The 56,239-nt window shown below is 58.9% G+C and carries 54 protein-coding genes, 5 tRNA genes and 3 pseudogenes (2 of these 62 only partly in view); 22 read left to right on the forward strand and 40 right to left on the reverse strand.

Annotated elements, in window-relative coordinates; genetic code table 11:
* The 6 genes from AC27VU_RS12595 to leuC form a co-directional block, all read right to left on the reverse strand.
* Positions 1-584, reverse strand: partial view of an aspartate-semialdehyde dehydrogenase gene (locus tag AC27VU_RS12595; protein WP_400497102.1) — the 5' portion only. The gene continues 427 nt to the left of window position 1, outside the view; the window shows 584 of its 1,011 coding nt (coding positions 1-584); it begins with the start codon at positions 582-584; the stop codon falls past the left edge of the window.
* 247 nt (positions 585-831) lie between these two features.
* Complete coding sequence (gene asd, locus AC27VU_RS12600) at positions 832-1,944, reverse strand: aspartate-semialdehyde dehydrogenase (protein WP_003226428.1); 1,113 nt, start codon at positions 1,942-1,944, stop codon at positions 832-834.
* Between the two features lie 66 nt (positions 1,945-2,010).
* Complete coding sequence (leuB, locus tag AC27VU_RS12605) at positions 2,011-3,093, reverse strand: 3-isopropylmalate dehydrogenase (RefSeq protein ID WP_041066045.1); 1,083 nt, start codon at positions 3,091-3,093, stop codon at positions 2,011-2,013.
* A gap of 52 nt (positions 3,094-3,145) precedes the next feature.
* Positions 3,146-3,913, reverse strand: a complete 768-nt coding sequence (locus AC27VU_RS12610; RefSeq protein ID WP_488724181.1) for a class I SAM-dependent methyltransferase — start codon at positions 3,911-3,913, stop codon at positions 3,146-3,148.
* A gap of 136 nt (positions 3,914-4,049) precedes the next feature.
* On the reverse strand, positions 4,050-4,694 hold the full coding sequence (leuD, locus tag AC27VU_RS12615) for a 3-isopropylmalate dehydratase small subunit (RefSeq protein WP_488724182.1): 645 nt from the start codon (positions 4,692-4,694) through the stop codon (positions 4,050-4,052).
* A 12-nt stretch (positions 4,695-4,706) separates the two neighbouring features.
* Positions 4,707-6,125, reverse strand: coding sequence for a 3-isopropylmalate dehydratase large subunit (leuC, locus tag AC27VU_RS12620; RefSeq protein WP_095136733.1), 1,419 nt, complete (start codon positions 6,123-6,125; stop codon positions 4,707-4,709).
* 141 nt (positions 6,126-6,266) lie between these two features.
* Here leuC and AC27VU_RS12625 point away from each other — a divergent pair, with 141 nt between their 5' ends.
* Together AC27VU_RS12625 and AC27VU_RS12630 are read left to right on the forward strand one after the other, a co-directional pair.
* On the forward strand, positions 6,267-7,157 hold the full coding sequence (locus AC27VU_RS12625) for a LysR family transcriptional regulator (RefSeq protein WP_007969232.1): 891 nt from the start codon (positions 6,267-6,269) through the stop codon (positions 7,155-7,157).
* 68 nt (positions 7,158-7,225) lie between these two features.
* A complete protein-coding gene (locus AC27VU_RS12630) occupies positions 7,226-10,504 on the forward strand; it encodes a PAS domain S-box protein (RefSeq protein ID WP_003226438.1) in 3,279 nt (1,092 codons plus the stop codon).
* 47 nt (positions 10,505-10,551) lie between these two features.
* On the opposite strand, the gene AC27VU_RS12635 is transcribed toward AC27VU_RS12630, so the two are convergent.
* The 10 genes from AC27VU_RS12635 to gltX all read right to left on the reverse strand — a co-directional run bounded on the left by AC27VU_RS12635 (position 10,552) and on the right by gltX (position 16,527).
* Positions 10,552-10,995: an Hsp20 family protein gene (locus AC27VU_RS12635; protein ID WP_003226440.1), complete on the reverse strand. Its 444-nt coding sequence runs from the start codon at positions 10,993-10,995 to the stop codon at positions 10,552-10,554.
* Between the two features lie 121 nt (positions 10,996-11,116).
* A complete protein-coding gene (locus AC27VU_RS12640) occupies positions 11,117-12,076 on the reverse strand; it encodes a tRNA dihydrouridine synthase (protein ID WP_003226441.1) in 960 nt (319 codons plus the stop codon).
* Between the two features lie 169 nt (positions 12,077-12,245).
* Entirely contained in the window at positions 12,246-12,695 is a 450-nt protein-coding gene (locus AC27VU_RS12645; protein ID WP_103520446.1) for an acyl-CoA thioesterase, read from the reverse strand.
* Between the two features lie 46 nt (positions 12,696-12,741).
* On the reverse strand, positions 12,742-13,575 hold the full coding sequence (locus AC27VU_RS12650) for an alpha/beta fold hydrolase (RefSeq protein WP_003226446.1): 834 nt from the start codon (positions 13,573-13,575) through the stop codon (positions 12,742-12,744).
* Between the two features lie 30 nt (positions 13,576-13,605).
* Positions 13,606-14,145, reverse strand: coding sequence for a TetR/AcrR family transcriptional regulator (locus AC27VU_RS12655; RefSeq protein WP_045122549.1), 540 nt, complete (start codon positions 14,143-14,145; stop codon positions 13,606-13,608).
* A 181-nt stretch (positions 14,146-14,326) separates the two neighbouring features.
* Positions 14,327-14,402 (reverse strand) — tRNA-Glu (locus AC27VU_RS12660).
* Between the two features lie 80 nt (positions 14,403-14,482).
* A tRNA-Ala gene (locus AC27VU_RS12665) sits at positions 14,483-14,558 on the reverse strand.
* 53 nt (positions 14,559-14,611) lie between these two features.
* Positions 14,612-14,687 (reverse strand) — tRNA-Glu (locus tag AC27VU_RS12670).
* 79 nt (positions 14,688-14,766) lie between these two features.
* Positions 14,767-14,842 (reverse strand) — tRNA-Ala (locus AC27VU_RS12675).
* Positions 14,843-15,045: 203 nt separating this feature from the next.
* Positions 15,046-16,527 (reverse strand): glutamate--tRNA ligase, encoded by a 1,482-nt coding sequence (gene gltX, locus AC27VU_RS12680; RefSeq protein WP_338802516.1) that lies wholly within the window; start codon positions 16,525-16,527, stop codon positions 15,046-15,048.
* A 231-nt stretch (positions 16,528-16,758) separates the two neighbouring features.
* Here gltX and AC27VU_RS12685 point away from each other — a divergent pair, with 231 nt between their 5' ends.
* Positions 16,759-17,808: an HlyD family secretion protein gene (locus tag AC27VU_RS12685; RefSeq protein WP_488724183.1), complete on the forward strand. Its 1,050-nt coding sequence runs from the start codon at positions 16,759-16,761 to the stop codon at positions 17,806-17,808.
* Complete coding sequence (locus AC27VU_RS12690; RefSeq protein WP_260525034.1) at positions 17,798-19,348, forward strand: MDR family MFS transporter; 1,551 nt, start codon at positions 17,798-17,800, stop codon at positions 19,346-19,348. Before AC27VU_RS12685 ends, AC27VU_RS12690 begins: the two co-directional genes overlap by 11 nt.
* Before the next feature lie 227 nt (positions 19,349-19,575).
* Here the strand turns inward: AC27VU_RS12690 and uvrB are convergent, their stop codons facing one another.
* Positions 19,576-21,591: an excinuclease ABC subunit UvrB gene (uvrB, locus tag AC27VU_RS12695; RefSeq protein WP_003226454.1), complete on the reverse strand. Its 2,016-nt coding sequence runs from the start codon at positions 21,589-21,591 to the stop codon at positions 19,576-19,578.
* A 337-nt stretch (positions 21,592-21,928) separates the two neighbouring features.
* Here uvrB and AC27VU_RS12700 point away from each other — a divergent pair, with 337 nt between their 5' ends.
* Both AC27VU_RS12700 and AC27VU_RS12705 read left to right on the forward strand, forming a co-directional pair.
* The gene (locus AC27VU_RS12700; RefSeq protein ID WP_488724184.1) at positions 21,929-23,125 is read left to right on the forward strand and encodes an amino acid aminotransferase; all 1,197 of its coding nucleotides are present in this window, start codon (positions 21,929-21,931) and stop codon (positions 23,123-23,125) included.
* 225 nt (positions 23,126-23,350) lie between these two features.
* A complete protein-coding gene (locus AC27VU_RS12705) occupies positions 23,351-23,551 on the forward strand; it encodes a hypothetical protein (RefSeq protein ID WP_488724185.1) in 201 nt (66 codons plus the stop codon).
* Here the strand turns inward: AC27VU_RS12705 and AC27VU_RS12710 are convergent.
* A complete protein-coding gene (locus AC27VU_RS12710; RefSeq protein WP_003226459.1) occupies positions 23,548-23,778 on the reverse strand; it encodes a hypothetical protein in 231 nt (76 codons plus the stop codon). The genes AC27VU_RS12705 and AC27VU_RS12710 overlap by 4 nt on opposite strands.
* Before the next feature lie 227 nt (positions 23,779-24,005).
* Here AC27VU_RS12710 and AC27VU_RS12715 point away from each other — a divergent pair.
* Positions 24,006-24,081: transfer RNA gene (locus tag AC27VU_RS12715), tRNA-Asn, on the forward strand.
* A gap of 122 nt (positions 24,082-24,203) precedes the next feature.
* Here the strand turns inward: AC27VU_RS12715 and AC27VU_RS12720 are convergent.
* Entirely contained in the window at positions 24,204-25,730 is a 1,527-nt protein-coding gene (locus tag AC27VU_RS12720) for a nucleobase:cation symporter-2 family protein (RefSeq protein WP_003226461.1), read from the reverse strand.
* A 253-nt stretch (positions 25,731-25,983) separates the two neighbouring features.
* Between AC27VU_RS12720 and AC27VU_RS12725 the strand changes: the two genes are divergently transcribed.
* Both AC27VU_RS12725 and AC27VU_RS12730 read left to right on the forward strand, forming a co-directional pair.
* Positions 25,984-26,268, forward strand: coding sequence for a BrnT family toxin (locus AC27VU_RS12725; protein ID WP_488724186.1), 285 nt, complete (start codon positions 25,984-25,986; stop codon positions 26,266-26,268).
* A gap of 3 nt (positions 26,269-26,271) precedes the next feature.
* Positions 26,272-26,604: a BrnA antitoxin family protein gene (locus tag AC27VU_RS12730; protein WP_488724187.1), complete on the forward strand. Its 333-nt coding sequence runs from the start codon at positions 26,272-26,274 to the stop codon at positions 26,602-26,604.
* A gap of 2 nt (positions 26,605-26,606) precedes the next feature.
* Here AC27VU_RS12730 and AC27VU_RS12735 read toward each other — a convergent pair whose 3' ends face one another.
* A complete protein-coding gene (locus AC27VU_RS12735; protein WP_488724188.1) occupies positions 26,607-27,434 on the reverse strand; it encodes an arylamine N-acetyltransferase family protein in 828 nt (275 codons plus the stop codon).
* A gap of 100 nt (positions 27,435-27,534) precedes the next feature.
* Positions 27,535-28,329: an exodeoxyribonuclease III gene (gene xth, locus AC27VU_RS12740; RefSeq protein WP_400508010.1), complete on the reverse strand. Its 795-nt coding sequence runs from the start codon at positions 28,327-28,329 to the stop codon at positions 27,535-27,537.
* Between the two features lie 127 nt (positions 28,330-28,456).
* Here xth and AC27VU_RS12745 point away from each other — a divergent pair, with 127 nt between their 5' ends.
* Both AC27VU_RS12745 and AC27VU_RS12750 read left to right on the forward strand, forming a co-directional pair.
* Positions 28,457-29,041: a GNAT family N-acetyltransferase gene (locus AC27VU_RS12745; protein ID WP_488724189.1), complete on the forward strand. Its 585-nt coding sequence runs from the start codon at positions 28,457-28,459 to the stop codon at positions 29,039-29,041.
* 89 nt (positions 29,042-29,130) lie between these two features.
* Positions 29,131-29,436 carry a hypothetical protein gene (locus AC27VU_RS12750; RefSeq protein ID WP_003226473.1) on the forward strand — a complete coding sequence of 102 codons (306 nt, stop codon included), beginning with the start codon at positions 29,131-29,133 and terminating at the stop codon, positions 29,434-29,436.
* A 77-nt stretch (positions 29,437-29,513) separates the two neighbouring features.
* Here the strand turns inward: AC27VU_RS12750 and AC27VU_RS12755 are convergent, their stop codons facing one another.
* The 5 genes and pseudogenes from AC27VU_RS12755 to AC27VU_RS12775 form a co-directional block, all read right to left on the reverse strand.
* Positions 29,514-31,082, reverse strand: a complete 1,569-nt coding sequence (locus AC27VU_RS12755; protein WP_488724190.1) for a sensor domain-containing diguanylate cyclase — start codon at positions 31,080-31,082, stop codon at positions 29,514-29,516.
* A 236-nt stretch (positions 31,083-31,318) separates the two neighbouring features.
* Complete coding sequence (locus tag AC27VU_RS12760) at positions 31,319-31,840, reverse strand: hypothetical protein (protein WP_488724191.1); 522 nt, start codon at positions 31,838-31,840, stop codon at positions 31,319-31,321.
* The gene (locus AC27VU_RS12765) at positions 31,840-32,568 is read right to left on the reverse strand and encodes an alpha/beta hydrolase (protein ID WP_488724192.1); all 729 of its coding nucleotides are present in this window, start codon (positions 32,566-32,568) and stop codon (positions 31,840-31,842) included. The genes AC27VU_RS12760 and AC27VU_RS12765 overlap by 1 nt, the downstream gene beginning before the upstream one ends.
* Positions 32,569-32,701: 133 nt before the next feature.
* Positions 32,702-32,812, reverse strand: a pseudogene (locus tag AC27VU_RS12770) (PAAR domain-containing protein); the annotation flags it as partial.
* A 135-nt stretch (positions 32,813-32,947) separates the two neighbouring features.
* Positions 32,948-33,613: a ribonuclease T2 gene (locus AC27VU_RS12775; RefSeq protein WP_103520379.1), complete on the reverse strand. Its 666-nt coding sequence runs from the start codon at positions 33,611-33,613 to the stop codon at positions 32,948-32,950.
* Positions 33,614-33,778: 165 nt separating this feature from the next.
* On the opposite strand from AC27VU_RS12775, the gene AC27VU_RS12780 reads away from it, so the two are divergent.
* Together AC27VU_RS12780 and AC27VU_RS12785 are read left to right on the forward strand one after the other, a co-directional pair.
* A complete protein-coding gene (locus AC27VU_RS12780; protein ID WP_473017726.1) occupies positions 33,779-34,249 on the forward strand; it encodes a hypothetical protein in 471 nt (156 codons plus the stop codon).
* A gap of 76 nt (positions 34,250-34,325) precedes the next feature.
* Complete coding sequence (locus AC27VU_RS12785; RefSeq protein WP_473017727.1) at positions 34,326-35,111, forward strand: transporter substrate-binding domain-containing protein; 786 nt, start codon at positions 34,326-34,328, stop codon at positions 35,109-35,111.
* A 132-nt stretch (positions 35,112-35,243) separates the two neighbouring features.
* Here the strand turns inward: AC27VU_RS12785 and AC27VU_RS12790 are convergent, their stop codons facing one another.
* From AC27VU_RS12790 to AC27VU_RS12815, 6 genes and pseudogenes are all read right to left on the reverse strand, one after another.
* Entirely contained in the window at positions 35,244-35,459 is a 216-nt protein-coding gene (locus AC27VU_RS12790) for a hypothetical protein (RefSeq protein ID WP_081794889.1), read from the reverse strand.
* A gap of 102 nt (positions 35,460-35,561) precedes the next feature.
* Positions 35,562-36,341, reverse strand: coding sequence for a S6 modification regulatory phosphodiesterase RimA (rimA, locus tag AC27VU_RS12795; protein WP_201137111.1), 780 nt, complete (start codon positions 36,339-36,341; stop codon positions 35,562-35,564).
* Between the two features lie 134 nt (positions 36,342-36,475).
* Entirely contained in the window at positions 36,476-36,625 is a 150-nt protein-coding gene (locus AC27VU_RS12800; RefSeq protein WP_488724193.1) for a hypothetical protein, read from the reverse strand.
* A gap of 125 nt (positions 36,626-36,750) precedes the next feature.
* Positions 36,751-37,347 (reverse strand): annotated as a pseudogene (locus AC27VU_RS12805) (methyl-accepting chemotaxis protein); the annotation flags it as partial.
* Between the two features lie 33 nt (positions 37,348-37,380).
* Positions 37,381-38,409, reverse strand: a pseudogene (locus AC27VU_RS12810) (methyl-accepting chemotaxis protein); the annotation flags it as partial.
* Positions 38,410-38,856: 447 nt separating this feature from the next.
* Positions 38,857-39,219, reverse strand: a complete 363-nt coding sequence (locus tag AC27VU_RS12815) for a DUF6124 family protein (RefSeq protein WP_488724194.1) — start codon at positions 39,217-39,219, stop codon at positions 38,857-38,859.
* A 441-nt stretch (positions 39,220-39,660) separates the two neighbouring features.
* Between AC27VU_RS12815 and AC27VU_RS12820 the strand changes: the two genes are divergently transcribed.
* From AC27VU_RS12820 to AC27VU_RS12830, 3 genes are read left to right on the forward strand one after another with little or no spacing between them, the layout of a single operon-like run.
* The gene (locus tag AC27VU_RS12820) at positions 39,661-40,206 is read left to right on the forward strand and encodes a PAAR domain-containing protein (protein WP_488724195.1); all 546 of its coding nucleotides are present in this window, start codon (positions 39,661-39,663) and stop codon (positions 40,204-40,206) included.
* 10 nt (positions 40,207-40,216) lie between these two features.
* Positions 40,217-40,999, forward strand: a complete 783-nt coding sequence (locus tag AC27VU_RS12825) for a hypothetical protein (RefSeq protein ID WP_488724196.1) — start codon at positions 40,217-40,219, stop codon at positions 40,997-40,999.
* Positions 40,984-41,340: a DUF7079 family protein gene (locus AC27VU_RS12830; protein ID WP_049827825.1), complete on the forward strand. Its 357-nt coding sequence runs from the start codon at positions 40,984-40,986 to the stop codon at positions 41,338-41,340. Before AC27VU_RS12825 ends, AC27VU_RS12830 begins: the two co-directional genes overlap by 16 nt.
* A 150-nt stretch (positions 41,341-41,490) precedes the next feature.
* Here the strand turns inward: AC27VU_RS12830 and AC27VU_RS12835 are convergent, their stop codons facing one another.
* Positions 41,491-41,949, reverse strand: a complete 459-nt coding sequence (locus AC27VU_RS12835) for a hypothetical protein (protein WP_488724197.1) — start codon at positions 41,947-41,949, stop codon at positions 41,491-41,493.
* A gap of 187 nt (positions 41,950-42,136) precedes the next feature.
* Here AC27VU_RS12835 and dusA point away from each other — a divergent pair, with 187 nt between their 5' ends.
* Both dusA and AC27VU_RS12845 read left to right on the forward strand, forming a co-directional pair.
* On the forward strand, positions 42,137-43,132 hold the full coding sequence (gene dusA / locus AC27VU_RS12840) for a tRNA dihydrouridine(20/20a) synthase DusA (RefSeq protein WP_488724198.1): 996 nt from the start codon (positions 42,137-42,139) through the stop codon (positions 43,130-43,132).
* Between the two features lie 27 nt (positions 43,133-43,159).
* On the forward strand, positions 43,160-43,582 hold the full coding sequence (locus tag AC27VU_RS12845; RefSeq protein WP_400497071.1) for a DUF2388 domain-containing protein: 423 nt from the start codon (positions 43,160-43,162) through the stop codon (positions 43,580-43,582).
* Here the strand turns inward: AC27VU_RS12845 and AC27VU_RS12850 are convergent, their stop codons facing one another.
* Positions 43,583-44,413 carry an undecaprenyl-diphosphate phosphatase gene (locus AC27VU_RS12850; protein ID WP_103520638.1) on the reverse strand — a complete coding sequence of 277 codons (831 nt, stop codon included), beginning with the start codon at positions 44,411-44,413 and terminating at the stop codon, positions 43,583-43,585.
* Between the two features lie 507 nt (positions 44,414-44,920).
* Between AC27VU_RS12850 and AC27VU_RS12855 the strand changes: the two genes are divergently transcribed.
* From AC27VU_RS12855 to AC27VU_RS12865, 3 genes are all read left to right on the forward strand, one after another.
* A complete protein-coding gene (locus AC27VU_RS12855) occupies positions 44,921-45,664 on the forward strand; it encodes a winged helix-turn-helix domain-containing protein (RefSeq protein ID WP_488724199.1) in 744 nt (247 codons plus the stop codon).
* Between the two features lie 279 nt (positions 45,665-45,943).
* On the forward strand, positions 45,944-46,603 hold the full coding sequence (locus AC27VU_RS12860; protein ID WP_003226518.1) for a winged helix-turn-helix domain-containing protein: 660 nt from the start codon (positions 45,944-45,946) through the stop codon (positions 46,601-46,603).
* A 389-nt stretch (positions 46,604-46,992) separates the two neighbouring features.
* Positions 46,993-48,387: an undecaprenyl-phosphate glucose phosphotransferase gene (locus tag AC27VU_RS12865; RefSeq protein WP_201137009.1), complete on the forward strand. Its 1,395-nt coding sequence runs from the start codon at positions 46,993-46,995 to the stop codon at positions 48,385-48,387.
* Positions 48,388-49,346: 959 nt separating this feature from the next.
* On the opposite strand, the gene AC27VU_RS12870 is transcribed toward AC27VU_RS12865, so the two are convergent.
* The 6 genes from AC27VU_RS12870 to galE all read right to left on the reverse strand — a co-directional run bounded on the left by AC27VU_RS12870 (position 49,347) and on the right by galE (position 55,544).
* Positions 49,347-51,425 carry a YjbH domain-containing protein gene (locus tag AC27VU_RS12870; protein WP_262142965.1) on the reverse strand — a complete coding sequence of 693 codons (2,079 nt, stop codon included), beginning with the start codon at positions 51,423-51,425 and terminating at the stop codon, positions 49,347-49,349.
* The gene (locus AC27VU_RS12875; RefSeq protein WP_488724200.1) at positions 51,422-52,183 is read right to left on the reverse strand and encodes a capsule biosynthesis GfcC family protein; all 762 of its coding nucleotides are present in this window, start codon (positions 52,181-52,183) and stop codon (positions 51,422-51,424) included. Before AC27VU_RS12875 ends, AC27VU_RS12870 begins: the two co-directional genes overlap by 4 nt.
* Positions 52,180-52,845, reverse strand: a complete 666-nt coding sequence (locus AC27VU_RS12880; protein ID WP_488724201.1) for a YjbF family lipoprotein — start codon at positions 52,843-52,845, stop codon at positions 52,180-52,182. The genes AC27VU_RS12875 and AC27VU_RS12880 overlap by 4 nt, the downstream gene beginning before the upstream one ends.
* Positions 52,846-52,853: 8 nt before the next feature.
* Positions 52,854-53,969, reverse strand: a complete 1,116-nt coding sequence (locus AC27VU_RS12885) for a polysaccharide biosynthesis/export family protein (protein WP_488724202.1) — start codon at positions 53,967-53,969, stop codon at positions 52,854-52,856.
* A gap of 90 nt (positions 53,970-54,059) precedes the next feature.
* Entirely contained in the window at positions 54,060-54,296 is a 237-nt protein-coding gene (locus AC27VU_RS12890) for a hypothetical protein (protein WP_003226528.1), read from the reverse strand.
* A 231-nt stretch (positions 54,297-54,527) separates the two neighbouring features.
* Positions 54,528-55,544, reverse strand: a complete 1,017-nt coding sequence (gene galE / locus AC27VU_RS12895; RefSeq protein WP_201137007.1) for a UDP-glucose 4-epimerase GalE — start codon at positions 55,542-55,544, stop codon at positions 54,528-54,530.
* Between the two features lie 389 nt (positions 55,545-55,933).
* Between galE and galU the strand changes: the two genes are divergently transcribed.
* Positions 55,934-56,239, forward strand: partial view of a UTP--glucose-1-phosphate uridylyltransferase GalU gene (gene galU, locus AC27VU_RS12900; protein ID WP_488724203.1) — the 5' end (the start) only. The gene runs 528 nt beyond the window's last position; 306 of the gene's 834 nt are visible here — the first part of the coding sequence; the start codon lies at positions 55,934-55,936; its stop codon lies off the right edge, out of view.

The following is a 56,239-nucleotide window of genomic DNA, read 5'->3' on the forward strand; positions in this document are numbered from 1 at the left end:
AAGGCCATCTGACGGTCGAAGAACGTTGGCTCCAGCGGACGCATGTTCAGCAGCTCGGCAGTCTGCCGGGCCAGCTCGGTCACGGCCTCGCGACCCTGGGCGGACACGGCCAGATTGGCGGTGACATTGACGTATTGCAGCTCGATCAAATCGAGCAGCGGCGCCAGCACCACGGCCAGCGCAGTGGCCGAAGGGCTTGGGCTGCTGACCTGGAACGGCGCTTTCAGACCGGCGATCACCTCAGCGTTGGCTTCCGGCACCACTTGCGGCGCCTGCTCGGCCGGCAACGCACCGGACAGGTCAATCAGCGAGCAACCTGCCGCGTGGGCACGCGCTGCGTAACTCAGGGAAACGGCAGCGCCAGCGGCGAAGAACACCAGTTTGACCTTGCTGAAATCGAACTCGTCGACTTCGCGCACGCGCACGTTCTTGTTGCGAAACAGCACCGAACTGCCGGCGGATTCGCTGCTGGCCAACAAGTGCAGGTTGCCGACCGGAAAGTCGCGCTCTTCGAGAATCTGTACGAGGGTTTCGCCGACAGTACCGGTGGCGCCGACGACGGCAATATCAAGGGTCTGGGTCATGGTTCTGCCTCTGGCGAAACGGGGGGAGCGGCACTTTACCGGGTGACTGGCATGCAGGCAATTTCTGTCGGAATCTGCAGTGTCTGCACCGGCCCCTTCGCGAGCAAGCTCGCTCCCACAGGGGAACGCAGTTCTAATGTGGGAGCGGGCTTGCTCGCGAAGGCGCCAGACCTGACACCGGGAACCCTCAGACATAAAAAAACCCGCACCTCTCACAAGGCGCGGGTTCTTTCACGACTTCAAGCGATCAACGCTCAAGCAGGATCCGCAGCATGCGGCGCAGCGGTTCGGCCGCGCCCCACAGCAGTTGGTCGCCGACGGTGAAGGCTCCGACGAATTGCGACCCCATGTTCAGCTTGCGCAGACGACCCACCGGTACATTCAGGGTGCCGGTGACCTTGGTCGGGCTCAGCTCCTGCATGCTGATGTCGCGGTTGTTCGGCACCAGTTTGACCCAAGGGTTGTGCTGGCTGATCAGCCCTTCGATGTCGGCGATCGGCACGTCTTTGTTCAGCTTGATGGTCAGCGCCTGGCTGTGGCAACGCATGGCGCCGATGCGCACGCAGATGCCGTCGACCGGGATCGGGCTCTTGAAGCGGCCGAGGATCTTGTTGGTCTCGGCCTGGGCCTTCCACTCTTCGCGGCTCTGGCCGTTCGGCAGTTCCTTGTCGATCCACGGAATCAGGCTGCCGGCCAGCGGTACGCCGAAGTTTTCGGTCGGGTACGCGTCGCTGCGCATGGCTTCGGCCACGCGACGGTCGATGTCGAGGATCGCGCTGGCCGGGTCGGCCAGTTGATCGGCGACAGCGGCGTGAGTCGCACCCATCTGCTTGATCAGTTCACGCATGTTCTGCGCGCCGGCACCGGAGGCCGCCTGATAAGTCATGGCGCTCATCCACTCGACCAGACCGGCCTCGAACAGACCGCCCAGGCCCATCAGCATCAGGCTGACGGTGCAGTTGCCACCGATGTAGTTCTTGGTGCCCGCGTCCAGTTGCTGGTCGATGACCTTGCGGTTGACCGGGTCGAGAATGATCACCGCATCATCGTTCATGCGCAGGCTGGAAGCCGCGTCGATCCAGTAACCCTGCCAGCCGGCTTCGCGCAGCTTGGGGAATACTTCGCTGGTGTAGTCGCCGCCCTGGCAGGTCAGGATCACGTCGAGGGTTTTCAGCTCTTCAATGCTGTAAGCGTCCTTGAGCGGAGCAATGTCCTTGCCCACGGACGGGCCTTGGCCACCGACATTGGAAGTGGTGAAAAACACCGGCTCGATAAGATCGAAATCCTGCTCTTCCAGCATCCGCTGCATGAGCACGGAACCGACCATGCCGCGCCAACCGATCAGACCTACACGTTTCATCGCAACTACACCTTCTTGAAAAGTGGGCCGCTGCTTTGTATTGAATTTCGCAGCGGGCCCGAGAGATTACAGATTCCGCAGCGCGGCGACTACTGCGTCACCCATTTCCTGCGTTCCGACTTTGGTACAACCGGCCGAATAGATGTCGCCGGTGCGCAAGCCTTGATCCAGCACCACGCTGACGGCTTTCTCGATGGCATCGGCCGCGTCGTGCAGATTGAAGCTGTAACGCAGCATCATCGACACCGACAAAATCGTTGCCAACGGGTTGGCAATGCCTTTGCCGGCGATGTCCGGCGCCGAACCGTGGCAAGGCTCGTACATGCCCTTGTTGTTCGAATCCAGCGAGGCCGAGGGCAGCATGCCGATCGAACCGGTAAGCATCGAGGCTTCGTCGGAGAGAATGTCGCCGAACATGTTGTCGGTGACGATCACGTCGAACTGCTTCGGTGCGCGCACCAGTTGCATGGCGGCGTTGTCGACGTACATGTGGCTCAGTTCGACTTCAGGGTAATCCTTGGCGACCTGCTCGACCACTTCACGCCACAGTTGGCTGGACGCCAGCACGTTGGCCTTGTCCACCGAGCACAGTTTCTTGCCGCGAACCATGGCCATGTCGAAACCGACGCGGGCGATGCGGCGGATTTCGCTTTCGCTGTACGGCAGGGTGTCGTAAGACTGACGCTCGCCGTTTTCCAGGGTACGGGTGCCGCGTGGCGCGCCAAAGTAGATGCCGCCGGTCAGCTCACGGACGATCAGGATGTCCAGACCGGCAACGATTTCCGGCTTCAGGCTCGAAGCGTCGGCCAGTTGCGGGTAGAGGATCGCCGGACGCAGGTTGCCGAACAGGCCCAGTTGCGCACGGATTTTCAGCAGACCCCGCTCAGGGCGGATGTCACGCTCGATGGCATCCCATTTCGGGCCGCCCACTGCGCCCAGCAGGACGGCGTCGGCAGCACGGGCACGGTCGAGGGTTTCGTCGGCCAGTGGCACGCCGTGCTTGTCGATGGCCGCGCCACCGATCACGTCATGGCTCAGCTCGAAGCCCAGGCTGTACTTGTCGTTGGCCAGCTCCAGCACCTTGACCGCTTCGGCCATGATTTCCGGACCAATACCGTCACCTGGGAGAATCAGAATCTGCTTGCTCATGCTTTCCTCATGTCATCAGTCGGAGCGCCCGCAGGCGCGCCCGGAAAAATTCTTAGCGCTCGGCCCACAGTACCAATACATCTGTACTGAACGAGCCATCGGCATCAATCTCAAAATATTCGCGCACTTCGTTGCCCATCGATTGCTGCAACTGGCGGATCGCCGCGCGCATCACTTCGGGTGTGCGCATGCGCTCGACCCAACTGCTGTATTCCAGACGCAGGCGCTGACGACTGGTGCTGCGGGTATGCAGCCCGGCCTCGCTGACCTGCCGCAGCCACTCGCCGGCGGAATAATCGCGCACGTGGCTGGTGTCGCGCAGCACTTCGACGCTTTGCAGGTAAGTGTCGAACAACGGACTGCCCGGTGACAACACGTCGATAAACGCTGCCACGCCACCCGGCTTCAGCACCCGCCGCACTTCACGCAGGGCCACCCCGAGGTCGCTCCAATGGTGCGCCGAATAACGGCTGAACACGTAATCGAATTCGCCATCGGCAAACGGCAGGCGCTCGGCGGCGCCGTTGACCGTGGAGATATTGGCAAAACCGCGATCAACGGCTGCGGCGGCGACCACATCGAGCATTTGCTGCGACAGGTCATAGGCCACCACTTCTTTCACCAGCGGCGCCACATGAAAACTCACATGACCGGCACCGCACCCCAGATCCAGCACCCGAGCCGCGTCCTGTCCCGCCAGTTCAGCCTGTAGCAGCGCGAATTCAGTGCCTTGAGCGTGAACGGCGCTGCTCAGGTAGGCGGCGGCCTGTTCACCGAATTGCTTTTGTACAACCTGGGTGTGCTGGGCGGTGCTGGTCATAGTCACATCCTGCATTTGTATTGTTTGAGCGGCCGCCTTCGCGAGCAAGCCCGCTCCCACATTTGAAATACATTCCCCTGTGGGAGCGGGCTTGCTCGCGAAGAGGTCAGCCCTGACTACATCAATCTCGAATCAATCATACGTCGCGAAACAACCACGGCTGGCTCACACGATGCTTGGCTTCAAACGCCGCAATCGCATCACCGTCCTGCAAGGTCAAACCGATATCGTCCAGACCATTGAGCAGACAATGCTTGCGGAACGCGTCGATCTCGAAGCTCAACACCTTGCCATCCGGACGGGTCACGGTCTGCGCCTGCAGATCGATCTGCAATTGGTAGCCCGGATTAGCCTCGACCTGCTTGAACAGTTCATCGACTTCAGCGTCGCTCAAGATGATCGGCAACAAGCCGTTCTTGAAGCTGTTGTTGAAGAAGATATCGGCGTAGCTCGGCGCGATGATGCTGCGGAAACCGTATTCTTCCAGCGCCCACGGGGCGTGTTCACGGCTGGAGCCGCACCCGAAGTTCTCACGGGCGAGCAACACGCTGGCGCCTTGATAACGCTCGGCGTTGAGCACGAAGTCCTTGTTCAGCGGGCGCTTGGAGTTGTCCTGATACGGCTGGCCGACATCCAGGTAGCGCCACTCGTCGAACAGATTCGGGCCGAAACCGGTGCGCTTGATCGACTTCAAGAACTGCTTGGGAATGATCTGGTCGGTGTCGACGTTGGCACGATCCAGAGGCGCGACAAGACCAGTGTGCTGGGTAAAAGCTTTCATGCTGCGCTCCTTTTAGATCAATTCACGAACGTCGATGAAACGACCGTTCACCGCCGCCGCAGCGGCCATGGCCGGGCTCACGAGGTGGGTACGGCCACCGGCACCCTGACGGCCTTCGAAGTTACGGTTGGAAGTCGAGGCGCAATGCTCGCCGGACTCCAAACGGTCCGGGTTCATCGCCAGGCACATCGAGCAACCCGGCTCACGCCATTCGAAACCGGCCTCGAGGAAAATCTTGTCCAGACCTTCGGCTTCCGCCTGCGCCTTCACCAGACCCGAGCCCGGTACGACGATTGCCTGCTTGATCGTCGAAGCGACTTTGCGACCCTTGGCGATCACGGCCGCAGCGCGCAGGTCTTCGATACGCGAGTTGGTGCAGGAACCGATGAACACGCGATCCAGCTGAATGTCGGTGATCGCCTGATTGGCAGTCAAACCCATGTATTTCAAGGCACGGACAATCGAATCGCGCTTGACCAGGTCCATCTCTTTAGCCGGGTCCGGCACGTTCTGATCAACGGCCAGGACCATTTCCGGGGAGGTGCCCCAGCTGACTTGCGGCTTGATCTGCGCAGCGTCGAGCTCAACCACGGTGTCGAACTTGGCGTCGGCGTCGGAGACCAGGTCTTTCCAGGCTTCAACCGCCTGATCCCACTGCGCGCCTTTCGGTGCGAACGGACGGCCCTTGACGTACTCGACAGTCTTTTCGTCCGCAGCCACCAGACCCACACGGGCGCCGGCTTCGATGGACATATTGCAAATGGTCATGCGGCCTTCGACGGACAGATCGCGAATCGCGCTGCCGGCGAACTCGATGGCATGGCCGTTACCGCCGGCGGTGCCGATCTTGCCGATCACCGCGAGGACGATGTCCTTGGCGGTCACGCCGAACGGCAATTGGCCTTCGACGCGCACCAGCATGTTCTTCATTTTCTTCGCGACCAGGCACTGGGTGGCGAGCACGTGCTCGACCTCGGAAGTGCCGATCCCGTGCGCCAAGGCACCGAAAGCGCCGTGGGTCGAGGTGTGCGAGTCGCCGCAGACCACGGTCATGCCCGGCAAGGTTGCGCCCTGCTCCGGGCTGATCACGTGGACGATGCCCTGACGGATGTCGTTCATCTTGAACTCGACAATGCCGTACTCATCACAGTTGTCATCGAGGGTCTGAACCTGCAAACGCGAGACCTGGTCGGCAATCGCTTCGATGCCGCCCTTGCGCTCGGGCGTGGTCGGTACGTTGTGGTCCGGGGTCGCGATGTTGGCATCGATGCGCCAAGGCTTGCGCCCGGCCAGACGCAGGCCTTCGAAGGCTTGCGGCGAGGTCACTTCGTGGATGATGTGACGATCGATGTAGATCAGCGCCGAGCCATCGTCGCGCTGTTTGACCAAATGCGAATCCCAGAGCTTGTCGTAGAGCGTTTTGCCGGCCATCAGACGGTTCCTCATCAGCTTGTTTCTATGCCTTGGGCTTATCAATAACCCTTTGGCTTGTGAGGCCGATCCTATGGCGTTACATTAAATAACTCAAATTCATATTTTTTATGCTTTGGATAACCAACTGGAATACGAACCATGGATCTGGCCAACCTCAATGCTTTTATCGCTATCGCCGAGACCGGCAGCTTCTCCGGCGCCGGGGAACGCCTGCATCTGACGCAGCCGGCGATCAGCAAACGCATCGCCGGACTGGAGCAACAACTGAAGGTGCGGTTGTTCGATCGACTCGGTCGTGAAGTCGGCCTGACCGAGGCTGGGCGCGCCCTGCTGCCCAGGGCATACCAGATTCTCAACGTGCTGGACGACACCCGCCGCGCCCTGACCAACCTGACCGGCGAAGTCAGCGGCCGGCTGACCCTGGCCACCAGTCACCACATCGGCCTGCACCGCCTGCCGCCACTCTTGAGGGAATTCACCCGTCGCTACCCACAAGTGGCGCTGGATATTCAGTTCCTCGATTCGGAAGTGGCCTACGAGGAAATTCTCCATGGCCGCGCTGAACTGGCAGTCATCACTCTTGCGCCAGAGCCACACACGCTGGTCAAAGCCACGCCGGTGTGGGACGACCCGCTGGATTTTGTGGTGGCGCCGGAGCATTCGCTGATCAGCAACGGCGCGGTGAGTCTGGCGGATATTGCCGGTCATCCGGCGGTTTTTCCCGGAGGCAACACCTTTACTCATCATATTGTCCAACGTTTGTTCGAAGCCCAAGGGCTGACGCCGAACATCGCCATGAGCACCAACTACCTGGAAACCATCAAGATGATGGTCTCCATCGGTCTGGCCTGGAGTGTTCTGCCACGCACCATGCTTGATGAACAGGTCGCGCGCATACCTTTGCCGGGCATACAGCTCAGTCGCCAGCTAGGCTATATCGTGCACACCGAACGGACGCTGTCGAATGCAGCAAGGGCCTTCATGGCTTTGCTGGATGCGCAAATCGATCTGCCAGGGACTCCGGGCTAACTTGTGCTACTCCTACAGAGCCGCTGTCCCTGTGCCTAACGCCACCATCAGCTCAAGGCCCGTTAACAATGCCCAAATCTGTTGACCGAATTCCGCCGATGCCGCGTATTCAGGCCATTGATCCGCGACGTTCCGAGCAGAGCTGGGAGAGTGCGCCGCAATTGCTCGCCGCGCTCAACGGCGCCCGGCTCGGTGCCTGGTATTGGGATATCGAGCGCGGGCAGATCAGTTGGTCACGGGGCACCCAGGCGCTGTTCGGCTTCGATCCACGGCAACCGCTGCCGCAGGATCTGGAATACCTCGACCTGTTGCCGCCCGAGGACCGCGCGAAAACCGTCAGGGCATTCCACGCGGTGATTGCCGGAGCACCGCTGGAACAGGCGATGCACCACCGCATCCGCTGGCCCGATGGCAGTCTGCACTGGCTGGAAATCAGCGGCAGTCTGCTACCGGACAAACAGGGGCGTCCTCGAATGATCGGGGTGATTCGTGAAATCACCCACCAGCGCCAACGCGAGCAGGCCCTGAGCAGCTCGGAGAAACGTTTCGCCACACTCTTTCACCTGTGCCCGAACATGGTGCTGCTGACGCGCCAGGAAGACGGTCTGATCACCGAGGCCAACCAATATTTCGAAAGCCTGTTCGGTTGGCCGGTACAGAGCGCCATTGGCCGCACCACCCTGGAGCTGGGCCTGTGGGTGCACCCGGAGCAACGCGCAGAACTGGTGAAAAGGACCAAGGCCAAGGGCGAACTGATCAGCATGGAAGTGCAGTTCCGCGCAAGCAACGGCCAGATTCATGACGGCATCCTCAGCGCGCAGAAGGTCGAACTTGAAGGCCAGCCGTATCTGCTCAGCACCTTTCTCGACACCACCGAACGCAAAGCCGCCGAACACGCCTTGAAAGACAGCCAGGAACGCCTCGATCTGGCGCTGGACTCGGCGCAACTCGGCACCTGGGACTGGCACATCCCCAGCGGCATGCTCTATGGCTCGGCACGGGCCGCGCAACTGCACGGGCTGGAGCCGATCCCGTTTCACGAGTCGTTCGAAGAGTTCTTTGAAGGCGTGCCCGGCGAAGAACGCGACAGCATGCGCGACGCCTACCGCAGCCTGCGCGAAGGCCCGGCGGGCAATTATCAACTGACCTACCGCGTGCAATTGCCGGATGGCAGCTCACGCTATCTGGAAAGCCGCGCCCGCCTCTATCGCGACGAGAACGGCGCGCCGCTGCGCATGGCCGGGACCTTGCTGGACATCACCGATCAGGTCGAGCGCGAGCAACGTCTGGTGGCCTCGGAAGAGAAATTCGCCACGCTGTTCCAGGTCAGCCCCGATCCGATCTGCGTCACGCGGCAGGACAGCGGCGAGTTCATCGAAATCAATAACAGCTTCACCCAGACCTTCGGCTGGAGCGCCGCCGACGTGATCGGGCGCACCGCCGAAGACATCGGCCTGTGGGACGCCTCGGCGAAAAGCCTGCAACGCATCGAGCGGGTGATCCGCGAACAGGGCCTGAGCAATGTCGCGATCATCGTCCAGCACAAGGACGGCCAGTCACTGACCTGCGTGATTTCCAGCCGACAGATCAGCGTTGGCAATCAGCCGTGCATCGTCACCACTTTGCGCGACATCACCCAGCAGCAGCGCTCCGAAGCCGCACTCAAGGCCAGCGAAGAGAAATTCGCCAAGGCGTTTCACTCCAGCCCCGATGCGATCACCATCACTGAGCGCGATACCGGGCGCTATCTGGAGGTCAACGACGGTTTCTGCCGCCTCACCGGCTATCGCGCGGAAGAAGTGGTGGGCAAAACCGTGTACCAGATCGGCATCTGGGCCGAAGAGAAACAACGCTCGGCGCTGTTTGCCGAACTGCAGATCAAAGGCCGCGTGCATCATCAGGAAATGCTCGGGCGCAACAAGCGCGGCGAACTGCTGACCGTGGAAGTGTCGATCGAACCGATCACCCTCAACGAAACCGCATGCCTGCTGCTGACCGCCCGGGACGTCAGCCTGCTGAAAAATGCTGAAGCGCAGATCCGTCACCTGGCCTATCACGACCCGCTGACCAATCTGCCCAACCGCGCCCTGCTGATGGATCGCCTGAGCCAGCAGATCGCCCTGCTCAAGCGCCACAATCTGCGCGGCGCGCTGCTGTTCCTCGATCTTGACCACTTCAAGCACATCAACGACTCGCTCGGCCACCCGGTCGGCGACACGGTGCTGAAAATCGTCACTGCGCGGCTTGAAGCCAGCGTGCGCATGGAAGACACGGTGGCACGTCTCGGCGGCGATGAATTCGTGGTGCTGCTCAGCGGTCTGGAAGGCACGCGCAACGAGGTCAGTGCACAAGTGCGGGAACTGGCCGACACCATTCGCGAACTGCTGTCGGAGCCGATGTTCCTCGACGGCCAGCGCCTGCAAGTGACGCCGAGTATCGGCGTGGCACTGATTCCCGATCACGGCTCGACCCCGACCGATCTGCTCAAGCGCGCAGACATTGCCCTGTACCGGGCCAAGGACTCCGGGCGCAACACCACGCAGATGTACCACAACACCATGCAGAAGGCGGCCAGCGAACGGCTGCGCATGGAGACCGATCTGCGTCTGGCGCTGTCCCGTGGCGAATTCAACGTGCACTACCAGCCGCAGGTCGATGCGCGGGACAACCGCATCATTGGCGCCGAAGCCCTGGTGCGCTGGAATCACCCGGAACTCGGCGCGCAATCGCCCACCGAGTTCATCAAGGTGCTGGAAGACAGCGGTCTGATTCTGGAAGTCGGCACCTGGATCCTCGACGAGGCCTGCGAGGCGTTCAAACAGCTGATTGCCTTGAAACTGGTTGACCCGTTCAACTTCAGCCTGTGCGTGAACATCAGCCCACGCCAGTTCCGCCAGAACGACTTCGTCGAACGCATCGAACACAGCATGAGCAGCCACGGCCTGCCCTGCTCGCTACTTAAACTGGAGATCACCGAAGGCATCGTCATCCAGAACCTGGAAGACACCATCAGCAAAATGCGCCGCCTGAAAAAACTCGGCGTGAGCTTCGCCATGGACGATTTCGGCACCGGCTATTCATCGCTGACCTACCTCAAACGCCTGCCGGTGGACACCCTGAAAATCGACCAGTCATTCATCCGCGACGCGACCACCGACCCCAACGACGCCGAGATCATCCGCGCCATCGTCGCCATGGCCCGCAGCCTGGAACTGGAGGTGATTGCCGAAGGTGTCGAGACGCCGGAGCAACTGGCGTTCCTGCAAGGGCTGGGTTGCCATTTGTATCAGGGCTATCTGCACAGTCGGCCGGTGGCGTTGGAGGCGTTGAAAAAGATGCTCGAATGACGAGCACAAAAAAGGGCGCCAGTGGCGCCCTTTTTTCCTGCTCGGCCTTACTGCAGAGCCGGCTTTTGCGCTCCGCTGATCGGGATGCGCTTGGCTTTCGCTTCCTCCGGGATCACCCGCAACAGGTCGATGCTCAGCAGACCGTTGCTCAGATCGGCGGCCTTGATCTCGATGTGATCGGCCAGGCGGAAGGACAGCTTGAAAGCACGCTGGGCAATGCCTTGATGCAGGAAGGTCACGCCTTCGTTGGCATCACGCTTGCCGCCACTGATGGTCAGCACACCCTTCTCGACTTGCAGCTCCAGGTCTTCTTCCTGGAAACCGGCTGCCGCTACGACGATGCGGTATTGATCGTCACCGTGTTTTTCCACGTTGTAGGGTGGGTAGGTGCTGCCTGGCTCGTTGCGCAGCGCGGTTTCGAACAGATCGTTGAAACGGTCGAAACCAACCGAGGAACGGAACAGTGGTGCCAGGGAAAATGCAGTACTCATGGTTCAAATCTCCTGAAAACAATCAGCAAGGTTTTTTGACTCCGCGACCCGAATTCGGCATCGCGTAACCCTTAGATAGGGACCGCCAAAATGATTTCAAGAGATTATTTGAAGATTTTTTTCAGGCCGCTTCGGCGACGGGCAAACCGAGCAAACGCGAGACTTGATCCGGTTCTGTCTCACGACGCAGCACGGTAAACAGCTCGGTCGCTTCGGGATAATTGCGCGTCAGCATCGCCAGCCATTGCTTCAAGCGACCCGGCGATTGGCGTGCAGTCATCTGCGCCTTGGCTTGCAGCCAGAAGTCCTGAATCAGCGGCAGCAGCTCGGCCCAGCTCATCTCGACCACTTCTTCACCGGCGCGCGCGGCAGCGATCTGCCGGGCCAGATCCGGGCGTGACACCAGACCGCGACCGAGCATGATGTCTTCGACGCCACTGATCTCGCGGCAGCGGCGCCAGTCCTCGACGCTCCAGATATCACCGTTGGCGAACACCGGCACCTTGACCACGTCCTGCACCCGCGGAATCCACTCCCAATGCGCCGGCGGCTTGTAGCCATCGACCTTGGTCCGGGCGTGAACCACGATGTGCTCGGCGCCGCCCTCGGCCAGCGCAGTGGCGCAGACCAGCGAGCCGTCCGGGCTATCGAAGCCCAGGCGCATCTTCGCGGTGACCGGGATATGTGCCGGCACGGCGCGACGCACGTGTTCGACGATGCTGTTGAGCAGTTCCGGCTCCTTGAGCAGCACTGCCCCGCCCCGGGATTTGTTGACGGTCTTGGCCGGGCAGCCGAAGTTCAGGTCGATCACTTCCGAACCGAGCTCGCAGGCCAGCGCCGCGTTTTCCGCCAGGCACACCGGATCGGAACCCAACAATTGCACACGCAGCGGCACGCCGGAACGGGTGCGGGCGCCGTTGAGCAGCTCCGGGCCGAACTTGTGGAAGTAGGCCGGGGTAAGCAACTGATCGTTGATCCGAATGAATTCGGTCACGCACCAGTCGATGCCGCCAACGCGGGTCAGCACGTCGCGCAGGATGTCGTCGACCAGCCCCTCCATGGGCGCCAGGGCAATTTGCATGGGGAAAACACTACTCAGGAAGAAAAAACGTGCCGCAGTTTACTGGATATCGCGCAAATCCGCAGAACAACACTCTTTCCTGTGGGAGCGAGCTTGCTCGCGAAAGCGGTGTATCAGTTGATGCAACCGTCACTGGCCCACCGCTTTCGCGAGCAAGCTCGCTCCCACATTAGAGCTGCACTGTTTCTGGATTTTGGATCGCCGGGCCATAACCCTCGATGAACTCCGCCGGCATGCGCTTGGGCTTGCCGGTAGACAGTTCGATGCAGACGAACGTGGTTTGGGCGCGCAGTAAAGTGGCGTTGTCGCTGGGGCGGATCAGCTGGAAGTGGCGGGTCATTTTCAGGCGCTGATCCCAATCGACGATCCAGGTCGCCAGTTGCAGCTCGTCGCCTTCGTAGGCCGCCGCCAGGTAATCGATTTCGTGGCGCACCACGGCCATCGCCCGGTCCAGGCGCCGGTACTCGACCAGATCCAGCCCCAGCCGCTGCGAGTGGCGCCAGGCGCAGCGTTCGAGCCAGGTCACGTACACCGCGTTGTTCGCGTGGCCCAGCCCGTCGATGTCCTCGGCGCCTACTTGCAGATCAATGGTGAACGGCGTTGCCCGATCCCAGCCCATGCCCCACTCCCGGTCAGATTATTCAACCGGGGCAGTGTAACGGATGTCAGGCCGATTGCCGCGCCTGAAGGCTGCGCCCCGCCAACAGTGATAACACCCCATCAACCACCCGAGGGTCGGCCAGCACTCGCTGGTGGCCGCCGCTTTCCAGGCGCAGCAGGCGGCTGTCGAACCAGGACTCGTGGATCAATTGCGATTCCTTGACCGAGACGAAGGTGTCGTCCTCGGCATGCACGATCAGGCCCGGCATATCCAGTTGATAGTGCGCGACATCGAGGGTCGCGGCACGCATGCCGACGTCCTGCTCGACCTGTCGGATGAACGCCGAGCGCGCCCGCGGTGGCATGCCGACATAGCGGGCAAAACCGCGCAGCACGCCGAGAATCCGCGCGGGAGCTGCGATGCTGACGAGGGTTTCGGTGCGCAGGCCCAGTTGCACGGCAAGCATGGCGCTGGCGCCGCCCATTGAGTGGCCGATGACGGCTTGAAGAGGTGGCAGTTCCGCAGCGGCTTCGAGCATGGCGCGGGCGAACAGCACGACATTGGCCTCGCGCCCCGGTGAGCGGCCGTGGGCCGGGCCGTCCAGCGCGACAACGGTGTAACCGGCCTCGACCAGCGCGGTGATCAACGCCGCAAACTGCGTGGGTCGCCCTTCCCAGCCGTGCATCAACAGCACCGCCGGTCCCTGGCCCCAGCGCAGCGCCGACAGGCCGAAACGCAGCGTGATGCGTTCGGCGCTCGCCAGCAGCGGCAGCTCCCAATCGCGCAGCGGCAGCGAACGTGGCGTCATGAACGCCTGACGCATTTTGCTTGCTACCCGTTGCGGTGCAATCCAGCCCAAGGTGCCATTAACGCCACGAACCCACTTCAACGTGTTCATCGCTTTCTCCTCAGGCATGTTGCCTTCAGGTCAACGCACCGCCGACTTGGCAGCGCGCAGCAATCGATCGGATAAATCGCCCGGGCCCAGCGCGCGTGCCAACGCCAGACCACCCACCATCAACGCCACATCGGCCAGCGCTTTGTCGGTGTCCTCGGGGCTGGACGCCAACTGCGCAATCATCAGTTCCAGGTGTTCGTTCAGCGCGATGCGAAACGACTCCGGCAAACGTCCCAGCTCGCCGATCGAGGCCGGAATCGGACACGCGGCGTCGCTGGAATCCCGATGCTTGCGCGACAGGTAGAACGCAGCGACCAGGGCGCGACGCTCTTCGCCGGTCAGCTCGGAGTCCATGTCGGCAATCAAGTCGCGTCGACGTCCCAGCAATTGCTTGAACGCCTCGAGCATCATGGCGTCCTTGCTTTCGAAGTGCGCATAGAAACCTCCGACGGTCAGGCCTGCAGCGCCCATCACTTCGCCCACGCTGGGATCTGCTGGGCCACGCTGGATCAGTGCGGCGCTGGCAGCCTTGAGGATGCGTTCGCGGGTTTGAGCTTTTTTATCGTTCATCGTTGCCTCCGAATATTACGACTAGAATATTATTCGCATAATAATATTCTGCAAGTCGAGGATATGACCGCTGGTCTGAAGCACAGTGTAAGGAAAAAGGAGATTTGGCCAAATGCCAGACAAACAAAAGGGCCATTCAATAATTGAATGACCCTTATAAATCCCGCAGAGCGGGTAATCGTGGCGTCCCCTAGGGGACTCGAACCCCTGTTACCGCCGTGAAAGGGCGGTGTCCTAGGCCACTAGACGAAGGGGACACAAACCCTTCTATACAGCTGATCAGTGCTGAGATCTGATCTGATTCAAGGCCGGTGTGGCCAGACCTTGAACTGTAAATTGGTGGAGCTAAGCGGGATCGAACCGCTGACCTCCTGCATGCCATGCAGGCGCTCTCCCAGCTGAGCTATAGCCCCGGATTTTTCGCCTCGCGGCGGAGTGACATCTTGCAACATCACTTCTGTAAAACTGGCGTCCCCTAGGGGACTCGAACCCCTGTTACCGCCGTGAAAGGGCGGTGTCCTAGGCCACTAGACGAAGGGGACGCAAACCCTTCTATACAACTGATCAACGCTGAGTGTTGATCGCTTCGGAGCCGGTGTGGCCAGGCTTCGAAGTGTAAATTGGTGGAGCTAGACGGGATCGAACCGTCGACCTCTTGCATGCCATGCAAGCGCTCTCCCAGCTGAGCTATAGCCCCTCATCGTTGATGTCATCGCTGAGGACGGGGCGAATCTTAAGGGCGTATCGAAAGCCTGTCAAACTTATTTTTGAAAAATTTCAAAGTTTTTTGTCGGCATAACAATCACTTACCGCCCTCCCCCCGAAAATCCGGGGGAAAAACGCCGAAGGCCGGAATCAAACGATCCCGGCCTTCGGTGGTTACTGCAGAGTCAGACGTGCTCAGGCAATCGCGCCCAGCAGCTTTTCCCACTCTTTGTTTTCTTTCTTCGACACACCGCCCAGCAGGTCGATCGCCTGGCGCAGACGGAAACGGGTCAGGTCCGGGCCGAGGATTTCCATTGCATCGAGCACCGACACCGAACTGGCCTGCCCGGTGATCGCGGCAAACATCAGCGGCATCGCGTCACGCAATTTCAGCTCGAGGGATTCGACCACTGCCTGAATCGTTGCAGTGATGTTGTCCTTCTCCCACTGCCGCAGGCTTTCCAGCTTCCACAGGATCAGTTGCATCAGCTGACGCACCTGATCGCCCGAGAGCTTTTTCGACTCGAACAGCTTGGCATCCGGATTCACGCCACCGGCAAAGAAGAAGCCGCCCAGCGGTGCAACCTGGCTGAAGGTTTCCACGCGACCCTGCACCAGCGGTGCGATCTTCATCATGTATTCGGAGTTGAACGCCCACTTCTGCACGCGTGCGGCGAACTCTTCCACCGGCAGGTCACGCAGCCACTGGCCGTTGAGCCACGACAGTTTCTCGATGTCGAAGATCGGCCCGCCGAGCGACACGCGCTTGAGGTCGAAGTTGTCGACCATTTCCTGCAGCGAGAACTTCTCGCGCTCGTCCGGCATCGACCAGCCCATGCGACCGAGGTAGTTGAGCATCGCTTCCGGCATGAAGCCCATGCGCTCGTAGAACGTCACCGAGGTCGGGTTCTTGCGCTTGGACAGCTTGCTCTTGTCCGGGTTACGCAGCAGCGGCATGTAGCACAGCTCCGGCTGCTCCCAGCCGAAGTATTCGTACAGCAGAATCAGTTTCGGCGCCGATGGCAGCCACTCTTCGCCGCGCAGCACGTGGGTGATGCCCATCAGGTGGTCGTCGACCACGTTGGCGAGGAAGTACGTCGGCAGGCCGTCGGTCTTCATCAGCACTTGCATGTCCATGCGATCCCACGGGATCTCGACATCGCCGCGCAACATGTCCGGCACCACGCAGACGCCTTCGGTCGGCACTTTCATGCGGATCACGTGCGGTTCGCCAGCCGCCAGACGGACCGCGACTTCTTCCTTCGACAGCAGCAGCGCGCGTCCGTCGTAACGCGGGGTTTCGCCGCGCGCCATCTGCTCGGCGCGCATCTGGTCCAGCTCTTCAGCGGTGCAGAAGCACGGGAACGCGTGGCCCATGTCGACCAGTTGCTGGCAATACTTCTGATAGATATCGCCACGCTCGCTCTGCCGATACGGACCGTGCGGGCCGCCAACGTCCGGGCCTTCGCTCCAGTCGATACCCAGCCAGCGCAGGGCGTCGAAGATCTGCTGCTCGGACTCGCGGGTCGAACGCAACTGGTCGGTGTCTTCGATGCGCAGGATGAACTCACCGCCATGCTGCTTGGCAAAGCAGTAGTTGAACAATGCGATGTAAGCGGTACCTACGTGGGGGTCCCCGGTAGGCGATGGCGCGATGCGAGTGCGGACGGTGGTCATGGCATGTCTCGAAAAGAATGAAAAGCAAAGAACAATCAAGCCGCGAATGGTAACAGGCGACACCCGCCCCGCTCCAGCGGACAGGGCATTTAAGCCAAGTTTGCGTCTGTAACGCCCATAGACCGTGGTGACGGGCCGAATATCAGCCGTTGGCATTTACCGTTTATCGGCTGTATGCCAGATTCAGCCGCAGAGAACTTTCCTTACAATTCCTCGACTACAGTTTGCCTCATGCCTGCCCAACTCAAGCGTCGCCTGTTTATTTTCCTGCTGCTGGTTCTGTTGATTGCCGGGGGCTTCTTCGCCCATTGGTTTTTCAAGGGCCGGTTTTATGAAAGCACCGATAACGCCTATGTCCAAGGCGAGATCACCCGCGTTTCCAGCCAATTGAGCGCACGCATCGACGAAGTGCTGGTGCAGGACAACCAGCATGTGGAAAAAGGCCAGTTGCTGGTGCGCCTTGAACCCGCTGATTTCCGCCTGGCCGTCGATCGCGCCAACGCCGCCCTCGCCACCCGCGAAGCCGAGCGTTTGCAGGCACAGAGCAAATTGACGCAGCAATCGAGCCTGATCGCCGCCAGCGACGCGCAGGTAGCGACCACCCAAGCCACCCTTGGTCGTTCGCAGATGGACTTGTCGCGAGCCGAAACCTTGCGCAAACCGGGTTACGTTTCCGAAGAGCGCGTGACCACCCTTTCCGCCGACGCCCATATCGCCCGCTCGCAAGTGGCCAAGGCCCAGGCCGATGCACAGAGCCAGCGCCAGCAGGTCAACGCACTCACCGCCGAGATCAAACGCCTCGACGCGCAGATCGCCAACGCCCGCGCCGATCTGGCGCAAGCCGAACTCAACCTGACCCGCAGCGAAATCCACGCGCCGATCAGCGGCATGGTCGGCCAGCGTGCTGCACGCAATGGCCAAGTAGTGCAGGCAGGCGCCTATCTGCTGTCGATCGTCCCGGACGAAGACATCTGGGTGCAGGCCAACTTCAAGGAAACCCAGATCGGCCGCATGCTCCCCGGACAAAAAGCCGAGCTGACCTTCGACGCTTACAGTGACACGCCGATCGAAGCACGGGTCGACAGCCTGTTCGCCGCCTCCGGTGCGCAGTTCAGCCTGCTGCCGCCGGACAACGCCACCGGCAACTTCACCAAAGTCGTGCAGCGGATTCCGGTGAAACTGACGTTCAAGGCCGACAACCCGCTGCACGGCAAGATCCGCCCGGGCATGTCGGTCACCGCCACCGTGAATATCAAAGACGCCCCAGACAATGGCCGGTGATTCGCTGATCCGCCCGGTCGGCGAACCGACCCGGCGGGACTGGATCGCGGTGATGAGCGTGATGCTCGGCGCCTTCATGGCAGTGCTCGACATTCAGATCACCAACTCTTCGCTCAAGGACATCCAGGGCGCGCTGTCGGCGACGCTGGAAGAAGGCTCGTGGATTTCCACCTCATACCTGGTCGCGGAAATCATCATGATCCCGCTGACCGCGTGGCTGGTGCAGTTGCTCTCGGCGCGTCGGCTGGCGGTGTGGGTGTCGCTGGGTTTTCTGATTTCATCCTTGCTATGTTCGATGGCCTGGAGCCTCGAAAGCATGATCGTCTTTCGTGCCATGCAAGGCTTCACCGGCGGCGCGCTGATTCCGCTGGCGTTCACCCTGACCCTGATCAAACTCCCCGAACACCACCGCGCCAAAGGCATGGCGATGTTCGCCATGACCGCGACCTTCGCCCCGTCCATCGGCCCTACGCTTGGCGGCTGGCTCACGGAAAACTGGGGCTGGGAATACATTTTCTACATCAACATCCCGCCGGGGCTGATCATGATCGCCGGGCTGATGTACGGGCTGGAAAAGAAGGAAGCGCACTGGGAACTGCTGAAAAGCACCGACTACACCGGGATTCTCACGCTGGGTGTCGGCCTCGGTTGTCTGCAGGTTTTTCTTGAAGAGGGCCATCGCAAGGACTGGCTCGAATCGAACCTGATCGTGACCTTGGGCAGCATTGCCCTGCTGAGCCTGATCACCTTCGTCATCGTGCAGATTTCCAAACCCAATCCGCTGATCAACCTCGGCATTCTGCGCAATCGCAACTTCGGCCTGTCGAGCATTTCCAGCCTCGGCATGGGCGTCGGCTTGTATGGCTCGATTTATCTGCTGCCGCTGTACCTGGCGCAGATCCAGAACTACAACGCCCTGCAGATCGGCGAAGTGATCATGTGGATGGGCGTGCCGCAGCTGTTCCTGATTCCGCTGGTGCCGAAGCTGATGAAGTTCGTGTCGCCGAAGTGGCTGTGCACCCTTGGCTTTGGCTTGTTCGGGCTGGCGAGTTTTTCTTCGGGGGTGCTCAACCCGGATTTCGCCGGGCCGCAGTTCAATCAGATCCAGATCATCCGCGCGCTGGGTCAGCCGCTGATCATGGTCACCATTTCGCTGATCGCCACGGCGTACATCCTGCCGCAGGACGCGGGGTCGGCATCGAGTCTGTTCAACATCCTGCGCAACCTGGGTGGTGCGATCGGCATTGCCCTGCTCGCCACGCTTTTGGATGCGCGGACCAAGACCTACTTCGATTATCTGCGTGAGTCGATTGTGCCGACCAACCCGCAAGTGGCCGAACGCATGGCCTCAATGACCGACCGGTTTGGCAGCGACACCGCGGCGCTGGGCAAGATGAGCGAGATCGTGCATCAGCAGGCGCTGATCATGGCCTATAACGATGCGTTTCACTTTGTCGGGATTGCGCTGGGGATCAGCATGCTGGCGATTTTGCTGACCAGGAAATTGCCGGCGGGGTTGAAGGCTGGGGAAGCCCACTGATTTCTGTGGTGTCTGGACCGGCCTCTTCGCGAGCAAGCCCGCTCCCACAAGTTTCTTTGGTGATCACACATTTTGTGTACACCATCAATCCTTGTGGGAGCTGGCTTGCCAGCGATGGGGCCAAGTCAGTTCTCACAGGCTTCTTTGGTGATCACACATTTTGTGTACACCATCAATCCCTGTGGGAGCGGGCTTGCTCGCGAAGAGGCCTGGTCAGACGATGAAGATCAAACCGCCAACAGCCGCTCGCGAAGTTTGGCAATCTCATCGCGCATCTGCGCCGCCGCTTCAAACTCCAGATCCCGCGCCAACTGATACATCTTCTCTTCCAGCGCGCGAATGCGCTTGGTGATTTCGCTCGGCGAGCGCAGTTCGGCTTCGTACTTGGCGCTTTCTTCGGCAGCCTTGGCCATGCCCTTGCGCTTCTTGCTGCGCGAGCCGGGCACGGTGGCGCCTTCCATGATGTCGGCGACGTCCTTGAACACACCCTTCGGGGTGATTCCGTTTTCAAGGTTGAAGGCGATCTGCTTGTCGCGACGGCGTTCGGTCTCGCCAATCGCCCGCTCCATCGAGCCAGTGATGCGATCGGCGTAGAGAATCGCCCGGCCATTGAGGTTCCGCGCGGCCCGGCCAATGGTCTGAATCAGCGAGCGCTCGGAACGCAGGAAGCCTTCCTTGTCCGCGTCGAGAATCGCCACCAGCGACACTTCCGGCATGTCCAGACCTTCACGCAGCAGGTTGATCCCCACCAGCACATCGAAGGTGCCCAGACGCAGATCGCGAATGATCTCAACCCGCTCGACCGTGTCGATGTCCGAGTGCAGATAACGCACGCGCACGCCGTGGTCGGCGAGGTAATCGGTGAGGTCTTCGGCCATGCGTTTGGTCAACGTGGTGACCAGCACCCGCTCCTCGACCGCCACGCGTTTGGTGATTTCCGAGAGCAGGTCATCAACCTGGGTCAGCGCCGGACGCACTTCAACCTGCGGGTCAACCAGACCGGTCGGACGCACCACTTGCTCGACCACGCGCCCGGCATGCTCGGCCTCGTAGTTACCCGGGGTCGCCGAGACGAAAATGGTCTGCGGGCTCACCCCTTCCCACTCGTCAAAACGCATCGGCCGGTTGTCCAGTGCCGAAGGCAAGCGGAAGCCGTATTCGACCAGGGTTTCCTTACGCGAACGGTCACCCTTATACATCGCACCGACTTGCGGCACGCTGACGTGGGATTCGTCGATCACCAGCAAGGCGTCGGCCGGCAGATAGTCATACAGCGTCGGCGGCGCGGCACCGGCCGGGCGCCCGGACAGGTAGCGCGAGTAGTTTTCGATGCCGTTGCAGTAACCCAGTTCGAGGATCATTTCCAGGTCGAAACGGGTGCGCTGTTCAAGGCGCTGGGCCTCGACCAGTTTGTTGTTGCTGCGCAGGTATTCGAGGCGCTCCTGCAACTCGACTTTGATGTGCTCGATGGCGTCGAGCAGGGTCTCGCGCGGCGTCACGTAGTGACTCTTCGGGTAGAAGGTGAAGCGCGGCATCTTGCGGATGACTTCGCCGGTCAGCGGGTCGAACGCGGAAATGCTCTCGACCTCGTCATCGAACAGCTCGATGCGGATCGCTTCCAGATCGGATTCCGCCGGATAGATGTCGATCACATCGCCGCGCACCCGGAACGTCGCCCGGGCAAAATCCATGTCGTTGCGGGTGTATTGCAGATCGGCCAGACGCCGCAGCAAGGCGCGCTGATCGAGTTTGTCGCCGCGATCGACGTGCAGCACCATCTTCAAATAGGTTTCCGGGCTACCCAGACCGTAAATGCACGACACCGTGGTGACGATGATCGCGTCTTTGCGCTCGAGCAACGCCTTGGTCGCGGACAGACGCATCTGCTCGATGTGGTCGTTGATCGACGCGTCCTTCTCGATGAAGGTGTCGGACGACGGCACATAGGCTTCTGGCTGGTAGTAGTCGTAGTAGGAAACGAAATACTCGACCGCGTTGTTCGGGAAGAACGCCTTGAACTCGCCATACAGCTGCGCGGCGAGGGTCTTGTTCGGCGCCAGCACCAGCGTCGGGCGCTGTACCTGCGAGATGACATTGGCGATGCTGAAGGTCTTGCCCGAGCCGGTCACACCGAGCAGCGTCTGGTGCGCCAGCCCAGCCTCGATGCCCTCCACCAATTGGCGGATGGCTTCAGGCTGATCGCCGGCGGGCTCGAAGCGGGTGACTAGCTGGAATTCGGACATACACACCTCTGGGATCGCGGCTCGCGCAGAAAACAGCCGAGCCACGGGGATGACCGCAAACGACCGTTGTCGCCCAAGGAAAAACGAAGATTGTGCTCAATGTGGAGCCGATTGCCTCGCCTTTCAAGGCAAACGGCCTACATCCGGTAAAGTCTCTGACAGAGTCAATCGACTAACGGTCAAGAAATAATCGGAAAAACTTGCCTGAAAAGCTGAATCGCCTGTCGCCATTGCTCAGTGATGGCCTCTATACTAGCTCCCCGTTTGTGCACCGCTCTAGTGCATTCGGCTGGAGCGCGACACGTCCCTCCACTCTCCATTCAGAGCCGCCGTAATAATGAGCCTGTTCTCCGCTGTCGAAATGGCACCCCGCGATCCAATCCTGGGCCTCAACGAAGCATTCAACGCCGATACCCGGACCACCAAGGTCAACCTGGGTGTAGGTGTTTACTGCAACGAAGAGGGGCGAATTCCCCTGCTGCGCGCGGTGATCGAAGCCGAAACCATTCGCGCTGCTCAGCACGCCTCCCGTGGCTACCTGCCGATCGACGGCATCGCGGCCTACGACCAGGCGGTGCAAAAGCTGCTGTTCGGTAACGACTCGCCGCTGATCGCTGCCGGTCGCATCGTCACCACTCAGGCTGTCGGCGGTACCGGCGCACTGAAAATCGGTGCCGACTTCCTCAAGCAACTGCTGCCGAACGCCGTCGTGGCGATCAGCGACCCGAGCTGGGAAAACCACCGCGCACTGTTCGAAACCGCTGGCTTCCCGGTGCAGAACTACCGTTACTACGACGCTGCCACCCACGACGTGAACCGTGCCGGCATGCTCGAAGACCTCAACGCCCTGCCGAACGGCTCGATCGTTGTGCTGCACGCCTGCTGCCACAACCCGACCGGCGTCGACCTGACCCCGGCCGACTGGAAGAACGTACTGGACGTGGTCAAGGCCAAAGGTCACGTGCCGTTCCTCGACATGGCTTACCAGGGTTTCGGCGACGGCATCGACGAAGACGCGGCGGCTGTGCGCCTGTTCGCTGAATCGGGCCTGACTTTCTTCGTCTCGAGTTCGTTCTCCAAGTCGTTCTCGCTGTACGGCGAGCGCGTTGGCGCCCTGTCGATCGTCAGCGAGTCGAAAGAAGAAAGCGCGCGCGTGCTGTCGCAGGTCAAGCGTGTGATCCGCACCAACTACTCCAACCCGCCGACCCACGGTGCAAGCATCGTCGCCGCTGTGTTGAACAGCCCGGAACTGCGCGCCCAGTGGGAAGCGGAACTGGCAGAAATGCGTCTGCGCATTCGCGGCATGCGCGAGCAGATGGTCGCCCTGCTGGCCGAGAAAGCCCCGCAGCGTGACTTCAGCTTCGTCGGCCGTCAGCGCGGCATGTTCTCCTACTCCGGCCTGACCACCGAACAGGTGCACCGCCTGCGCAGCGAGTTCGGCATCTACGCCCTGGACACCGGCCGCATCTGCGTCGCGGCACTGAATCAGAGCAACATCAAAGCGGTCACGGATGCGATCGTTCAGGTCATCTGATTTCGCCTGGCAATGAAAAACGGGAAGCCTTGGGGCTTCCCGTTTTTATTTGTCCGAAGGAATGCAACATTCCCTCTAAACTGCACACAAATCTGAAGTGTGGGAGCGGGCTTGCTCGCGAAAGCGGTGTATCAGCCAAAGATCATGGCGACTGACCCGACGCTTTCGCGAGCAAGCCCGCTCCCACAGATTTCGTATACATCCAGGAATTCTGTGAGAACCCAAATGAAAAATGACAACCTGCGCGCCGACCGAGACGATCTGGATGATTTCATCCCTCGCACCACGGCCAAGCGCGACAAGAGCCTGGTACTGCAAGTCGCAGCGGGCGTGTTCCTTGGTGGGCTGGCCTTATGGGTGGTGCAACTGGCCGCTACCGCGGCTTATGCCAAGCTGATGCTCGGCACCATCACTTTCGGCGGTTAAGCCAGTTCCGTCGCACGTTGACTGGCTGCGTCGTCATAGGCGACGTACAGCGATTCGGCGATCTGGCTTTTGATTGCCTTGGTGCTTTCCAGGCCGAGCACGAAACCTTCGGCCTTGCCGCCGGCGCGGTTCAACTCCTCAGCGGTGCTGGCCTGGGTAATCGCGTCGAAGAGTTTCTCGGCGTGCGGGCCGACGCCTTTAGGCAGGCTGATCTGCGTGACGCTCATACGAACACCTCGCGTGAAAGAGAAATCAGAACGGTTTGAATCATGGCGCGTACCTTTTGGCAAATGGCCGGCAGCGCGTGTGACCACTTCCGGGCAGCCATGGTAGACCTGTGAGGCGGTTCTGGTAATCGCTAATCGCTGACAAAGCACCGTCCGTCCTGCTCAAACCAGAAATCTTATATCCTGTGCTTGACTTCTCTTTTTGAATCAGTAACATACGCACCAATTCCGCAATAGCTCAGTTGGTAGAGCAAATGACTGTTAATCATTGGGTCCCTGGTTCGAGTCCAGGTTGTGGAGCCAAATAGCAAAGCCCCTGAATCGAAAGATTCAGGGGCTTTTTTGTGGGCGATGGAAAATCTGCTGCGAAACGAAAAGGGCCGATCTGTCTCACAACAGATCGGCCCTTTTCATGCATTCAGCGATCAGACGTGTTCGCTGCTCTTCACTTGGGGCTTCGGCGTACCGTGACCGTGGTCATGATCGGCATCGACCTCGATCACCGGCACTTCCTTGCCATCGCAATCGTGCAGCTTGCCGTCGCTGAAGTAATCGCCTTCCCGCAGCGCCGCCAGGTCGCGATAACGCAGGGTGCGCTCTTCCGCTGCGGCAAACACCGACTGCTGGTCCGAGTTGCCGGCAGTGAAGTGGTTGAAAGTCAGGTTCAGCACAATCGCCATGATCGCCGACGAGCTGATGCCCGAGTGGAAAATGGTGGCGAACCAGCTCGGGAAATGATCGTAGAAGTTCGGTGCGGCAATCGGGATCATGCCGAAGCCGATCGAGGTGGCGACGATGATCAGGTTGACGTTGTTGCGGTAATCGACCTTCGACAGCGTGCGAATCCCGCTCGCCGCGACCGTCCCGAACAGCACGATACCGGCGCCGCCCAGCACTGACGTCGGCACCGCAGCGATCACCCGCCCCATGAACGGCAGCAGGCCGAGGATCACCAGGAAAACACCGCCGGTGGCCACGACATAACGGCTCTTGATTCCGGTCACCGCCACCAGCCCGACGTTCTGCGCGAAGGCGCTCTGGGTGAACGAACCGAAGATCGGCGCAAACATGCTCGACAGCATGTCCGCACGCAGACCGTTGCCCAGGCGCTTGGAGTCGACTTTGGTGCCGATGATCTCACCGACCGCCAGAATGTCCGCCGAGGTTTCCACCAGGGTCACCATGACCACGATGCACATCGACAGGATCGCGGCGAAGTGGAAAGTCGGCATGCCGAAGTGAAACGGCGTCGGAAAGCCGAACATCGGCCCTTGGGCGACACCGGAGAAATCCGCCATGCCGAGGAACACCGCGAGAATCGTGCCGATCACCATGGCCAACAGGATCGACAGACGCGAGATGGTCGAGCTGCCGACCTTGCTCAACAGCAACACCAGCACCAGCGTCACCGCCGCCAGACCGATGTTCTGCATGCTGCCGAAGTCCGGCGCATGGCTGTTGCCACCCATGGCCCAACGCGCGGCCACCGGCATCAGCGTCAGGCCGATGGTGGTGATCACGATGCCGGTTACCAGCGGTGGGAAAAACTTGGTGATTCGCGAGAACACCGGGGTGATCAGCAAGCCGATCAACGACGCGGCAATCACCGCGCCCAGCACAGACTGGAAGCCGCCCTCCCCGCCACTGCTGACGATCGCGACCATGGTCGCCACACCGGAGAACGACACACCCTGCACCAGCGGCAACTGACAGCCAAAAAACGGTAGACCCAGGGTTTGCAGCAGTGTCGCCAGCCCCCCCGCAAACAATGAAGCAGCAATCAACAAACCAATGTCCGCCGGCGACAGCCCGGCCGCCTGGCCGATGATCAGCGGCACCGCAACGATACCGCCGTACATGGTCAGAACATGTTGCAGGCCGTAAGCCATATTCGCGCCGACCCCGAGATTTTCGTCCTCGGGCCGTTGGTGTGAAACATGGGGCGTTTTCATGTGGGGGGTTCCCTGGTTTTTGTTATGCGCACACTGTATTCAATACTCGTGACAAATGTCCATAGAGTTGTATACAACTTATCGGTCACATAATGGATAGGTAGCCACCCAAGCTTCTATCTCGCCCCCCCCATCTCCCACAAATCCGGCAACACATCCCCTCCTGCCCCCGGTTTTTATCGCACTAGGCTGAAGTGTTCATGGCGACCAGCGGTGTATCGGCGCTGTTTTTTATACATATAAAGTATGCATAATGAAGTCATTCGAAATTCAGTACGACAAAAGCAAGAACGCAGCCAACAAACTCAAGCATAGAGGCGTCAGCCTTGCCGAGACCGAGCCGGTCTTTCATGACGAACGCGCGCTGACGATCGAGGACAACGACCATGACGAACAGCGCTGGATCACCCTCGGTCTCGATGGCAAAGGACGTTTGCTGGTGGTTGCGTACAGTTATCGCGAAGCCAACGTCGTACGAATCATTTCTGCACGTGTCGCCGCACCGAGCGAGCGTTGCGCTTATTTTCTGGAGGCTTGAACGATGAAAGACGAATACGACTTCTCGCAGGGCAAACGCGGAGCCTTGGCGCCCACCAAGGGCAAGACCCGCATAACCATCATGCTCGATGACGCGGTCATCGAAGCCGCCCGCAGCGTGGCGGAAAACGAAGGGTTCGGTTATCAGACCGTGATCAACAACACCCTGCGCCATGCCCTGCTGGAGGCTGGCAGCAAAAAGCAGGAGGTCGAGCTGCCCCACTCCGGGCAATTCAAGAAAGGCATCACCGCCGCCGACCTCAAGAGTCTGGAAAAAAAGCTGTCGGCGGCGGTCGGGGAAATCCGCCGGGTACTGGAGCCGGAGGCCAAGCCCTGAGATCAGGCCGGTACGAGCATCCGCGCCAGCGACTGGCGCACATGCGGCTGCTCAGGCACGCGCAGGCCGAATTCCTGCTCCAGCACTTCAAGCAGTTCAGCGACATCCGCCACCTCGCGTCGCTCGCTGGCGCCGCCCATATGATGAATCGCGAAACTGCCGTTGTTCAGGGTCCGGCGCCAGCCATCGCCAGTGCGCGCAACCATCAGCCGCTGAGCAAACGGTGATTCCGGATGAGTCGATACGTACCAGTTGCCGAGGGTGTAATCGATGTCTTCCTGGCGTTGCAGATCAAACAGGTACATCGCGCGCCATTCACCGGCGACATTGGCCCGCAGCATGTAGCCATCGGCCTGTTTCTCGATGCGATAGGACTCGTGCGGCGTCGCCTGTTCAGCCTCGGTATCGAGCAGCAGCGGCGCGGTCGGCACCATACCGCCAAAGCCGACGTCGGTGATGTAGCGCTCGCCATCGATGATTACCAGGCTCAAGCGATGGGTACGCGCCGTCCACGTGCCTTCGGGTTGCGCCAGCACCACACGCCCGGAGATACCACGGGCGTCGAAGCCCAGCTCCAGCAATAACGCCAGAAACAGATTGTTCAGTTCGTAGCAGTAACCGCCACGGCCACCGTGGAGAACTTTTTGTTCGACCGACGCCAGATCGATCAGCACCGGGGCACCCGTGATCGTCGACAGATTCTCGAAGGGAAAGACGCCGGTATGGCGCAACTGCAACTGCCGCAGGGTTTCCAGCGTCGGTGCCGGTGGGGCATTGAAGCCCAGGTGTTGCAGATACAACGTCGGATTCGCCAGACGTGGCTCGCTCATTGCTCAGTCCTTTTGCATGTGGCCGCGGATCGCTGCGCCGCTGGCCGACATGTATACGGGATCGGGCGCCGATTCCGACAATTGATTTCGCCAATCAACGTTACCGACGTTTGCGCGAACCGATGCGAATCCAGGTCGGCGCATGGTCGCTGGCATGCGGTTCGTTGCGCACCCAAGCGTCTACACCGGCCTCGTGCAGATACGGACTGAGTGCCGGGTTGAGCAGCAGATGATCGATGCGCAGGCCAGAGTTGGTTTGCCAATGCTGACGGAAGTAATCCCAGAACGTGTAGAGGCGATCGTCGGGATACAGATGGCGCAGCGAATCGGTCCAGCCCTGATCAAGCAGCCGTTGATAACACTCGCGGCTTTCGGGTTGCAGCAGCGCATCCTTGAGCCACGAGCGGGTGTTGTAGATGTCCATGTCGGTGGGCACCACGTTGTAATCGCCAGCGAGCACCACCGGATGATCGCTGCCTTGCAGATCCTTGGCGTAGCGGATCAAGCGCTCGAACCAGGCCAGTTTGTAGTCGAACTTCGGCCCCGGCTGCGGGTTGCCGTTAGGCAGGTACAGGCAGCCGACCAATATCCCGTGCACCGCCGCTTCCAGATAACGACTGTGCTTGTCCTCGGGATCGCCCGGCAGGCCGCGGCGGCTCTCCAGCGGTTGCGCATCGCGGGCGAGGATCGCCACCCCGTTCCATGACGCCTGACCGTGCCAGATCGCGCCATAACCGGCGGCTTCAAGTTCAGCTACCGGAAATGCACTGTCGACTGACTTGAGTTCCTGCAGACAAGCGATGTCCGGTTGCTCGCGCTTGAGCCACTCCAGCAGGTTCGGCAAGCGTGCGCGCAGGCCGTTGACGTTGAACGTGGCGATCCGCAGGTTTTTCATCGTTCAGGCTCCGGCGAACAAGGTGTGAAAATTGTGACCCTGTGCTAACGGCGGTGGTTGCATCGGATCAACCGGCTGCGGCGTAATAGGCGCTCGCCATCCGCCCGATCTGCCGAGACCCGATCCCATGCTTACCACGCTGCAAGGCCCGCGCATCCTCCTGCGCCCGCTTCAGTACAGCGACGCCGACGCCCTGCTCCGCGCTGCCGCCGACGGCGAACTGTGGAACCTCACCGTCACCGTGGTGCCTTCGGCGAGCACCATCGACAGCTATCTGAAAAAAGCCCTCGACGGCCGCGACGCCGGCACGGTCATGCCGTTTGCGATCGTGTTGAAGGATAGCGGCGAAGTGATCGGCTCGACCCGGTTCTGGAAGATCGATCCGTTCAATCGCAAACTGGAAATCGGCAGCAGCTGGATTTCGGCGCGCTGGCAGAAATCCTTCGTCAACACTGAAGCCAAATACCTGATGTTGCGCCACGCCTTCGAGGTGCTCGATTGCGTGCGAGTGCAGTTCACCACCGACGAGAACAACCAGAAGTCGCGCAACGCGATTCTGCGCCTCGGTGCGCAACAGGAAGGCATCGTGCGCCACGAGCGGATCATGCCGGACGGCCGCAAACGTAACTCGGTGCGTTTCAGCATCATCGATGACGAGTGGCCACAGGTGCGTCAGGTGCTGGAGCAGAAACTGGCGGACGACCGACACTGAGGCTGAACAACCGCTCGTCAGCCAATCGGCACCAACGGGCAAAAGTGCCAGACCAAAGTCAGGTAACCGACCCCTTTTGGAGACGTACCATGACTACACGCACACTCACCTCGTTGTTGCTCGCCGGCCTGCTCGCCGCCACCTCGGCTGCCAGCTTCGCGGCGAACGACAGTTCTGGCACATCGAGTACCAACCCCGACGTCAACAAAAGCACGCCTAAGCCGCCGGACAACACCCCGGGTGCGCCTGCCGGCAGTAACGGCGCTGGTAGCCCTGGTTCTGGCAACGGCACCGGCACCAACGGCGGCGCCATGGGTTCGGGCTCCGGCGCTGGCGGTGGCACAGGCGCGGCCGGGGGCGGAACCGGCGGTGCGGGCGGTGGCTCGGGCAGCTGAACGAACCGGCGTTACGGTTGGTGATGAGACCCGCGTGAGGGAGCTTGCTCCCTCACCCTTGTTGAAGCGTCGAAACGTCAGCGATCCGAACGAATCAACTCGGCAAAGCCTGCATCCAGCGACAACACCGCCGCGCGATTGCGGCCGGCATTTTTCGCCTGATACAGCGCTGCGTCAGCCCGCTGGATAAACACTTCGAGGCTGTCATTGCCGCTGGGAATGAATGAATAGCAGCCCAGGCTCACCGTCAGATACCCGGTGGGCGAACCACTGTGGGTGATGCGTTTGTCCATCACGCTGCGACGGATCTGCCCGGCAATCGCCAGCGCGCCGTTGATGTCGGTGTCCGGCAACAGCACCGCAAACTCCTCACCACCGTAACGCACCGCCAGGTCAGACTTGCGCTGGGTACAATTCTTCAGCACCTGCGCCACCTGCGTCAGGCAGTGATCACCCGCCACGTGACCGTAGGCATCGTTGTAGCGCTTGAAGAAATCGATATCGAGCATGATCAGACCGACCGGACTCGACTGCCGTGCGCCGCGGGCGAATTCGATCTCCAGAGATCGCTCGAACAGCCGCCGGTTTGCCAGCCCTGTCAGGCTGTCGTGGGTAGCGATCTGCTCCAGTGCGCGCTGCGCCTTGCGCAGGTTTTTCTCGATACGCTCGCCGTCGCGCACCTGATGAATGAACACCCAGCCGAACAGGCCGACGCCAAGAATCACCAGCGCCACAATCACGCTGGACTGAAAGGCCCGCTCATACCAACCCTTGAGAATCGTATCGCGCGATGACGCCGCCGCGACCACCAGCGGATACGACGCCAATTGCCGGTAGCCGTACAGACGCACCACGCCATCGACCACCGACTTGATCATCGCGGTACCGGCCGGGGCTTCGGGCAGCAGCTTCTGGTAAATCCTGCCTTTGGCCAGCGACGAACCGATCAGGCCTTCGTCGAACGGCCGCCGCGCCAGCAACGTGCCGTCCTTGAGGCCGAGAAACATGATGCCGTTGTCATCGAGGCTGAAGCTTTTGAAGAACCGGTCGAAGTACGCCATCTTGATCCCGGCCATCAGCACGCCCTGGAAATTGCCGGCGCGGTCGTTGATGCGTTTCGAGATCGGGATGATCCACTCGCCATTCTCGCGGCTGCGAATCGCCGGGCCGATGTGCGTCACGGAGGAAACGTTCTGCTGGTGAAACTTGAAGTACTCGCGGTCGGCCACACCATTGCCACGAGGCAGATCCGTAAATGACGTGATCACCCACTGACCGTCGCGATCGAACAGGAACATACCGTGCAACTGTTCCAGTTGTTGCACCCGACGCGCGAAGGTTTTTTGCAGACGTGGTCGTTGCGCGGCGCCGTAACCATCGTCCTCGACCCAATCGACCAGGCTGGTGAGCACCAGATCGGCGGCCAGAAACGTGTCTTCGGCCTGCTGCGCCATGGCCCGGGTCAGGTTGGAAGAAGCGATCTGCGCGCTCGCGAGATCCTGGCGTCGGGTCTGCTCAAGTTGCAGATAAAGCAAGCCGGACAGGCACAGGCACACCGCAACGATGAACAGCGCTGCCGCCTTGCGCAGCGGCAGGCGTTTAAGCGTGCCGGGAGTCTGATGCGGATCGTGAATGGGGATTGGCAAAAACGTGTCCTGGGCAGGTACGACAGGGGCCGCAGCCCGAAACCCTTACTTTTCGTGAGCGTAGCCCACCGGGGTGCGCACAGCAAACCCGCCGCGCCAACACATGCCCGCCCAGTTGTATCGGCGCGCAAGAGATTTGGATGAACGCTGTGCGTCGATTTATTTTCAGTTGTCGTTTTGCGCGCGATCACCCTCGCGTGTCTGCGCCGGGCAATCGCGTGGGGCACCGATTACGCCTATCGGGGTTTGTTGATTTCGCGCAGCAGATCCGCGACTGGCAGGTTCATGGTGTTTGAGTAGTAGGGTTTGTAGCCGTACGCGGTGACGACGACTTTGCAGGGGATTTGTTGTTTGTTGGCGAGGAGGTGATTCAGTTCTGTCACTGAAAGATTTCTCTCAGAACTTCGGTTGCTGGAAGTTTCAACTATGAACGCACTGGTGAGATAGGGATATCCCGCCTTGCCATCTTCGCGTATTTCCGACGTCACCAAACCAACTGCAGAAAACCGGATGGCTTTGCCAACCGAGAAATCCTGATCATCCTCCAAGGCACATTTCAGCATGCCTGAAGCCATCCCAACCCTTTCTCCTCTATCAAACAGGTCCAGAACATCCACATCCGACTGATAGCGAATGTCGTATAGAAGTGACTCTTGCCTTTCAACAGATACAAAACTCAAGTTCGCTGGAGGCTTTACATGGTCTTTTGCGCAACCAGAGCAAATAGCTAGAAAAAAGCAAAAGAGTAACCTGTGCATCACGAAAACTCCTTCATTATTGAGTCCAGCAATAAATCGCTTGCCGACTTGCTCCCAGCTACAGGCGCAATAAAAAGCCCTAATGCGTCTGCATGATTGGTATCTACGTTGGCGTTCAAAGAAGGGCCACAGGAGATAAGCCACTTTTCGCCAAAATCGGCTACCCCATCCGATGGGTCTCTGTTTGTCGGGGTCGCCTTAATGTTGATCCATTCGGCGGCAACAGGATCAGGGCGCACGCGATAAATATCTGAACCTAACCAAACCAATGTCCCTTCACCCACGGGATCAAGGGTGATTAGCATCTGAATTCTGTAGCCCCAATCCGACATTATTTTTGTCAGGTGCGCGCCATTCCAACCACCGAGGCTATGACCAACGATATAAACGGGGCAGCTTTTATACGGAATAAGGCTCAGAACATTCCGTTGGATATCCTGTTTCCCCCTGACATCGTTATATCCCAGCCATTCTGAGCGATATTTACCTTCGTTGTTTAGTGTTTCATTGCGCTTATCAAAGTTCCTCCGTGCAGCGAGGATGTTTTCATAAGGCCCCGAAAAATAATAACTTTCCTTATCCCCGGCACCGCCGACGAAAACAACAATCGCCTTGGTACTCTCCACCGGCACAGGCTTGTCACTGACATCCTTCTTGTCCGTCAGCGCATGTTCCTTGTGCAGCTTGTAATTGTTGCCTTTAGCGCACGTTACTGTTTCAGCGGCCATGCCTCACTCCTCCAGAAACAGCTTGATGGTTTCAGGCAGGTGCGAGCTGACTTCGTGGGTGAACCCGTTAGCGTCAGACACCCCGTGTTCCAGACGCCCGTCTGCACGCTGGATCACGTAGGGATGATTGGGCCAATCCGTCGAAATTCACATTCGGCGAGCCACTGGCAATCGGATTGGTGCCATGTCCCGGGAGTGGGCAGGCGGTTGGATCGGTGACGCGGGCGGCGGGTTTTCCGCTCATGAACAGCTCCTTGCAGTGTTGCGGGTCATCCTTTGGGGGGCGCAAGCATGCGTGAATTTTCCGGGTGCTTCAAACCTTCAGGCGAAAAAAAGGCGCCTGCTTGGGCGCCCTTTCCTGTTCGTGAAACCGCTCACATCAACGCGATGGCGGTACCCGAATATCCCCCGCCCGGCACTGGGTCTTCACGCCCTTGCCGCACGCGCCGAACTGCAGATCCTTGCCCATGCACACCCGCACTTCCGAGAGTTCCGGGCCGCTGCAGATCACCGCGATGCCATCCGCCGGGATCCCCGGGTTGGCCTTGCGGAACAGGTCGGCGATTTCCTGGGCTTCGAAGTAGTACGAGGAACTGAACGGTTGCAGCTCTTGCGGGATTTTCACCGCGCCGACCGCTTTGTCCGCTTCGTCCAGATAACCCATCGCGCCCAGACCGCTGCAGGTGCCGTGCTTGGACCATTCGTGGTCAAGCAGTTTCTTGGTCGGGAACAGCGTCAGGCCTTTGGTCGTTTCCGCCGCCGACAACGTGGTCAGCGGTGGGCAGGACTCCGGCCAGCCGCCATTGGCGTATTGCGGCCACAGACCATGCAGCACGAAACCGTAGCCCTTGCCGGAACACTGCACGTCGTCCTTGTGTGTCAGGCAAAAGGTCGGCGACCAGGACAGCGTCAGCAGGTAGTAATCGAACTGCCCCGCCACCGCTTCCGTTTGCACCTTGCTGGCGTTCGACTGACGCGCCGAACTGAGGCCGATGCTACCGACCGTCAGCGCAATCACTGCCAAAATTGTAAACAGCTTTTTCATCTACCCGCTCCTTGGGACGCCTGCGTCCGTGGTTTTCGATCCTGACCAGACTTGGCCAGCGCTGATTTCGACATGCTTGTGTTGCAAGCGCATGACGCAAGGCAACGCCGTACGCCGTTGAAAGGTCTACGATTAACAGGCAGACATCAAACCAAGGGATCCGAAATGAGTAAAGCAGACGAACTCGCCGCCAAACTCAAGCAAACACGGCACACCCATGCGGATGCCGCGCTGGAGATCGATTGCTGGCCGGCGCAGGTCTACGATCTGTACCACCGCATCGAGGGCTGGCTGCAGCCAGTCACCGAAGTCGGCCTGAAAATCCGCCGCAATCCGACCCACGTTTGCGAAAGCTCACCCGATGGCGAGAGCCACGATTACGCGATCGACCAACTGGTGATCGAAGCCAATCAACGAACCCTGACATTTGATCCCATCGCGCGGTTTACCGAGGACGGCGCCGGCCGCGTGCAGATCACCCTGCCGGAGCGCAACACCTATCTGCTGCGCACCGTCGATGAACATCACGAAAGCCATTGGTGGTTGCAAACGGTGGAAACCGGTCAGGAACTGGATGCCATTGCGCTGACGGAGAACAATCTGTTGCAGGTGGTGCAGGAAGGTCTCGGCCTCTGACCGCGAGCTACCCATAGGGATCAGCGCCGGGAACGTGTTTAACTTCTCACTCCGATCCCTTTGAAGCCCGACAGACATGCCCAACAACAAAAAACTGCTCTTGCTCGGTTCATTGCTCGCACTGAATTTCAGCGCTCAGGCCACCGAGCAAACTTCGCACCTCGACACCATCCAGCAACAAGGCCAGTTGCGCGTCTGCACCACTGGCGACTACAAGCCCTACACCTTCAAACGCAGCGACGGCGACTTCGAGGGTATCGACATCGCCATGGCGCGCTCGCTGGCCGACAGCCTCGGCGTGAAAGTCGAGTGGGTGCAAACCACCTGGAAAACCCTGATGCCGGACATGCAGGCCGGCAAGTGCGACATCGGCATGGGCGGGATTTCGGTGACGCTGGAGCGGCAGAAGAAAGCCTACTTCAGCAACACCCTCGACAGCGACGGCAAGATCCCGCTGGTGCGTTGTGCCGATCAGTCCAAATACCAGACCATCGAGCAGATCAACCAGCCCAACGTACGCCTGGTCGAACCGGCAGGCGGCACCAACGAAGCCTTCGTCCACGCCTTCCTGCCCAAGGCGCAACTGGCCCTGCACGACAACGTGACGATCTTCCAGCAACTGCTCGATAACAAGGCCGACGTGATGATCACCGACGCCTCGGAAGCGCTGTATCAGCAGAAACTCAAACCGGGTTTGTGCGCGGTGAATCCGCACCAGTACATGCAGTACGGCGAAAAGGCCTATCTGCTGCCGCGCGATGACATCAGCTGGAAACTGTACGTTGACCAGTGGCTGCACTTGAGCAAAGTCACTGGCAGTTATCAGAAGGTCATTGGTGAGTGGCTGGCGCTGCCGCAGTAATCTTCCAGGCACAAACATTTGTGGCGAGGGAGCTTGCTCCCGCTGGGCTGCGCAGCAGACCTTCTTTTTGGGGGGCGCTGCGCGCCCCAGCGGGAGCAAGCTCCCTCGCCACAGGCTCAGGTTCTATTTCTATCAATCGTCGTGCAACATTCCGGAGCTGTACTGGTTCAAGCTGCTACCAATACTGTTACCGCCGAATTTGAGGGTCGTTGCATTTGTGCGACCCTCCGGCGATTGGCAATCCGAGGAGAAACAACTGGTGGTGGTCAGCCCACCGGAGCCCGAACAGGCACTCAATACCGAGACAGCTGCAGCGATCAACAGCACTTTGACGACATTGGTGCGCATGGTACGGCTCCCCTTGGGATGATCTTGTGCAAGCATCGTAGGCCTTCGCCGCACCCGGCAAGATGAAACTTTGCCGATCGACAGCACGGGTTCAGGTTCGCCTCAAATCGGCTGCCACGCCTCCACCGGAATCTGCGCCATCGCCTCAAACGCCGGTCTGGCGAACCAGAAACCCTGCATCAGATAAATCCCGCAGTCAGCGAGAAAATCCCGCTCCTCGGGGTGCTCGATGCCCTCGGCAATCACCTCGACGCCCAACTCGGCACACATGCCCACCACGCCCCGCACAATCGCCTGGCGTACGCGGTCGCGATGGATATCGCGAATCAGCGCCATGTCCAGTTTGATCAGATCCGGCTGAAAGTCCGCCAGCAGATTCAACCCGGAATACCCCGCACCGAAGTCATCAATGGCGGTCTTGAACCCGAACTCGCGGTACTCGCGCAAGATGTTCATCAAGTGCTTGTTGCTTTCGACGTGCTCGCCCTCGACCGCTTCGAAGATCAGCCGATCAAGCGGGAACGCATGTGCGCGGGCCGCCTCCAGCGTGCTGCGAATGCACATGTCCGGTCGATACACCGCGTTGGGCAGGAAATTGATCGAGAGAAACCCGGTGAGCCCCAACTGCGCAGCCGTGGAGATCGCACGCACGCGGCACAGTTGATCGAAGCGATAGCGGTTCTGGTCATCGACCTGCTCCAGCACCGACAGCGCACCCTCGCCCTGCACGCCCCGGACCAACGCCTCGTGGGCGAAGGTCGATTGATCACGCACATCCACAATCGGCTGGAAAGCAAAGGAGAACGCCATATCGGCCTCGCCTTTTTGCCGGCATCCTTGGCACCCCCCGCTGGGCTGGGGGAAAACGGGAATATTGGTCATGACGCCCCCTGAGAGCGGGTTGTAACCTTCCATGGCCCAGAAAATAACAGCACGGACCGGATGGCCGCCGCTCGGCGGCCCCCACTTATACACGCTGACCGGTCAGGCCAGCCCAAGTTCATCTCAAAACGCCATCAGATTCGAAAATGCGATGTCATGCGCTGCAGGTCCTGCCCCAGCGACGCCAGTTCAATAGTCGCGGCTGCACTTTCTTCGCTGGCGACGGCCGACTGATCGGCCACATCGCGCACACTGACGATGCTGCGATTGATCTCATCGGCCACCGCGCTTTGCTGCTCGGCGGCGGCGGAAATCTGCAGGCTTATTTGCTGGATCGTGCCGATCGAATGCTTGATCTCGGTAATCGCCTGCTCGGCCTCTGCGCCAGCACCACGGTGTCCAGGGTGCGCTCGCGGCTGGATGTCATCAGTGTAGATGCCGCTTGCGTGCCCTGTTGCAGGGTGACAATCAGCGCTTCGATTTCCTTGGTCGAATCCTGCGTGCGCTGCGCCAGCGACCGCACTTCATCGGCAACCACCGCGAAACCACGGCCCTGCTCCCCCGCCCGCGCCGCTTCAATCGCCGCATTCAGCGCCAGCAAGTTGGTCTGCTCGGCGACAGCCTTGATCACATCGATGACCTTGCCGATCTGCTCACTGTCCTGGGACAGCACGTTCATCGCCGCGCCCAAGTCTTCGATCGCCACCGACAGTTCGCTGATCTGCACGGTCGCCTGCTTGACCACCGCACTGCCGTGACGCGCCTGCTGATCGGCCAGGGTCGCGGCGGCGGATGCGTCCGTGGTGTTGCGCGCCACCTCCTGCACCGTCGAGGCCATTTCGTGCATCGCCGTGGCGACCTGATCCACCTCGACTTTCTGCTGACGCACACCGGCGCTGGTCTGCTCGCTCATCGCCGAGAGCTTCTCCGCCGACGTCGAAATATGCGTGACACCGTTACCGATCCCCTGCACCAGCGTGTTCAGGCTTTGCGCCATGTCCTGCATCGCGTTTTGCAGATCGCCCAACTCATCCTTGCGGCTGGATTTGGCTTGCACCGTCAGATCGCCCTTGGCAATCCGTCGCGCCAGCTCCACCGTCAGCGCCAGCGGCCCGGTGATCTGCCGCGAGATCAGCACTGAAGCAAACAGACCGACCACCAGCGCCAGCTCCGTCAGCACTGCAATCTGGATAAAGGCACGCTGTTGATCGTCCCGCGCCAGACGCTGCTGAGTGTCCATCAGGCCGGTCATGATGCTGTCCATCGCCTGGCTCTGCTGATCCACCTGCTGACGCAGGCTCTGCTTCTGCTCGAACAGCGCGGCGACCTCGACCAGCACCTCGCGATAACGGCGCATGCCGGCCTGCGCCTCTTCAAGCTGACTCGACAGGGCCGCCGGCAAACCGCTGCGCGCCTTGCTCATGTCGGCCAGAAACGCATCGGTGGTGTCCAGCAGCACCTTCTTGTTGGCCTCGCTCGGCACCGCGATATAACGCCGCAACATCAGACGAAACATCGTCATGCCATTGCGCAGATCCGCCACCGTGCGCAAGTCCACCACCCGCGCGCTATCAGCCGACGCCAGCGCACTCGCTGTGGTGCTCTCGAACATGCTGTTGAAGGTCTCGGCGTACTTGTCCGACATCGCCCCCAGCGGTTTCAGCGCATCGCTGGTCGCCTTGTCCGCCTCGATCAAGCGCTTGACCCGCTGATCGTAGGCCAGCGTGGTGTCCTGCAACTGCTTCAACGCCTGCTGGTTTTCCGCCCGTGTCAGGGTCTGCAACGCCTTGGCGATCAGCCCCTGCAACACTGTCAGCTGCGACTGATAAGACTCGGCAAACGCCGCATCCGCCGCCGCTTCGTACTGCTTCTCCGACAGCCGCATGTCCTGCGACGCATCGTTGAGCGTACCGATCAGACGCGTGGTGTCCAGGCGATCCACCAGCACATTACTGCTGCTATAGCCAATGAAGGCCACCGCTCCCACCGCCAGCAAAAGAACGCCAAACCCGGCCCCCAACTTTCGGGAAACCTTGATGTTGCCCAGGAAATTCGATGCTTCTGCCATGTTCAGCCTCTAACGCCCTGACGCGATTCAGCGTCAGGCACAAAAAGTAGATCTCTGATAACCGGAGTTACCACTCATATTCGGGGTCGTCGTCCTGGGCGAAATACGGGCAGCTTCCACTGACCCGGCTGCAAATAGCCGATGCGAAAACCGTTTTGACGGCCCACGCACCGACGGACAAATCCAGGACTCAAGCTGGATTTATCGTTTCAGCAAAGGTGTTGGGAACGGATGCTATAAACTTTGGGAAAAGTTGTACAACTTTATATTTTTGTACAAGCAGTGAACTTTTTCGTGCGCATGATGACGCATTGCCATCATTTTTCATGGCACATCGCTATTGCTACGGAAACAGGCTGAAAACCGCCATTTTCGGCGGTTGTTTTGCGCATCGACAGAACACCCTCCGCGACCACGACCTCGCCGCTCGCCACGGAGGGCAGCGCTCTACGCCTTGAGCTCGACGTTATCCAACGCCTGATTCACCGCCAACTCCCCCAACATCACCACCTGCGCAATACCCAGCAGCGTCTTGCGGTGCGAGACATCCAGCAACGCGGCGAAATCGTTGAGCATGGTGGTGGCGGAACCCAAGGATTCACTGGCGTTGGCGAGCAGGGATTCGGTGTCGTAGGCCGGGTTGGCGAGGAACATCGGTTTGGATTGATCACCGCTGGCCATGATCTGGCTGACCGGGGTGAGGTAGTGATCGAGGGCGCGCTCGGCGGCTTCGTGGAGTTTGCGGGAATCGAGGGATTCGTAGGGGGATGCGGGGTCGGATTCTGGGGGATTCGGTGTTGGTTTGAACATGGATGAAACTCCTAACACTTTTAGTGAGGGCTTCACCCTTTCGCTACCAAACGAAGGGTGGCGGCCATGAACAGGTTGGTAGACCGGGTGTTAGGAGCCGGCGCGCCCGAAGACGCCCTGTACATGACCACCATAAACCCCGATCGCAAATACGATCGGTGATGGTGACGCTGTACATCTAACATGCGGGCTACCAAACCCGGTCACTGGTTTTCAGTGACCCGAGAACGATAGAACCCACGGTCTAGACGTACAAGCCGGCGGATTCTGTCTTAGGTGTAGGGGGAGGCGCAAGGTGGTGTAGGGCTGAGGTAGTACGGACAACCTCATCTTAAACAGACTGAATCTCAACCGTTTAAATTGAAGGCGCTGTACCAAGGCACGAGTCCAAACAAGTCTGATAGAGTCGGCACCGGTTCATTCGTTGACAGGGAGTCAAACATGGCAAAGCCAGCCGCACGCATCACCGATCCCACCAGTTGCCCAATGCCTGGGCACGGCCCCAAAGCTATAGCCTCCGGTTCCCCCGACGTATTCTTCGACGGACTTGCGGCTGCTCGAAAAGGCGACGCTTGCACTTGTGGCAGCGCATTGGCTTCAGCGGTTTCCGGGACAGTTTTCATAAACGGCAAAAACGCCGCGCTTGTCGGCACCACGGGTACGCATGGAGACGTTGTGACTGGTGGATCGGGAACAGTGATCATCGGTGACTCCCATACACCAGCTCCTTTTACAGCCCCTACCCCGATCATCGTTCACCCTGGTTGGATCAGCTTCAATATTCCAGGGGAGGAGTCATATCAGGGCATGAGTTGCTCCGCACACTTTGACGACGGATCTACCCTATCAGGCGTTTTTGATAACACCAACACTGTGAAATTTCTCAATATCCCCGGGAAAATCTGTCACAAGCTTGAATTCGGTACACAAGAGGAATCGGCCGCTGGTTCGATCTTCGATACATTATTCAACGCTTCTTTGAAATAAGGATTTTTTCATGACTGAACCATTGCTCGTCACGGGAAGCTACGTTGTCCAGAAAGCACACGCGCTCGAAAATTCGCCCTTGGATATGGCCATTGCGGGAATGGAAGGTGCTGCTACAAGATTTTCTGTAGACGCTATATCGGATGCAAAAGTACGCACCAACTACATGAACAACATCAAACGCATGTCAGTGGAAACAAAAGCCGAAGTCGCTGCTGGAAGGCTCAGTGCTAAAGAAGGAGCAGCGTTCTGCCAAGAGATGCGAAACAGAATTTTGCTGGAACACCGAAAATACACTTCGGCACAAGGCGTTGCCTTCGCCGAGAGAAAAAAGAAACTTCCTCCAACGCTTCAGGAAACGCTGGATAAATACGCACTAAAAACCGCAAAAGTGGAGTACAGCAAACTTACTCCAGAACAAAAAAGCAAAGTTTACTATGAGATTCTTGACTCAGCAGGTCGGGACAACGCACCGGTAAGTAGGGGAACCAAGAAATTAAGAATTATGGGAAAAGTCGGTTTATTGGTAACCGCCACCTTCGCCGTTTATGAAATTATGAATGCTGACAACAAAGTGAAGGAAACAGCCAGACAAGGAATCATCATCGGCGGTGGTGCTGCGGGTGGTGGGTTAGCGGGTTTGGGCGTTTCCGCATTTTGCGGGCCTGGTGCCATTGCATGTGCTGTAGCAATCGTATTGGCAGGCAGTATTGCAGGAGGCATCGCTGGTAGCGTTGTTGCTGATACCTTTGATGAAGAGTTGGAGGAATTTTCTAAATGGGACGCGCTATGACAAAGCAACAAAGAGCGGATATTCGCTGGGCATTGTCAGACGCATTCGTTGATAACGAAGTCGACTACGCTGCGATTGCGCGGCAGACAGAAGAATTTGATAGAGACGAAATCAAGCGAATTTTGTTTGAAGAAGTGGCGCCTGTTTGTCATTCCAACCTTGAAAGCACACTTCCGACTATCTGGCTTTGTTTCAATAGAGAAGAACTGGAAAGCGACATTGAAGAAATGCTTAATGCAAAGAAACATAACTGGATGAAGAGCCAGCTAAACTCCCTATTGGTAAAATGGCTAAAACTCAGATACAAATATATTTGGCACAATATAGAAACTCATTATTAACAACCCGAAAGGAATGCAGTACCAAAAAGCACACCAACTTATCACCTGCAACAAACAATCAAATTTCGCTAGAGGCCCTTAGCGAGGATCCGTTCAAAAACGGCAAGGACGATCAGAAAGTCTAGACAGGAACGCTCAAAAAAGCGGACCTCACTTGGAGAATATATAAATCATCGTCCCACCACCGTCACGAACGAAAGCTTGGCACTCAATTGCAACTCCTCTCTGCTCAACCGTAGCGATCTCTCCGCTATCATTAAGCGCCCGCGCCCTACACTGCTTCGAATATTTCATAATATCGGCGGCTGATCGTGTCGAAACCAAACTACCTGCCCTTCCTACTAGATCATAGAATTGCTGATCCGGGGTCGGACCGTCCCATGAGATCGCAACATTCGGTAGGCCGGTTGCGCAGCTAAGAGATAAAGTCATGTATCGCCCATCACGAAAGTGCGTTATCTGTTTGCCTTCGGTTTGCCTATCCAGTGTTAAGTGACGCTCCGCATAAAGTTTCGAAAGGATTGACTCGCAATTATCAGCAAGCGCGCTGTTAGAAAGCGTCAAAAGAGCAATGATGGTACCAACGCTGATCCGAAATTTACCGCTCATGAGCGTCCTTTTGTGATCGTTTTCGATCAGTTCTTCAATTAAAAGGGGGTAGATTTATTACTGCCAAGCATTCCGCCAATGCTTGGCTAATTTTTGAGCATAGACCTCCGCCAGCTACCAAACCCGTCCGCCCCCCATTCCTGATAAACTCCCCCACCTCCCAGCCCCACCCAATCCAGAACCGCCAATGTCCCCTATCACCGCCACACCCGCCCCACTCTCCCGCCGCTTCTCCGTCGCCCCGATGATGGATTGGACCGACCGCCACTGCCGTTTCTTCCTACGCCTCCTGTCGAAGAACGCCCTGCTCTACACCGAGATGGTCACCACCGGCGCTCTCCTCAACGGCGATAACGAACGCTTCCTCCGTCACAACGAAGCCGAGCACCCGCTGGCGCTGCAACTCGGCGGAAGTGTTCCGCTCGATCTGGCCGCCTGCGCGCGCATGGCGCAGGAGCATCGTTACGACGAGGTGAATCTGAATGTTGGCTGCCCGAGTGATCGGGTGCAGAACAATATGATCGGTGCGTGCCTGATGGGGCATCCGCAGTTGGTGGCGGATTGTGTGAAGGCGATGCGCGATGCGGTGTCGATTCCGGTGACGGTGAAGCATCGGATCGGGATCAATGGGCGGGACAGTTACGCCGAATTGTGTGATTTCGTCGGTACGGTGCGGGATGCCGGGTGTACCAGTTTTACCGTGCATGCGCGGATTGCGATTCTGGAGGGCTTGTCGCCGAAGGAGAATCGCGACATTCCGCCGTTGCGGTATGACGTGGCGGCCCAGTTGAAGGCGGATTTTCCGGAGCTGGAGATTGTGCTGAACGGCGGGATCAAGACGATGGAGGCCTGCCATGAGCATTTGCAGACCTTTGACGGTGTGATGCTCGGGCGTGAGGCTTATCACAATCCGTATTTGCTGGCGGAGGTCGATCAGCAATTGTTCGGCAGCAGCGCGCCGGTGATCAGCCGTGCTGAGGCGCTGGCGCAGTTGCGGCCGTATATTGCCGAGCATTTGCAGGCGGGCGGAGCGATGCATCACATCACCCGGCATGTGCTGGGTTTGGGCACCGGGTTCCCGGGTGCGCGTAAATTCCGCCAGTTGTTGTCGGTGGATATTCACAAGGCCAAGGATCCGCTGGCGTTGCTGGATCAGGCCGGCGAGTTGCTGCAAGGCCGTTGATAGATGGTTTGAATGTGCGGGCAACGAATGAGCGTTGCCCGGAGTTTTTATGTGCTGACAGGATGTCTTTTGTTTATGCCCGCGTTTCGCTGTGTTTCGTTCAAGCGTTTTATCCCCCTCGCTCTACTCGCCACCGCCTCTGCCAGTACTCACGCCCACTGCGATTTCATTTGTGGCGCGGGTGAGGAAAGCCCTTTGCAGATCACGCAGTTCACCGGTTTGATGGTGGCGACGACGGTGTTGTCGCCGTTCTACGCAACCTCCAAAGTTTCCGGTCTCAATAAACGTATTTACTCGCCAGAGGAAATCGAAGCGGCGCGCTATTACCTCGCCAGCGACGGCATGCTGCAAGCCGCGTATTTCACATCAGCCTTGCAGCGCTACCGCCAAGAGTCGCCCAACTCGGAGTTGAACGACCTCGCGGTTGCGACATTGATCAGCAGTCAGTGATCACGCCGCCGCTTCCGTCCAGTTCACCCAGCCAAACACCCACGTCGCCAGAATCAACAAGCCAAACGCGATCCGATACCAGGCGAACGCGGCGTAGCTGTGGTTGGCGATGAATTTGAGCAGGCCACGCACGGCGATCATGGCGAAGATGAAGGCGATGACGAAACCGAGGGCGAACACCGGCAGGTCGCTGGCCTGGAACAGGTCGCGGTATTTGTAGCCGGAGTACACCGCGGCGCCGACCATGGTCGGCATGGCGAGGAAGAACGAGAACTCTGTGGCGGCTTTCCGGGACAAGCCGAACAATAAACCGCCGATGATGGTCGAGCCGGAGCGCGACGTGCCGGGGATCATTGCCAGGCATTGCACGAAACCGATCTTCAACGCGTCTGACCAGCGCATGTCGTCGACGTGATCGACGCTCACGACATGGTTGCGCTGTTCGGCCCACAACATGACGACGCCGCCCACGACCAAGGCCATGGCCACGGTGATCGGATTAAACAGGTATTGATGGATTTTGTCAGCGAACAGCACGCCGAGGACCACCGCCGGCAGGAAGGCGATCAGCAGGTTGAGGGTGAAACGTTGCGCATTGCGTTGGGTGGGCAGGCCTTTGACGATGTCGAAGATCTTCGGGCGAAACTCCCAGACCACGGCCAGAATTGCCCCCAGTTGAATAATGATGTTGAACGCCATCGCGCGTTCGCCGCCGAAGTCCAGCAAGTCGGCGACGATGATCTGGTGGCCGGTACTGGAGATCGGCAAGAACTCGGTCAGGCCTTCCACTGCGCCTAAAATCAACACCTGGATAAAGGTCCAGAAATCCATTAATCCTCCGTCAGAGCGCTCTTGATGAGCGACCGGTCAACTGTATTCAGGAATTGAGTATCTGAAGTTAAACAATCGGTATAACGCGACACCCATTGCCTGATCAGGCGACGGAGAATATGTCTTATCAAAAGACACACTCAAGCCATGTTAATAATCGTCCGCCTACGAACCGCTCGAAAAATATTTAGGCATTTAGTAGAAAAAAGTTGGATCAGCCAATAAAGTGTGATCAAGCTCACACTATCTCACGATCACGGACAGTGGCAATTGGACATGAACAAAGCCGTGGCCATAGATTCAAAATAGTGGCACAATTCCACATTGCCACCATGTAACGACTAGTTCACAGCCCCGAGAAAATCAACTAAAAGCTTGAAATGCTTAATTATTGTTAGAAAACTCGGGAGCCACGTCTAAAAATCGCGTGAATGTTACCAATTGTCAGTCACAGATGAGAACCGGTGCTTTAACATCCCGATGTCAGCACCTAATTCGAGTCAATGCATGATGCTCTCAGGGAACTTGGCGACTAGAAGTCCGCGCCCGACAAACGACGTACCCGGTGTTCTCACTCTGGGCCGAACCTGTGGCGTGGCCGAACATTTTAGAGCGCTGGTCGCAAAGCACGTACGCACTGATATGGCACTTGAGGCCAGTTCGTACACTAGTTCATTTAAGCACAATGAACTTTCTGGTTCGTATCGAGCCATCTTCATCGTTATCGACACTCCGCAAGCGCTGGAAGACAATCTTGCGCTGATCGAGAACCTGCGCACCAATAACTTGAAGCCGATCATTTGCGCGGTCATTACCGGTCGCGGCGCGTTCAACAAGATCAAGTATTTCCTGGCCGGGGCCGACTTCTGTATCAAGCTCAATACCCTTTCCGACGAGGGCGACGAGTTGCTCGGTGAGTTCTTCACCAGTGAAGAATGGCAGCGGGATATCAACCTCACACTCGACCCTACGCGCATCTGCCTGCTGGGCGGCACCAGCCAGAAACTCGACATCTCGTTTGCCGAGATGAAGATCCTGGAAGCCTTTGCGCAGACCAGCAATCACATTCTCAGCCATGATGAAATCGCCAGCATCATGGGGCTCAATACCAATTTCTACGACCCGAGGGCGCTGGAAAAATCCATCAGCCGCTTGCGTGGAAAAATCAAGGACATGTATGGTACGAACGCGATTCAGAGCATCCGCGGCTACGGCTATCGCCTGATGCGGGGTCTGATATCGACTGCCTGACTCTCGGGCAGCCATCCTCTTTGCATAATTACGAAGGATCGTCATATGCAACCATACCGCTCTAGTTGTACTTCATACCTAATTATAATCAAGCAATTGAATGAGCACGGCTACACCGAACCATAACAATAAACTTAACAACATAGCAGCAGAACGAGTGGAACTTATCGAGGGCCATTTTGGGCCCAGACCCTGCCTGTCGATTACTTCCAAGGAAGTTATTGCTCGCCTGCCGATTTATCTTTTCGCCCATTTTGGTGCACATTTTAGGAGAGAGACATGGAAACTAGTACAACCCTCCCAAGAAAATATTTTGTCGTCGTGACCAACAGTACAACGTCGCAGCGTGAACTTGAGAGCATTCTGTCCAGCGAGCGCTTCAATTCGTTTGGCACGTCTCAGGCACAAATGTTTATTGAAGGTGCTACTTCGCCCTCTTCCGCCCCGATGCTGATGGAGTTTTCTTACCCAAGCGGCACTCGGAAAAACGTCGCCCGCACGATTGAACACGATACCCAGCGCATACTGGCCACCCTCGAATCGGAATGGCTCGCCGCACAATCGGCAAACCCGTTTCACCAATCCCCGACAATGAACGCGGACACCGCCCACCCGACTTCAGCCAATGAAGACGGCACACCGTGCAACGAAACCTGGCATCTGGACAACGATCAAGGCGCACTGGTCAAGGAAGGCGTCGAGATCAGCCTTACCGGACTGGAAACCGCACTGGTGCGCAAAATGCTCCATCACGAGGAACGCGTAGTCAGTCGTGATGACCTGATCCTCAGCATCGGCCGCGAGCCGGAGCAATATCGTGGCCTGGAGATGTGCCTGAGTCGCCTGCAGGACAAGTTCAAAAGCGCGAGTAATGGTGAGCGTCTGTTTCGTGCCGTAAGAAACCGCGGTTATTGCCTCATCCAGGAAATCGTTGCGTAAACACGTACGATATCCACGAACAAAACAAACAGAAAACAGTGCGATTACAAAAACAACAAGAGCACTCTGTTTGACTTCACCTCCCTGGTAATAATAGCTCCCTGCCTCCACCCCTCCTACAGTAACAAACACAACATAATTTATTCACCCCCTGCTCTGCGACCTTTTCTAACAACCTTGTATTTGATTATTAAAAAGTTGGCACTGTGCCATCTTGTTAGAACTCGTCAGACACCCTCTCCAGCAATAACTTAGTCTATTGATTGACGACAGTTCGGCCTATCGACGTTGTTACCTCAGGACACTCGTCCAATAACAACAACAAGCCTATCTAGCAACTCGGACTTCAACTGTCGAAACCTGAATGGACGTATTTCTGGGGATATCTCATGGAACTTTCTCTACGGATCAATCGAAATAACGGCCTCAAGGGACTTACCTTCTGGGGCCAATGGGCATTGGCGCAGGCTTTCATTGTTGCGTTGTTATTCATACTGGCTGAACGGCATACGGGAACTGTCGAGTTCTATTACCGCATGTGCGCGACACTGGCGGTGCTGGCCTCGGTGCCGGCGTATACGTTCAGCGGCGTGTATCGCAAGCAGGACAATTACCTGACCGGGCTCGGACGTTTGTTCATGGGCTGGTCGATGACCATGGTGGCGCTGGCTTGCATCGCGTTCGTGTGCAAGGCCGACGAGGTGTTCTCCCGCGAGGTGACGCTGAGTTGGGCGGTGTACGGTTTCCTCGGTCAGGCGTTGCTGTACGCACCGTTGCACGCCTTTTCCAAGTACTACCAGCGCTCCCGCACCAGCGCGCAGAAAACCCTGATCGTTGGTACCGGCGAGCTGGCACTGGGTCTGGCAAAGAAGATCAGTCAGGTGGAAAACCTGCCGTTGGTAGGCCTGGTCAGCAATGGCCCGACGCCGAATCTGGATGCGAATGCGCCGCGTGTGGTCGGCGATCAGGAAGATTTGCTCGAGCTGATCAAAGACCATGACATCCGTCGTCTGTACATCACCCTGCCGCTGGCCGAAGCCGCGAAAATCGAAGCGATGTACGTCGATTTGCTCGGCGCCAACGTCGATGTGGTCTGGGTGCCGGACTTGAACAGTCTGACCCTGCTCAATCACTCGGTGAAGGTCGTGGACGGTCTGCCGGCCATCTGCCTTAACGAAAGCCCGCTGACCAGCCGCCCTACTGCTGCGCTGAGCAAGAGCCTGTTGGAAAAAGGCGTGGCGTTACTGGCGATCATCCTGTTGAGTCCGGTGCTGCTGTTCATTGCGTTGGCAGTGAAGATCAACTCGCCCGGGCCGGTGTTCTTCAAGCAGGATCGCCACGGCTGGAACGGCAAGGTGATTCAGGTGTGGAAATTCCGCTCGATGCGCGTGCACGATGACCGCGAAGTGGTTCAGGCCAGCCGCAACGACTCGCGTATTACTGCGGTCGGGCGCTTCATCCGCCGCACTTCGCTGGACGAGCTGCCGCAGTTGTTCAACGTGCTACAGGGGCAAATGGCGTTGGTCGGTCCACGTCCGCACGCGGTGGCGCACAACAACTACTACTCGGGGAAAATCCTCGCGTACATGGCTCGTCATCGAATCAAACCGGGTATTACCGGGCTGGCACAAATCAGCGGCTGCCGTGGCGAGACCGACACCATCGACAAAATGCAGCGCCGCGTCGAGATGGACCTGCATTACATCAACAACTGGTCGTTGTGGCTGGATCTGAAGATCCTGGTGAAGACGCCGTTTACGTTGCTGTCGAAAGACATTTATTGATGGACGAGTGGTAGATCAGGCAATACCGCAAGGGGACGAAAGTCCCCTTTTTTGTGGGCGGGATTTGGGTGGTGAGTCAGGCTGTTGCGATGCTGGCTGTACCAACGCCTTCGCGAGCAAGCCCGCTCCCACAGGGTCCGGCGGCGTTCACTCAAATCGGGCACACCACAAAATCACTGTGGGAGCTTGCCTGCAAGCGATAACGGTGGATCAGGCAACATGGATTTTGAATGGACTGGCGCCTTCGCGAGCAGGCTCACTCCTACAGGGATCGGGGGTATGGATCGGATATTCGGTTCACCCCAGACCACTGTGGGAGCGTGGCTTGCCCGCGAAAGCGGTGTGTCTGGTAGCACATATGCTGAATGTGCCGACGCCTTCGCGGGCAAGCCCGCTCCCACAGGGATTGTGGGATCGCGTCGGGATGTGTGGCCTCACCGCAACCCCATTGTAGGAGTGAGCCTGCTCGCGATGGCGGTGTTTCAGGCGACAGGGATGTCGACTGGGCTGACGCTTTCGCGAGCAGGCTCACTCCTACAGGGATCTCGGCATAGATCGGATATTCGGTTCACCCCGGACCATTGTGGGAGCTTGCCTGCAAGCGATGGCGTTGTGTCAGGCGACAGAGATGTTGAATGGGGCCGACGCCTTCGCGAGCAAGCCCGCTCCCACAGGGATTGTGGGAGCGCGTCGGGATGTGCGGCCTCACCGCAACCCCATTGTAGGAGTGAGCCTGCTCGCGATGGCGGTGTTTCAGGCGAGAGGGATGTCGACTGGGCTGACGCCTTCGCGAGCAGGCTCACTCCTACAGAGATCGGGGTATGGATCGGGTAATCGGTTCACCCCGGACCACTGTGGGAGCGTGGCTTGCCCGCGAAAGCGGTGGGTCAGGCTGCACAAATGTTGGATGTGCCGGCACCATCGCGAGCAGGCCAGCTGCTCCCACCGATTCCCAAGGATTACTCGGTAATCTTCGAGAAGTTGCGGTAGAACATGTCGCCCTCGCGGCTATCGGTCATCGAGTGCAGCTGGAAGCTGCGATTGAGCCTGGCGCCGCCGTCACGGGTCAAGGGGGCCCAGACCAGGTTGGCGCGGCGCATGGTCGACATGCTCATCATTTCGTCGAACGGGATCGACAGGTAGAGGCCTTTGTCGAAACTACCTTCGCCATACTCGGCACTGCCGGCGGTAGTGATCGTGGCCCAGGCGCCGAAGCGCACACCGTTGAAGAACTCGCGAGAGATGTCGAGCGTGCCGCCCCAGTCGCCGGCCAGGTAGCGACCGACGCTGACCGCCGCCAGCGTGTCGTACGGCAAGTCGGTGTAGCCGGTGATGTGCCCGGTCCAGACCGAATAGTCGCGCAGGCCAAAACCCTGGTCGAACTCGCGCTGACGCACATAGTTCAGATCCGCCCCCACCGACCAGCGCTCGCCGGTCGGACGGAACAACACCTCACCGCCGACGCCAGCAAACATCGACTCCAGATAACCACCGTAGACCATGCCATACAGGTCTTTGTCCAACTGCTCGGCATGGCTGACCTGGAACAACGGCATGGTCACTTCCGAGGTGGTCAGGTACTGACGCAAATCGGTACGCACCCGCGGCAGACCGCTCGGCGCATCGTAGGTGAACTTGTCGAAGTTGTTCACCAGGTTGGCACTGACCAGCCCGCTCCACCAGGTGTTGCGGTTGAAACGGTACTCGGCGTCCGCATCGGCACTCAATTGATAGAGCAAACCATCCGGGCCGCCGACGTTTTGCTTGAAGCCCAGACCAACTCCATAACTGAAGTGCTGCGGCGCTTCGCTGTAGAGGGTTTTCTCGTTGTGCGGCATCGCCGGGTTGATCTCGGTGGTGCGGTGCAACGACTCCAGCGGCTCCTCGTTGTTGATCACTTCACGGAAGGTCTGGCGCGGCACGCTGGTCTCTTCCAGCGGCAGGTCGTAACGCTTGTTGACCACGGTGAACCAATTGATGTCGTCATTCACGCTGTTGTCGAGAATCCGGCTCGCGCGGCCAACGGCCTTCGACGAATGGAAGTAGCGCTGCTGCTCGCCGTAGACGATCAGCTCGGAATCACGCTGACTGATGCGCTCGACCTTGTACCCGGCGTTTTGCTGCAAGCGTTGCGACACGTCGGCCCAGTTGACCTGTTCCAGCGGCGTGATCGGCATCTTCGCCGGCAGCGGTTCAGGCGTCGGATCGTAGGTCTTGGCCGGCGCCTTGCGGCTGACGAAATTGGTATGGAACGTGATGCCGAACATCGCCGTGTTGCCCCGCTCCCACGCCGCGCTGACGTCCACCGAATCCGCCACTTTGAACACCGCGCCGAAGTTGATCGGCGAGTCTTGCTTGATCACGTTGTCCTTCGGCTCGTGCTTGTAGTCGTTGCCTTCGTATTCGAGTTTCAGGCTGAGTCGATCCCACGGTGTCTGATAGCTCACGCCACCGAAGAACGACGGCTTGCCGCGAAAGTACGAACCGGCGTTGACGTCACCGGTGCCTTCCAGGGCCGGACGGGTCTTGAAGCGATCGTCGAGGTAGCCCAGCGGGTTATCGAGATCGCCACGATTACCGAGATACCCCCAGGCAATGCCGGCGCTGAAATCGAAATTATCAAAGCGCTTGTTGGCGACGAAATATTCGCTGGCGAACAAGCCGGTACCGCCAATGTCTCGGAAGCCCAAAGCGACATCGGGGGCCCAGTGGGTTTCCTGCCACAGCCGGACTTTGGCATCGACCGCCTTGTCCTTATAGCTCTGGCTGCCGCTCATCGACTCCGGCCCGTACGGGCGGTTGGTGATGGCGGTGTAGCGGAACGAGCCTTCGAGCCAGTCCAGCGGCTGCAGCGACACGCTGTAGCGGCTGTAAGGCTCGGTGCGGTTGGCGTTGACGCTCAGCTCGCCGGCCGGGGCCATGCGCGCGGTCGGGGTCTGCAACAGACCGGTACCACCGAAATCATTCTGGGTAATACGCGGTTCGGCATGCACCAGACCGCACGGCAATAACAACACAGCAGCAACACGTAACTTCAACGAACCACCTCAGCCAGCTGCGTGGCAATCAATTCGGCCAACTGCTGATTCAGTTCAGGAACAGGCGGATCCAGATCATCGTTTTTCACCGGCACCAGAATCTTGCTGCCGGCCACGGGAAACTGCCCGCTCTCGCGATTCCAGTGCGCGATACCCACGCGCCGGACCGCACCATTGGGCTGGATCAGCCACAGGTAATCGGCCTCGGCATCGTCCAGCGGCGTGCAGCTTTCCAGGTACTCGCGCGCCTCCAGCAGTGGCTGATAAGACAGATGGCAGGTCTCGGCGACGGCGCCCAACACTTGCACCTCGTCGACCCGTTTCGGGTAAATCAGGCGATCACCATCGTCGAGACGAATGTTGCGCGCAAAACCGACTTCCACCGCGACCGGATCGAGATCCGCGACCTGGCGCCCGGTGACCGGCATCTGCCGCACCTGCTCGGCCAAGCGCAACGCCAGCGCCGCGCGACTCGGGCGGTCAAACAGCGAAGCCATGCGCTGCAGCACATCGAGATCGAACAACACGCCGGCCTTGAGCCGGGCCTGCTGTTCCAGCAACGACTGGCGCAGCAACTCACCGGCCAGCCAGTAACCTTCGGCATTCGGCACCGCCACGCTGATCACGTCGAGCAAGCGCCCGCCCGGCGGCAATTCCACCGGCCCCGGATTGGCCACATCGCCACTGACCGTGACCGCTGCCTGACTGACGCCGCTGAGCAACAGCAAACCCGCCGATAACCTCCGTAAGCGCTTCATGGCAGGTGCCTGCGATCGGGGGTCAATTGCACGATGCGCACGCGCATTTGCGCGGTCAGTTGCTGCTCGCTCTGCAGGATGAAACCGTCCACCGGATCGACCCAGTAATGGTTGGTCGCGCGCAGGCCGATGGCCGGGACGTCGATGCGCTCATCGACACGCAGCACGGTGTATCGCTTGTCGAGAATGTCCAGGGTTTGCGTGGATCGGCGGGAGAACCGGCTGTTGACGATCAAGCCAACCTCCTGGCCCTTGTACAGGTCGATCCAGCGCTGACTGGTGAAGCCATCGGCGACTTGATGCAGGCCATGTTTGAACGGCGCGTTGTCGGCCAGCCGCGTACCGTCCAGATCGCCCTCGACGCCGAGGCCGATGGTGCGCACGGCGAGGCCGTCACGCAGCAGCAACACCTGTTTGCCGGAAGCGACCCAGAACTGCAGATCATCACGCTCACGCACCAGCGCCAGCACCCCGGAGCCGGAGGGCGTGGTCAGTTTGACTTGCGGATACTTGACCTCGGCCACTTGGGCCGCGCTCACGTCCAGCTCATCCGGGCCGATCACCGCCGACTTGAGGTTGCGCACCGAAGCGGTCATCAGCGGGTTACAGCCACACAACATCAAGGCCGCCATCAGGCAGACGCCAACTTTCAAGGTTTTCACGGTCGGCCTTATTTGCTGTTGTTACTGAATTCGCTCCAGTTCTTCGCAGCGGAAGCCCCGGTCCCGACAATCGATGCCGACGGCACCAGTTGGCTGATGAAGCGGTTCCAGCGCGTGACGTTGGCCGGGCCGACGTACACCACATCCTGGGGACGCACTTCAAAGTGCGAAGCGAGTGCCATGGCGGTCGGCGACTGGGCTTCCAGTTGATAGATCTTCGCCGGCTCGACATCGAGGTTTTCCACCCCGCGAATCACGTACACCGCGTTGCCGTTGGAGGTGGTCTGACTCAGACCGCCGACCGAACCGAGCACGTCGGAGAGATTCATCGTCGCGGTCTTGAAGCTCAGCGCACGGGGCTGATTGACTTCGCCCATGACGTAAATGCGCTTGTTGTCGTTGTACGGCAGATAGAGCTGGTCGCCGCCCTTGAGAAAGACGTGCTGCAACTCGGAATCCTGCTGGTTCAGCGAGTCGAGATTGAGCGGATACACCCGGCCATTGCGGGTCAGCAACAGGCCAGACAGATCGGCGTTGTTGGTGTCGATACCGGCAGTACCGAGGGCTTCGATCACGCTCAACGGGTTGGTGGAAATCGGCTGCGGGCCGGCCTTGGCCACGGCGCCCGAGACCACCACTTTCTGACTGGCGAAACGCAGCACCGCGACATCCACTTGCGGCTCGGCGATGAACGCCGACAGGCGGGATTCGATGTCCGCACGCAACTGTTGAATAGTCTTGCCGGCCGCCTGCACTTCCTTGATGAACGGGTAGTACAGCGTGCCATCGGAGCGCACCAGTCGACCGTTGGCGTCGATCTGCTGTTGTGCCCCCGATGGCGCGGTCAGCTCCGGGTGATCCCAGACCGTGATGTACAGCACATCGTTGCTGCCGATGCGGTATTCCGCCGGCGTCGCCAACAATTCCGCCGGCACCGTCTCACGCTTTTGCGTGGCGCGGGTCATCGAGATCAGCTTGGGCGTGATCGGAATCAGCTCTACCCGACTGCTTTCGCTGGCGCCCTGGCGCGTGATGTCGCCGGTGCTCAGGTATTGGCCGGGGGAAAACATGCAACCTTGCAAAGCGATACTTGCCAACAGCAAAAGAGCAAAACTACGAGTCATAATGGCACTACGCTATTCAAGGGCGAATCTAAAAACAAAGTCACCCGACTTGTGTCGGGCGACCCTGTACTGCACTAACAAATGTTCCTGTTAGTTGTGCGTGCCGGTTGTACCGGTGGTACCCGTAGTACCGGTGGTACCGCCGTTGGCACTTCCACCACTGTTGGACGCCGCCACTGCACTGGCAACCATTGCCGTACTGGCAGCAGGCGCGGTAGAAGCCGCGACACTGCCAGATACATTGGTTACCGCAGTAAGCGGCGCTTCAGCAGCGGACGCCCAGTTGCTCAACATCGTCAACAGGGCAATCGCCATCACTTTTTTCATATCAACTCCTTTCTAACATCCGGCCTGTTAAAAACCGGCCTGTGTTAGCGGTGGTAGCGTTCAAGTCCGCAAAATACGCGCACAAGATCCGTCGTTCTTTCACAGTCTTACCCAACTGATAAAAGTCGAACGGCAGGTTTATATCTACGGACTTGCAAAAGGCATTTCCAGCGTATTTTCCCGACGATATCTAACACCTGACCGAAACTAACATTCAGTATTAGAACGACATCATTCGAGATAACCGCGCGGATGATTGGATTGCCAGCGCCAAGTGTCGGTGACCATGTCCTGCAAACTGCGCGTGGCTTTCCAGCCGAGCTCTTTGGCAGCCTTGGACGCGTCGGCCCAGCTCTCGGCAATGTCACCGCTGCGACGCGGCATCACCCGGTACGGCACTGGTCGCCCGCTGGCCTGTTCGAAGGCATGCAGTACCTGCATCACGCTGTAGCCGTCGCCGGTGCCAAGGTTCCAGGTGTGAATGCCCGGGCGTCCGGCAATCGACTGCAAGGCCTTCAGATGGCCATCGGCGAGGTCGACGACGTGGATGTAATCGCGCACCCCGGTGCCGTCGATGGTCGGGTAATCGTCGCCGAAGATCGATAACTCCTGCAGGCTGCCGACCGCGACCTGGCTGATGTAAGGCAGCAGGTTGTTGGGAATGCCGTTAGGGTCTTCGCCCAGGTGCCCGCTGTGATGCGCGCCGATCGGGTTGAAGTAACGCAGCAAGGCGATGCTCCAGCGCGGCTCGGCCTGACTCAGGTCGCGCAGCACGTTCTCGACGATCAGTTTGGATTGACCGTAAGGATTGGTCGGAATGCCGGTGGGGAAATCCTCGCGGATCGGCATCTGCTCAGGCTCGCCGTACACCGTGGCCGACGAGCTGAACACCAGACGGAACACGCCCGCTGCGGCCATCGCCTGACACAACGTGATGCTGCCGCCGACGTTGTTTTCGTAGTAATCCAGCGGCTTGCGCACGCTCTCTCCGACGGCCTTGAGCCCGGCAAAATGCAGCACCGCGTCGATTTGATGCTCGCGGAAAATCCGGTCGAGCAACGCCCGGTCGCAGACATCGCCGCGAATCATCAGCGCGCTTTTGCCGCAAATGCCTTCTATCGCGTGCAGTGCCGCATCGCTGCTGTTGCAAAGATTATCCAGTACAACAACTTCATAACCTGCTTCAAGCAGCGCAAGTGTGGTGTGCGAGCCGATATAGCCGGCACCACCCGTTACCAGAATCTTCATAGCGCGGTCCGTCATTGGATAAGTGACAAGTAGCGTGTCAAGTCCCTTTTATTCAATCTGTGGCGCACCACACAAATAAGGACGACAACAGCCTCAAACAAAATTGGTTCAACCACTGGCAATAAATATTTTTGCAGGTCAAACTGTATTGCCCGGTACTTATTAGCACTCCAAGTACACTCATCACTATCAACAGATACCGACTAAAAATAACTAATAACGTTGTTACCGACATCTCATAACATTGTCATGTTTTAGCCTTCGCGCTAATTGCCATTAACAACCTGACTCAGGTATTAAAGTACTCGTTCAATAATCATTGAAACTTGTGCGCCTTCGTAAGTGTGCGCATACGTTGCCTGTGTTCCATGACTGTCCAGGATACTTTTATGATTCGTAAATGTTTGTTCCCCGCTGCCGGTTACGGCACGCGTTTCTTGCCGGCGACCAAAGCCATGCCGAAAGAGATGCTGCCGATCGTCAACAAACCGTTGATCGAATACGCCGTTGAAGAAGCACGGGACGCCGGCCTGCAACACATGGCCATCGTCACCGGTCGGGGCAAGCGTGCGCTGGAAGACCACTTCGATATCAGCTACGAACTCGAACACCAGATTCGCGGCACCGAGAAAGAAAAATTCCTCGCCGGCACCCGCGAACTGATCGACACCTGCACCTTCTCCTACACCCGTCAG

It is taken from the genome of Pseudomonas sp. 14P5.3.2 (assembly GCF_057799175.1).

Bases quoted from the DNA above. Each gene is read 5' to 3' on its own strand.
- dusA (WP_488724198.1), top strand. From the start codon at position 42,137: ATGTCCCCTATCACCGCCACACCCGCCCCACTCTCCCGCCGCTTCTCC.
- AC27VU_RS12640 (WP_003226441.1), bottom strand. From the start codon at position 12,076: ATGCAAATTGCCCTGGCGCCCATGGAGGGGCTGGTCGACGACATCCTG.
- AC27VU_RS12890 (WP_003226528.1), bottom strand. From the start codon at position 54,296: ATGAAAAAAGTGATGGCGATTGCCCTGTTGACGATGTTGAGCAACTGG.
- AC27VU_RS12685 (WP_488724183.1), top strand. From the start codon at position 16,759: ATGCCTGCCCAACTCAAGCGTCGCCTGTTTATTTTCCTGCTGCTGGTT.
- AC27VU_RS12635 (WP_003226440.1), bottom strand. From the start codon at position 10,995: ATGAGTACTGCATTTTCCCTGGCACCACTGTTCCGTTCCTCGGTTGGT.
- AC27VU_RS12790 (WP_081794889.1), bottom strand. From the start codon at position 35,459: ATGCGCACCAATGTCGTCAAAGTGCTGTTGATCGCTGCAGCTGTCTCG.
- AC27VU_RS12705 (WP_488724185.1), top strand. From the start codon at position 23,351: ATGAAAAATGACAACCTGCGCGCCGACCGAGACGATCTGGATGATTTC.
- leuB (WP_041066045.1), bottom strand. From the start codon at position 3,093: ATGAGCAAGCAGATTCTGATTCTCCCAGGTGACGGTATTGGTCCGGAA.
- AC27VU_RS12835 (WP_488724197.1), bottom strand. From the start codon at position 41,949: ATGAGCGGTAAATTTCGGATCAGCGTTGGTACCATCATTGCTCTTTTG.
- AC27VU_RS12765 (WP_488724192.1), bottom strand. From the start codon at position 32,568: ATGGCCGCTGAAACAGTAACGTGCGCTAAAGGCAACAATTACAAGCTG.
- AC27VU_RS12610 (WP_488724181.1), bottom strand. From the start codon at position 3,913: ATGACCAGCACCGCCCAGCACACCCAGGTTGTACAAAAGCAATTCGGT.
- AC27VU_RS12860 (WP_003226518.1), top strand. From the start codon at position 45,944: ATGGAAACTAGTACAACCCTCCCAAGAAAATATTTTGTCGTCGTGACC.
- rimA (WP_201137111.1), bottom strand. From the start codon at position 36,341: ATGACCAATATTCCCGTTTTCCCCCAGCCCAGCGGGGGGTGCCAAGGA.
- asd (WP_003226428.1), bottom strand. From the start codon at position 1,944: ATGAAACGTGTAGGTCTGATCGGTTGGCGCGGCATGGTCGGTTCCGTG.
- AC27VU_RS12720 (WP_003226461.1), bottom strand. From the start codon at position 25,730: ATGAAAACGCCCCATGTTTCACACCAACGGCCCGAGGACGAAAATCTC.
- AC27VU_RS12845 (WP_400497071.1), top strand. From the start codon at position 43,160: ATGAGCGTTGCCCGGAGTTTTTATGTGCTGACAGGATGTCTTTTGTTT.
- AC27VU_RS12735 (WP_488724188.1), bottom strand. From the start codon at position 27,434: ATGAGCGAGCCACGTCTGGCGAATCCGACGTTGTATCTGCAACACCTG.
- uvrB (WP_003226454.1), bottom strand. From the start codon at position 21,591: ATGTCCGAATTCCAGCTAGTCACCCGCTTCGAGCCCGCCGGCGATCAG.
- AC27VU_RS12875 (WP_488724200.1), bottom strand. From the start codon at position 52,183: ATGAAGCGCTTACGGAGGTTATCGGCGGGTTTGCTGTTGCTCAGCGGC.
- galE (WP_201137007.1), bottom strand. From the start codon at position 55,544: ATGAAGATTCTGGTAACGGGTGGTGCCGGCTATATCGGCTCGCACACC.
- AC27VU_RS12630 (WP_003226438.1), top strand. From the start codon at position 7,226: ATGCCCAAATCTGTTGACCGAATTCCGCCGATGCCGCGTATTCAGGCC.
- AC27VU_RS12850 (WP_103520638.1), bottom strand. From the start codon at position 44,413: ATGGATTTCTGGACCTTTATCCAGGTGTTGATTTTAGGCGCAGTGGAA.
- AC27VU_RS12690 (WP_260525034.1), top strand. From the start codon at position 17,798: ATGGCCGGTGATTCGCTGATCCGCCCGGTCGGCGAACCGACCCGGCGG.
- AC27VU_RS12710 (WP_003226459.1), bottom strand. From the start codon at position 23,778: ATGAGCGTCACGCAGATCAGCCTGCCTAAAGGCGTCGGCCCGCACGCC.
- AC27VU_RS12700 (WP_488724184.1), top strand. From the start codon at position 21,929: ATGAGCCTGTTCTCCGCTGTCGAAATGGCACCCCGCGATCCAATCCTG.
- AC27VU_RS12855 (WP_488724199.1), top strand. From the start codon at position 44,921: ATGATGCTCTCAGGGAACTTGGCGACTAGAAGTCCGCGCCCGACAAAC.
- AC27VU_RS12785 (WP_473017727.1), top strand. From the start codon at position 34,326: ATGCCCAACAACAAAAAACTGCTCTTGCTCGGTTCATTGCTCGCACTG.
- AC27VU_RS12625 (WP_007969232.1), top strand. From the start codon at position 6,267: ATGGATCTGGCCAACCTCAATGCTTTTATCGCTATCGCCGAGACCGGC.
- AC27VU_RS12645 (WP_103520446.1), bottom strand. From the start codon at position 12,695: ATGGGCTGGGATCGGGCAACGCCGTTCACCATTGATCTGCAAGTAGGC.
- AC27VU_RS12750 (WP_003226473.1), top strand. From the start codon at position 29,131: ATGACTACACGCACACTCACCTCGTTGTTGCTCGCCGGCCTGCTCGCC.
- leuC (WP_095136733.1), bottom strand. From the start codon at position 6,125: ATGGCCGGCAAAACGCTCTACGACAAGCTCTGGGATTCGCATTTGGTC.
- AC27VU_RS12825 (WP_488724196.1), top strand. From the start codon at position 40,217: ATGACTGAACCATTGCTCGTCACGGGAAGCTACGTTGTCCAGAAAGCA.
- AC27VU_RS12745 (WP_488724189.1), top strand. From the start codon at position 28,457: ATGCTTACCACGCTGCAAGGCCCGCGCATCCTCCTGCGCCCGCTTCAG.
- AC27VU_RS12760 (WP_488724191.1), bottom strand. From the start codon at position 31,840: ATGCACAGGTTACTCTTTTGCTTTTTTCTAGCTATTTGCTCTGGTTGC.
- AC27VU_RS12730 (WP_488724187.1), top strand. From the start codon at position 26,272: ATGAAAGACGAATACGACTTCTCGCAGGGCAAACGCGGAGCCTTGGCG.
- gltX (WP_338802516.1), bottom strand. From the start codon at position 16,527: ATGACCACCGTCCGCACTCGCATCGCGCCATCGCCTACCGGGGACCCC.
- AC27VU_RS12655 (WP_045122549.1), bottom strand. From the start codon at position 14,145: ATGAACGATAAAAAAGCTCAAACCCGCGAACGCATCCTCAAGGCTGCC.
- AC27VU_RS12775 (WP_103520379.1), bottom strand. From the start codon at position 33,613: ATGAAAAAGCTGTTTACAATTTTGGCAGTGATTGCGCTGACGGTCGGT.
- leuD (WP_488724182.1), bottom strand. From the start codon at position 4,694: ATGAAAGCTTTTACCCAGCACACTGGTCTTGTCGCGCCTCTGGATCGT.
- AC27VU_RS12650 (WP_003226446.1), bottom strand. From the start codon at position 13,575: ATGAACACGTTGAAGTGGGTTCGTGGCGTTAATGGCACCTTGGGCTGG.
- AC27VU_RS12865 (WP_201137009.1), top strand. From the start codon at position 46,993: ATGGAACTTTCTCTACGGATCAATCGAAATAACGGCCTCAAGGGACTT.
- xth (WP_400508010.1), bottom strand. From the start codon at position 28,329: ATGAAAAACCTGCGGATCGCCACGTTCAACGTCAACGGCCTGCGCGCA.
- AC27VU_RS12725 (WP_488724186.1), top strand. From the start codon at position 25,984: ATGAAGTCATTCGAAATTCAGTACGACAAAAGCAAGAACGCAGCCAAC.
- AC27VU_RS12885 (WP_488724202.1), bottom strand. From the start codon at position 53,969: ATGACTCGTAGTTTTGCTCTTTTGCTGTTGGCAAGTATCGCTTTGCAA.
- AC27VU_RS12830 (WP_049827825.1), top strand. From the start codon at position 40,984: ATGGGACGCGCTATGACAAAGCAACAAAGAGCGGATATTCGCTGGGCA.
- AC27VU_RS12820 (WP_488724195.1), top strand. From the start codon at position 39,661: ATGGCAAAGCCAGCCGCACGCATCACCGATCCCACCAGTTGCCCAATG.
- AC27VU_RS12780 (WP_473017726.1), top strand. From the start codon at position 33,779: ATGAGTAAAGCAGACGAACTCGCCGCCAAACTCAAGCAAACACGGCAC.
- AC27VU_RS12815 (WP_488724194.1), bottom strand. From the start codon at position 39,219: ATGTTCAAACCAACACCGAATCCCCCAGAATCCGACCCCGCATCCCCC.